The organism is Psychrobacter submarinus (assembly GCF_904846685.1).
GTDB lineage: Bacteria > Pseudomonadota > Gammaproteobacteria > Pseudomonadales > Moraxellaceae > Psychrobacter > Psychrobacter submarinus.
In genome coordinates this window covers 57,672-114,642 of record NZ_CAJHBQ010000001.1, presented here as the reverse complement: position 1 = coordinate 114,642, position 56,971 = coordinate 57,672, and the positions used below count along the sequence as shown (strand labels likewise).

Genomic DNA, 56,971 nt, shown 5'->3' with positions numbered 1-56,971 from the left:
AGGCCGCAGTCCGCAGCGTTATGTTATCTTCCTCCGCCCGGTCGAAACAGGCGGCGGCCTCGCGGGCCAGGCGTTCGGTGAGGCGCCGATTGACTTCGTCTTCGGACCAGGTATCACCGATGCGATTCTGCACCCATTCCAGATGGCTGACGATCACACCGCCGGCATTGACCAATACATCCGGTAGCACTTCGACGCCGCGTTTGGCTAGTTGATCATCGGCCTCATTACTGACGGGCCCGTTGGCGATTTCCAGGATCGTGGCGGCGTTCACGGTCGCGGCATTTTGCTCGGTGACGGCGTCCTCCAGTGCGGCTAGTACCAGTACATCGACATCCATCGCCAGCAGCTCGTCGTTGGTCAGTTGCTCGACGTCGGCTTCCTGGCAGATCGATTCATCACAGTAAACCATGCCCTTGAGCTCCCGGTTTTTGTGTTTATGGCGCCAGATCGGGTCTGGATCAAGTCCGTCAGCGGCATGAATGGCACCCTGGGAATCCGACAGCGCGACGATCCGATAGCCGCGCTCGCGGGCCAGTCGGGCGAAGTGATAACCGGCATTGCCGAAACCCTGGACCGCCACACGGAGTTCTTCAGGGGTTTTGCCGCGGCGCTCGGCCCACAGATCAAGCACCTGCAGCGCGCCACGTCCGGTGGCCGCGGTGCGTCCCCTGGAACCGCCCAGCCCTAAAGGCTTGCCGGTGATGGTGGCCGGTACCTGACGGCGTTCGATCTGGGCAAATTCGTCGGCCATCCAGCCCATGATGGTGTCGTTGGTGTTGACGTCCGGTGCCGGGATGTCACTGTTCGGCCCGATAAGGTCATGAAAAGCGCGGATATAGCCACGCGACAGACGTTCCAGTTCCAGTCGGGAGAGCGCCTTGGGATCGACCCGAACACCACCTTTGGCACCGCCGAATGGCAGGTCCACCACGGCGCACTTGATGGTCATCCAGAAGCTCAGCGCAGTGACTTCTTCCGAGCTCACGTCCGGATGGAAACGGATGCCCCCTTTGCCCGGCCCACGCGTGTCGTCGTAACGAATGCGCCAGGCCGGAAAGAATTGCAAGGCGCCGTCGTCCATGCGGATCGGGATGTTGATTTGTACGGTTTGCTGCGCCTGGGCCAGACGCCTGCGAACGTCCTCAGGGACGTCAAGTTGGTCAAAAATCCCGTTCAGGTGACCGTCGTCACCGAAGCTTTGGTCGTTGGAATGACTCATGGTTGTGACTCCTTATCGAACCCGAAAAAGTGTTTTGCGATGTCTTATGATTCAGCTTCCCGATGCAAGTGGGTTGTGCGATCGTCCGTTACGTGCTGATAGGTGAACGTGTAAGTCGCACAAGATTCCCCGCGATCCGTGTTGCTAATGTCTTGGCGCGGTCTGCGCTCGGCCCTGTAAAATCTGCGTTCACGGTCTCCCGAAACAGCTCCAGCCAGCGCTCAAAGTCATCTAGCTGCAAAGGGTGTTGCTCGTGCAACGCCAAGTGGCGGGCGACCATGTTGCTCTGGTAGCCGTCGCGTTCGCCGAGCAGCAGCTTGCACCAATAGGCGCGGATACACGGCAGGTGCGTTCTGAGGTCAATTTCTGCCACATCCAAGAACAGCGGACGCAGGCGATCATCGGCCAGGACCTTCCGGTAGAAGGCGTCCAGCATTTCGGCGATAGCCTCGGGCGAGTCTAGATCGCGCGGCGTTGACTGCATTTCAAGATCGGATCGCTCAGGTTATAGAACAATGGCATACAATGAACGCGCAGCATGGAAGACAACGGGACAGGAGGCCGTCCGTCCTGACCTTTTGGGTAATAATGCGCTACGTTCTTCTCCAGCTGTTTCCAGGGAATCAACGTGTCCATTCGTTCGAGAAAGATTTCGCGGCGAATTTTGCTCTTCTTGGTCTGGTACTCGGCTTCGGAGAGGGTTAACTGGTTCATGGCGGCAACGATCCTATGCGGTTGACGAGAGCTATATTATCGCCTATGTCGAACACTTCAATCAGAGTCTTCAGAGTTTTAAACACCCTTACTCTGTTTTCTCCAATTGTCTATGGAGTACAGACCTCCGCCAGTAATTATTAACACCATGTTTATCCCGAATAATGGAATATCTTTCATAAGCAAATGTGCATGAGGAGAAGTAATGCCATGCATCGCAGCGATATTCCAAACACCGACAATAATCATAATAATCATTAATGCTTGTGCTATTGAAGCAAGTCTTGTGAACAGGCCTAAGAGAAGCATTACTCCAGTTATTATTTCGGCTATTGCCAGAATAAAGATGAAATGCGCCGGACTCATGGGTAGCAAATCAATTACCCAGCTTTTACTCACCATCGCAACTCTCGGTTCAGGATAAATTAGCTTGGGAACGATGCCCATCCAAACCCACAATAGGCCAACAATGACCCGGAGTATAAGTGGTATGTATTTCTCTTTACTTAACAGTTGATTGTCGAAATTCATTTAGTTTTCTCCAGCTATTATGTAAATGTAAACTCGCGTGATTAGCATCTGACATACAGTGGGCCGCGATCCATACCGGATACGACACCGGACCGTTACTTGCTGAAGGCCCTTAGTAGTCGGCTCAGCGACAGCACGAACAGGCCGGTCAGCGCGATACCCACGATTACCCAGTGCTCCCCGAGAAAAGCGCCGGCGCTCGTGCCAGCCAGCACGATGGCGAGAATCGGCAAATGACAGGGGCAACTGAGCACGGCCAATATCCCCCACAAGTAACCATTGCGCGACCGGGATACTTCTGTCGGTTCGCGCTCATTGTTCGTCATAAACCACCTCCAATGCATTGAAGAGTTACGACTCCCTGCAAAAGCCCAATTCGGCCACTGTCCGGTGCCACCTCAACTTACGGCCCTTTGAGAGCGCTCAACTTCACTCCATGCGCCGCCTTGGTGAGTGCCTGGGTGCAGCGATTCAGTGCGGCTCGTTTAACAGCAATTGTGTGTTGAATTTGCCGTTCGACGGCTCGACACTGCCCTTTATCCCCGTTGTCGAGCGCCTGTATAAATTCGGCAATCTCGGGGAGACCGAGACCGGCTTCACGACAGGAGCGGATCAACGCCAACCGTTGCAGGCAGCCGTCATCGAACAAGCGAGAGCCCCCCTGAGTGGTGCCACAGGCGTACACCAATCGCATGTCCAGATAAGTCCGGATCTGATGCACTGACAGGCCGCAGAGACGGGCCGCTTCGGAAATGACACAGCCTTCTTTTTGCGCCCCCGGCCCACCTTCAAGGTTGGGGTTTACCATTCGGGTATTAGCTCCCATGTTGGTCACTCCTTGCCCTGTTGAGTATAAGGTGCGCAATCCGCTGCCCCAGTTCGAAACCTTCCTGAACACTCACCATGTGCACATGCATTTTATCCCGCCCCCAGGCCTCCCCGGCCTGCCGTGAAGCAAAGAAATGGACGTCGCAACAAAACGCACTTCGAATGTCTCCCGCTGCGGCCACCGAGACTAAAGAGACGACCGCGTCCTCCGGCTCAAGCGAAACCACTCCCTGTGGCGTAACCGTCAAGGTGACCGGGTTGTTCGTCTGCGGGCAACGCGATTGCACCTGCGCCCGTTCGCCGATGACAGCTGGAAACATCAAGGCATCCAGTGCACACCAGGTATAAAGTGGCCGATCGTTGACAACAAATGCATGCGGGGTTTCTCGCAGTGTGATGCCGGAGCCGATCAGCCGTCCCTGGCCGTCGTACTCGATGGTCCCGCAGGGCAGTTTTTCCAGCACCAACTCTGCCTCATCAGTCGTCCAGTTGAGCGACTTCGCGAGCCGCTCAACAGTGACCGGTTGTCCCAGGGCAAGCTCGCGCAACAGCGTCACATGAAGCGCGGCTTCCCTTTCGCCGGTCAGACCCAGCCGTTCCACGATCTCATCCATGTTATACATTGGCGGCACCGTCTTATCCCGCACAACAGGACAGCTGGCTGACGTCTTTGGTAAAGGTCTGGGCACAGAGCTTGAGCCCTTCGACCATCGTCAGGTAGGGAAACAACTCATTCGCAATGTCGTTAACGGTCATGCGTGCGCGTAAGGCCATCACAGCAGTCTGAATCAGTTCACCGGCCTCGCCTGCCACGGCCTGAACACCCAGTAATTGCCCGCTTTCACGCTCCGCGACGATCTTGATGAAGCCCCCGGTATCGAAGTTAACCAGCGCCCGTGGCACGTTATCGAGGGTCAGGGTGCGGCTGTCGGTGTCATATCCCACCGCTGCAGCATCTGCCTCGGACAGGCCTACGGTAGCAACTTGCGGATCAGTAAAAATCACCGCAGGCATGGCGCTGAGGTCGAGGCTGGCGTCACCGCCGGTCATATTGATGGCGGCCCGGCTACCACCGGCGGCGGCCACGTAGACAAACTGGGGCTGGTCGGTGCAATCGCCCGCGGCATAGATGCCCGACGCAGTGGTTTGGAGATGTTTGTCAATCTGGATCGCACCGCCCTCGGTGGCAACGCCGATGGCCTCCAGGTTGAGGTTTTCGGTATTGGGTGTGCGACCACTGGCGACCAGCAGTTGCTCTGCCTGTATCGTGCCGGCGTTGGTCTGCATGGTAAACAGCTGACCGTCGTGGCTCACTTCGCTGGCCTGGGTCTGCTTGAGCACCTCGATGCCCTCACGACGGAAGGCCGCTTCCACGGCTTCACCCACCGCCGGATCTTCCTGTGACAGCACCCGGCTGCGGGCCAGAACCGTGACCTGGCTGCCGAGGCGTGCAAAGGCCTGCGCCAGTTCGATGGCCACCACCGAGGCACCGATTACGACGAGGCGCTCGGGAATGTGATCCAGTTCCAGCGCACTGGTGGAGGTGAGATAGGGAGTTTCGGACAGCCCCGGAACGGGTGGTTCGGCGGGTCTTGCGCCCGTGCCGATAAAGGCCCGGTCAAAGCTCACCGTCTGTTCGCCGCCGGCGTTGAGCGTAACCGTCAGCGTGCGCTCGTCCACGAACCGCGCCTCGCCCTTGAGGACGGTAATCGCGGCATTGTCATTGAGAATATTCTGGTACTTGGACTCGCGCAGTTCCTCCACTCGTCCCTGTTGCTGAGCAAGCAGCGCCGGACGATTCACCACCGGCGCCTGGGCGCTCAGGCCGTCATCAAACGGGCTTTCCTGGCGAAGGTGGGCGATGTGAGCCGCCCGAATCATGATTTTAGAGGGCACACAGCCAATGTTGACGCAGGTTCCGCCGATGGTGCCGCGCTCAATCAGCGTCACCCGGGCACCGCGCTCCGTCGCTTTCAGGGCCGCAGCCATGGCACTGCCACCGCTGCCAATCACCGCAATGTGCAGGTTGTTGTCACTCATAAACGTTACTCCTAGGTTCATTGGTAAATGGTATGCAAGATGCCTCCACTGTTGCGCATCAACAATTGGGCGAGCGTTGCATATCGTAAAGCTTAAACGCCGTACCAATGTACGGAGTCAAGTGGAATTTTATTATCGGTCGATCTGATCAGGGTTGTAGGGAATCGATGATGGGGCAATGGCTGTCGTCGTCATTGCTTTGGCATTGCGCTAATAACGCCTTTAACGCCTTTTCCAAACGCCGTAAATCGGCCATTTTTTCTTTCACGGCGATGAGCTTGAGCTCGGCTAGATCCTGCACTTGGCTGCAGGGGTAATCATTCAGGCTTAACAGGTTGGAGATCTCATCCAAGGTAAAACCAAGCTCTTGCGCACGCTTGATAAAGCGGATGCGATTAACCGTCTCTTCTGGATAATGACGATAACCAGTATCCGGTTTGGGTGGTTGTGTGATTAACGCCCGGCGCTCATAAAAACGAACCGTCTCGACATTTATATTGAGTGCTTTGGCCAATTTGCTGATCGTTCTGTTCATTCGTGCTCTATTATTCCTCGTGACTAAGGTTGCAATTCGTTTGAGAAACCCTGTTCAACATGCTGATTAGTGGAAAGGGTAGAATATAGTAAACTCTGTACTAAGATACGGAGTCAAGTGGAGGGTCTGATTCGCTTAGCTATCAGTTGAAATCATCGCTGCCATCTTTTCCATAAGTATCAAAGAGGCATTTTCGGACAATTGCTGTCCTTCTTCGATGTATTCCCACACGGTGGCATCGCTTTTCCAGCCACCTTGCTTTTTGATCAGTTCAAAGTCTATACGCTCGCGAGCTGCTGAGGTGGACAAACCTCGACGAAAGCTATGGCTGCTTAGATCCGGCACAAAATCGAAGCGACAGGCTTTGCCCAAAGACTTGAGCAAGTCGTTAATCGCGCCCGGATTTAGTTGTCTTGCTTGAACCTGGTCCCATCGGTTTACTGGTCGAAAGAGTGGCCCTTCGTCAATGCCTGCCGTTTCCATCCACACTTTAACTGCCGTCGCAGCACAGCAGCTTTGCTCACCAAAGGGTAAAGCTCGTATCAAACTCATCGCCTGTTGGTCAGTTTTGGAACGGGGTAACTTGATGATCAGCCCCTCCGGTTCCCACACCAGATCACTAACCTGCACTTTGACCAGTTCACTGCGGCGAAAGGCACCGAAAAAGCCAGTCAACACCAATGCAATATCTCTACATTTCTTTTTACAGTCTGGCAAATGCCTCAGGTGATCCACCATCTGCGCAATGTGCGACAGGCGCAGTGCCTTGGCTTTGCGTTTGGGCAGGCCATGGGTACGTCGAATGCCCTCCATTGTTTTTCGAACGAGCGGATCTTTCACCGGGTCAATGATGCCCTGGTAGTGGTGCCACTGGCTGATAGCCGTCAAATGGAGATCCAGGGTTCGAGAGTTGTGCGACTCCGCACGGGCCAGCAGATAACGAATTAGCGTATCCCGATCCGTGGGCAGACGCCCACCCCATTTTTCAAACTGTCGGATGGCCGACCGATACGCCTTGCGGGTGTTGTCGGAGGTGGCTGCCTGGAGGTAATGACGCAGCGCTTCGGAGTCCTGGCGGGCAATCTGACCTGGCTCATCATTACGTAACGATAAGTCAGTAGCTAATTTGGTCGGTTTATTGATCATGTATCGGATTCCTACCGGAGTCGCTCAAAAGGCGGCTATGTACCGGCGTTACAAGTGGAAAAATTCTGTCTGACTATTATAACCAACGATAATACTCATTATCGAGGGTTAATAATTGCAATTCAAGTGCAGTTGAATTTCACATATATAATGTTATATTACGTGATACGTAATACGTTATTAAATAATCTATGAGGAATTCACCATGGCCCGTGCCGGTGTCACTTACCACGACGTTGCCAAAGCCGCTGAGGCCATCAAAAGTCAGCGCCAAGAACCTACTGTAGACCGGGTGCGTGAACATCTCGGCACCGGCAGCAAAAGCACCATCGCGCCACTGCTCAAACGTTGGCGATCCGATAACGGAGAGGCGGTCGATACCGGCGGGTTACCGAACGATTTGATCGAAGTGGTAAAGTCACTGCATGAGCGGGTACAACAAATGGCCGACCATCGTATCGAGCAGGTCCGTCAGGAATTTGAAGGTTTCAATAAAGCGCTTCGCAAAGAGTTGTCCGATGCCAAAAACACCATCGTGCAGCTAACTGCCCGACAGCAAGACCTTGATAGCCAGATTGAGCGGCAAAACAAAGAAAAAGGTGAGACAGAAAAGTCTCTGGAAGATGTCCGTATTAGCCTGGTTAAAGCCGAGTCCCAACGAGACGAAGCGATTGCGAGGACCACTGAACTGAAGGAAAGCGTTGCTGAACTCAAGCAGGAAAACAAGGATATTCGAGAACACTTTGAACACTATCAGCAGCGCACAGCGGAAGACCGTCAGCAGGAGCGCGAACAGTTTCGTACAGTTACTCAGGGATTAAAAGACCAGGTTCGGGATCTGCAACACCGGCTCACCCAGGCCGAGTTCAAAGCGTCCGAGTTATTTGATGCCAATGCTCAGTTACAAAGTGACGCTGGTAAACTTGAACAGGCCAATGCAACGCTAAACAGGGAGCTAAACGGAAAGATAGAGGATATTCAAAATCTGAAGCGTGATCTTGAAGATGCCTTAACGAAGTGCCGGGATTTTCAGCATAAAAATGAACAACTGGCGGAAAACGCGGCAGTGATTACCACTCAGAAAGCAGATGTCGATAAGCAAGTGGCTGTGTTAACTCAAGCATTGGAGACCACCAAAGCCGAACTAAAAGTCTGTCAGGACAAAATTGCATTTCTGACTGACGAGAACAAGGTAATACTTCAGGAAAAGGCGATGATCCTGGGACAGTTCAAACAACTACAGGGCTCGCTGTGATCGCGTTAGAGCCAAACTTGTCAAATTTGTCGGTTCTTCCACAGGCCCCCTGACAAACCCTATGGAAGCATCCGCCATTACGACGATCAGGCGTTGGCGCGTCTTCAGTTCATTCGAACGGCCCAATGGTTGGGCTTCAGCCTGGATGAAATCGGAGGACTGCTAACACTGCAAGACGGCACCCATTGCGATGAAGCACGGGTACTGGGCGAGCAGAAGCTCGCCAGTGTGCGACAGAAAATTTCAAGCCTGCAGCGTATCGAGCGCGCTCTGGACGGGTTAGTGCAGGCGTGCTGCACTGCGCAGGGTGACGTGAAATGCCCGCTCATTACGTCTCTTTATGAGGGTGTCGAAGAAAACACAGCCTGAATGTATCGCGCGTTTCAGGATTTATCTGGTACGACTTCTGTGAGGCTCAGCATTTCAATATTGCATGAAATACTTAAATAACCTAGCATGGAACCATGAAACGGCATAACGAAGAAATCCTCGCGAAACAACTGGGCGCGCTTGCGCACCCCGCGCGCCTTGCCGCCATCCGTCAACTGACGGCGGCGGGACCGGTTGGCCTCTCGGCCGGCAAACTCGGCGAGCGTGTAGGCATGGCCCCCAGCGCACTGACCTTTCATTTGCAGAAGCTGGCTTACGCTGGCCTGGTGACGTCGCGCAAAGAGGGCCAGTTCGTCTATTACTGCGCCGCGTTTGAGTCCCTGTTGTCACTAACCGATCACCTGGTCGGCGCCTGCTGTCGCGAGTCCAGCGAAAGGTGCGGGCCACGCTGTCCGACGGCCGCTGACAGCGCGGGTGACAACGAGGCGGGACACTAACTTTTCCAATCCAAAAAGGAGCCATCCATGTCAGCCACGATACCCATCAAACCGTCTTTCCCAAGAGCCTTCGGCATTGGCCTTGCGGTCTCGGTCCTCACCGCGATTGTGATGGTGGCCTTGTTGAAGGCGGGTGTTTCACCGTTTCCGAAGCCGCCATCACTGGCTTTTGCCGAGACGTTGCTGGGACGGACCCTGCCACTACCGGCTGGCCTGCTATTCCACACCGCTTACGTGACCTTCTGGTCGGTGGTGTTCGTTCGCTACTTCCCGCGCAAGAGCCTGGCGACCGCACTGGGGCTGGCCGCCGCGCTCTGGGGCGTGATACTGGTGGTGTTCTTTCCGCTGGTCGGATGGGGCGTTGCTGGCCTGGCCATTGGTCCCAAGTTGATCGTCGCCTCCGCGCTGCCACACCTGCTGTTCGGCCTGTTGCTCTGGGGGCTGGACCGTTATTTTGCGCCGGTACAATCCGCCGGCGACGGGAAGGCCTCATGAAAGCGATCAACGCCGACACGCTGCGCGATTGGCAGAGGCAGGGCCGGGAATTCATCCTGGTGGATACCCTGCCGGCCAGGACGTTTGCCGAAGGGCACCTGCCGGGTGCCATCAATCTTGTTTCCGATAATGTTCTCGACGAGGCCCCCGCCGCGCTTCCAGACAAAGACGCGACGATTGTGGTTTATTGTACCAGTGACCGTTGCAAACGGGCCGGTCGTGCCGCTGAGCGCCTGGTCAGTGTGGGCTATACCGACATTCATCATTTTGTGGGCGGCAAAGAAGCCTGGGTAGATCGTGGAGGCGAATTGGAGGCCTGACCGCCCGATTCACTGACGCGGTGACTCACTTTTCGCACTCAATCCTGGAGCCGGATTTTCCCATGCGAGACCAGATGGAACGACATCAATCCTGGATTTACCTGGCCTTTATTCTGGCGGGTCTTGCCGTCGGGATTGCCCTGCCGGACACGGCATCGCGTCTGGAAGCGGGTTTGTGGCCACTGCTGGGCGTTTTGCTCTATGCCACGTTTACCCAGGTGCCTTTGACGCACATTGGCCGGGGGTTACGTGACTGGCGATTCCTGGCGGCGCTTGTGCTGGGCAACTTTGTGATCACGCCCTTGCTGCTCGATGCCCTGGTGGCGTTGCTTCCCCTGTCCCCCGCCGTCCAGGCCGGGGTGTTACTGGTGCTGCTAGTGCCCTGCACGGACTGGTTTATCAGCTTCACCCATCTGGGCAAGGGTGACGCAGGCCGGGCCATTGCCGCCACGCCCGTGCTGCTGGTGGTGCAAATGCTGATGCTGCCGGTCTACCTCTGGTTATTCCTGGGCGGAGCGTGGTTTCAGACGGTGGTGACCAGCCAACTGGTAAGTGCGTTTGTCGGTTTGATTCTTGTTCCCCTGGCGTTGGCCTGGTGCACTGAATACTTTGCCGAGCGCAGTGTTGCGGCCAGGCGTTGGGTGAGCAGTCTAGTATTAGCTGCAGTCATCACTTACTTTGTCAGTCCATCTGCCATGCTTAATATTGGTGTAACACTAGCAGTAAGTTTTTGGGTACTGTTCTGGATGGTGGTTGATTTCAAAGACAAAACCAAAAATGCACCAAGCTTTTTGCAAGGCTTAAATAAGCTGCGTTTAAGCTACTGGGGTCAGCAAACGGCACATATTGGTGTGATTGTAGCGGTCATCGGTGTTGCCTTTACCAGTACCTTGAGTATCGAGCGCGATGTGGCATTGAGTGTTGGCGAAACGGTCCATGTCCAAGGTTACGATTTTGAAGTAACTGAATTTTTTGAAATAAAGGGTAGTAACTTTGATGCAACGCAAGCGCAAGTGGTGGTATCCAAAGACGGTCGTGAAGTGGCGAAACTGACTCCAGAAAAGCGTACTTATATTATCAGCACGATGCCAACAACTGAAGCTGCTATTGACCCCAGTCTTATGCGCGATGTTTATGTCGCACTGGGCGAACCTATTGCCGATGGTAGTAACCAATGGGCATTAAGGATTTATGTAAAACCATTAATTCGTTGGATATGGCTCGGCGCTATTATTATGGCATTGGGTGGTCTGCTGAGTATGCTTGATAGGCGCTATCGTCTCAAAACATCCAAGACCCCTGCACAAATTGCAGCGAGTAAGTCAGGCTTTACGACGGTTACTGATTTAGATGTTAAAAGCACTACTAATAACACGACACTAATAGGGGAGAAGCAAAATGACTAAGTCTAATCATTTTTCCGAGCAACCCCCTGAAACAAAAGGTAATCGAACAATGAAAAAAAGCCAAATTAGAATATGGTTTTTGATCCCGCTGATCATCTTTGCTGCTGTTATGGTTATGCTTTATTTTCGTTTGGGGCAGCCGACTGAAATCGTAACCAATACCGCGCTTGAACGCCCAGTACCAGCGTTTGAGCTGCCATTGTTGTCCGATACCAGTCGGATCATGACCAATGACAACTTACCTGATGAGCCCTTTTTGATGAATATTTGGGGCTCTTGGTGCCCAACTTGCGTTATTGAGCATCCTTTTTTAATGCAATTAGAAGAGCGCGGAGTCAATTTGGTTGGTGTTAATTACAAAGATGACATCGGTGATGCGCTAGGATATTTAAATCGTGGCGGCGACCCATTCTCCATGTCTATTCAAGATTTATCTGGTCAATTTGCCTTGGACTTAGGGTTGACGGGTGCGCCTGAGACTTTCACTGTCGATGGTGAAGGCGTTATTCGCCAGCACATTGTTGGTGAGATTAACGAGAGTAACTGGCAAGATCGTATTGAGCCTTGCTTAACGGTACTCAATGATGCCAATGATAATAACGTCAGTCCAGATGCGATTCAGGTTGAAGAGGTGTGCAAATGATAGCCCGTTCAATAAAGGCCGTTACGATAAAAGTAGCGAGCTTAATACTTGCCTGTCTCCTAAGTGTGACCAGCTATGCGGCGATAGAGGTATATGATTTTGACTCTGCACAACAAGAAGCCCAATATCGAGGGCTAATCGAAGAGCTGCGTTGCCCGAAATGCCAAAACCAAAACTTGGCAGGTTCTGATGCGCCGATTGCCCAAGACTTAAAGCAAAAAGTCTATGATTTGATTAAAGACAGACGTAGTGATGCGGAAATCCGGGATTATATGCAAGAGCGCTACGGCGATTTTATCAGCTACAAGCCGCCTGTACGTCCATCGACATGGATTTTATGGTTTTTTCCGCCATTGCTACTGATCGTATTATTGATAGGGTGGTTTTGGCAAAGTAAACGCCGCCAAGTTGTCGCCCGTGGCCAAAACGGCGTTACAGTGAACAGTACTGCTGCCTTGACCTCTGCGGAAAAGGCTGAGCTTGATCGTCTATTATCGCAAGCTGAGAATGTCGACCACGATATTACTAGCATAGAGGACAAAAAATGACTCTATTTTCTACTATCGGCTTATTTATTGCTCTAAGCTTATTTATGGCGCTGATTTTGGCGGTTATCGCTATTACTCCGTGGCTACGCGCCGCGCGTATCAAATCGAACCCAGTAGACAATCAGCTGCTCGATATCAACGTCGCGGTATTCCGTGAGCGTTTAGCTGAGCTACAAACAGATAAAGACAGCGGCACCATCGATGATGCTCACTACCAAAACCAAAAGCTTGAGCTTGAGCGGCAACTATTGGATGCCCAGCGTGAAGTCACGCCGATGGTCACCCCTGGTATCAAAAGCCGCTTGATCCTCATGGTTTGGGTGCCTGTATTGGCTGCGCTGGCGTATCTGATGGTGGGTGACCGAACGCCTGTGTTTGATCTGTGGACAGCAGAAGATAAAGTTGCCCAAGTAGCCGATGATTTATTAACCGGTAAGATTAACCAGCCACCAGCTTGGGCGATTGAAGATGGTACGCAATTAATCAGCGCGATGCAGACCAATGTCTATCGTCATGCTGATGACCCAGATCGCTGGATGCGTTTATCTGAGCTGTTTTTGTCATTAGAAGCGACAGACTCGGCGCTAGAGGCATTGTCACGTGCTTATCGCTTATCGCCTGATAACGAGGAGATTGCGACGACCTATGCACAGATCAGCTTCTTTGCCAATAAAGGCCAACTAGACGCCACCAGTCGCCGCGTCTTGCAGGACGTGCTGGCCAAAAACCCACGCCACGAAGGCGCGCAAATGCTGATGGCCATGGGCGAGGCGCGTAGTAGTAACTTCGATGAGGCGCAAGGCTGGATCAGCCGTCTGCGAAACAGCATTGCTGCGAAGCCTGGCGATCATAGCCGAGCGCTTGCCAGCTTAGATGAGCTCAGCGCCAATATTAACGCGCAAAAAACGCAAGCGGCGCAAGGTGTGGATGTTACGGTTGTGGTCAACTCAAGCTTATTGCCGCTAGTAAAAGGAGACGATGTACTTTTTGTGGCGATACGTGATGTCAACGGTGGACCGCCATTTGCCGCCAAGCGCTTACCGATCAGCGTGATCAAACAAGGCGAGGCCACTATCAGTCTAAGCGATCTCGATGCGATGATGCCTGAACGCACCTTACAATCGGCGCGTGCAGACAAGGTACAGCTGGCAGTGATCGCTCGTATCAGTCATAGCGGCACCGCGGCGGCTGAGTCAGGCGACTTGTCTGGCAACCCTGTGGTCATTAGTGCCGATCAAAATCAGGCCAATGTTGAAATCAATCAACAGATTCCCTAATAAAAAATTATTACCGTAAGTTTCATAATACCAGAGCGGTAAGTGGAGCCGTTTATGAAAGTGGCGCGATTAATAATCGTATACCAAAAACATATACGTTTAACATTGTTCATTGTATAAACATAGATAAAGGAAACAACTATGACTGAATCTACCGACAGATTAGATAGTACTAAATTGAATAGCGTTGAATCGGCTAGTACTAATATTGCTGACAAGAAGGTACCTATAGCTGTGAGTAGTACTCATCAATCGATTGACTCTAAAACCATAAATCATACGCCTAAAGCTATGTACGTGACTTCAGGCAACTCAATAACACCTAAAGATAAGTTGGACAAAATGCCAAAAATGGTTGCCAATGGCAGTCGCGCTTTTATCTGGTATTTGTTGGCGATAATGGTATTAATACTTGATCAATGGACTAAGTGGTTGGCCCAAACCACATTAGCGTTCAATGACCCCGTACCGGTCATTGAACCATTTCTCAACTGGACACTCGCTTATAACTATGGGGCAGCATTTAGCTTTTTAGCCAACGCTGGCGGTTGGCAGAAATGGTTTTTCTCAGGCGTAGCTTTTGTAATGGCTATCTTTTTAACGGTTTATTTAATCAAAGCGCCACGTGCAGCCAAGCTATTATCTATGGGGTTGGCCTTAATGCTTGGTGGTGCGATTGGCAACTTAATCGATCGTTTAAGAATTGGTAAAGTGGTTGACTTTATCCATGTGCATTATGCTGATGTCTGGAATTATCCTCTTTTCAATGTTGCAGATATAGGTGTCTGTGTCGGTGTCGCATTGATTATAATTGACATGATATTTTTAGAAAGTAAGCGTAATAAATAAGCACATTGATGCCGATTATCACAAACAAAATGAACTAGCGTCGTATTCACTCTATACGGAAAAATACTTTTTATACTTGAGTATGTTTATAAAATGTGAACTGGAAGGTATTGTTACTTAGACAGGCTGGGCATTTGATGTATAGTGTCATTTGCATTTCACTATTTATCAATTTCTCAGCCTGTTTTTTTTCAGCCTACTTTTTGAACCACCACCCGGATATAAATGTAACTATGAATAAAACAACTTTTAAAATATCGAAGATGGACTGCCCTTCGGAGGAAAACCTAATCCGAATGAAATTAGAGGGCCACTCGAATATTGAACATCTTGAGTTCGACATTCCTAACCGTCAATTAACTGTGTTTCATCATGACAATATAGAAGGGATAGAGACTGCTATTCATGACCTAAAATTAGGAGACACCCTACTCTCGACCGAAACCATTGACCCCTCTGATCCCAACAATAATTTTAAAATTGATGCTGACTCTAGTCACAAAAAAGATGCTGAGCAAAGAAAGCTACTATGGATAGTGCTGGTCATTAACTTTGCTTTCTTTATTATTGAAATGAGCACGGGACTGATTTCTCGTTCGATGGGGTTGGTCGCCGACAGCTTAGATATGTTAGCAGATAGCTTGGTGTACGGAATTAGCTTATTTGCGGTCGGTGGAACGGTCATTAAGAAAAAACGGATTGCTAGAATTGCCGGATATTTTCAAATTACGCTAGCGATTCTTGGTTTTTTAGAAGTACTAAGACGTTTCTTTGGCAATGAGCAGTTACCTGACTTTTCTACCATGATAGTCATATCGATTCTTGCGCTAATTGCAAACTTGATTTGCCTCTATTTACTACAAAAATCGAAAAGCAAAGAAGGAGAAGAAGCCCATATGCAAGCCAGTATGATTTTCACTTCAAACGATGTGATTATCAATTTAGGGGTAATTGTTGCAGGGATTTTGGTTAATTGGTTACACTCTAGTACGCCTGATTTGATTATTGGTAGCATCGTATTTGCTTTAGTTATTCAGGGCGCCTTTAGAATATTGAAGTTGAGTAAGTAGCCAAGCCTAATAACTGAAGCAAATAGCTCAAGTAAGTAGCTTAATTAAACCGCTAAGTGTAAAGTAACTGGGTTTGAAGCAAATAAACATCATAAGGATATGAGACCTCAAGCAATGATTGAACAAACTTTAAATCTAGTCACCACCAAAGACCATCAGCAAGTTGCCGTTTGGCGAATAATAGATGATGAAGTCTTTGATAAGAATCTGGTGGTGGTCAACTAATTTAGGACACTAATAAAATTCAAACCTACATCGCCATTACTTATAACCCTGAGTCGAGAACGGATAATAATTATAAGCGTTGGGGCAACTTTTATGACCGCCAAGATCTGTTAGTAGGTGACGAGTTGGTGGAGTGTATGTAACAATGGCAATTCTATGGTTATGGGCTGTTGATGGTATTCGACCAACGACATGGGACATATTAGGTACAGCAGTGGCACTTCTAGGTATGGCTATTATTATGTTTGCACCGCGCAATACATAGGATACGGTTGTTTTAACCATCACGTGCTAAAAACTCCAATAGAGTGGGAACATTCTCTCTAGCACTGCGTCCAGCACCAATCAGAGTGGCAGAACCTGGGCTTGCCCAGTCACCATAACCAAATAACCATAACCGAGGCTCCTTGACCGCTTGCCCATCTTTAACTTGCACTTTTCCATCAGCTTCTAAGACATTTAAAGGTGCTAGATGGTCAAGATTTGGTTCAAACCCAGTACACCAAATAACGGCATCTATCGTTTCTTCACTACCATCAGCCCAAATGACGCCTTGCTTAGTAAATTTGCTGAACATAGGTACCGCATTCAATATCCCTTTATCACGTGCCGCTTTGACTGGTGGCACCATGACGATATCACCAATACCGCCGACAGGGTCATCGTTACGGCTGCCAGTAATACGTGCTGTTGCTCTTTCAAACAATACGCGTCCATCGACATCATCAGCTAAAAACAAGGGTGGCTCACGTGTCACCCAGCTAGCGTTTGCCACGTCAGCCAGCTCAGCATAAATTTGTGCACCCGAATTACCACCACCGACTACCAGTACCCGCTTATTTCTGTAGGCGTCTGGGCCATCATAATGAGCGGAATGACATTGCTCCCCCAGATACTCTTGCTGACCTTTAAGTAAAGGAGTTTTAGGCTTACTCCACGTTCCCGTTGCACTCACTACCGTTTTCGCCAACCATGTGTAACGTCCATCAGTCACTCGTAAGCAATCGTGTTCATCATCACGCTGGACGCTTTGTATTTGATAAGGCCGGTATATCGGCAGCTTATAATGTTGCTCGTAATTGCTGAGGTAACCAAGAACTTCATCTCGATGGGGATACTCGCTATCTTTTGCTTTTGGCATTAATTGACCTGGTAGAGAGCTCATAACAGCAGGAGAAAACAGCCGTAATGATGGCCAAGTATGTTGCCACGCGCCGCCACTCTTGTCCTGATCGTCAAGAATAATAAAATCAAGTTTGGCGCGTCTCAAATAATAGCTGACTGCCAAACCTGCTTGTCCGCCGCCGATAATGATGGTATCGAATACTTTAGTTGGCATAACTGTCCTCAGTCCCTGCTACCAAAAATGTTGGTTGCTCGTTTTGTGGTTTGGCTTGCAGCTCGTCAGGCGTTAAGCGAGCATATATTTCAATTAAATTACCGTCAGGATCAGTCAACCATAATTCATGTAAGGGCGTCCCTTTCCAAGTCGTTCGTGGTGGTTTAAAAACACTCAAGCCTGTGTCTTTTGCTTTAAAAAAAGCCTCAATGACCTCTTGCTTATTATTGACGTTGATACCTAAATGGTAAAGAGTATCGTGATTAAGCTGCTTACCGTCAGATACTACCAATACCATATTTAAATTGAGATCTGGGCGGATAAAGGTAGCATAACGATGCGTCCATTCCTTTGGCCAAGTATTTAGTAACCAGCTATAAAAGGCGGTGCTTTTAGCCAAGTCAGTCACTCGAATACTGCTATGAAATTCTATTGAAGGAATGCCAACGGGCATTTTAATGAGCTCAGCCAATACTAAAATACGTTGTAACAGCTGATCGCGCACTTCCCTAAAGCTCTCTAGCATCTTATCTGGCAAATCAGAGCCAGCAGCAGGGTCGCTCATAGGCCAATGCATGCGCTGACCACCGCTCAAAAAAACAGGACAGATCTCTTCTGCGCACAGAGTAATGATGGTATCTATACGATCATCCTCTATCTCATCAATAGATTTTGCGTATTGCTGACTAATATCAATGCCAATCTCTGACATGACAGTAATGGCATGAGGATGAAGATGCGAGGGGGCGGACCCTGCACTATATACCTCAATGTCCTTCGGTAAATAATGCCGAGCCAACCCTTCCGCTATTTGGCTGCGAGCTGAATTGGCCACACAAAGGAATAAGATTTTTTTCATATTGACTCCGTGATATACGCTTTATTGACTTCAAGTTTTAGAGTATCAGATATTTTATGATCTTAATTACAGCCATTCTATTTATCATACTTCGAACACAAACCTAAAAGCGCCTTTACATACGAATTATTATATATATAATATTTCATATGTAAAGGCGCTTATTAATGAGTATGATTATGGAAAATATGAATAAGAAAAAGGTGCTGTTTCTTTGTACCAGTAACTCGGCCAGATCACAAATGGCTGAAACATTACTGAAGTATAAAGCGGGCGATATCTATGAGGTTTATAGCGCAGGCGTAGAAAAAGGTGAAGTCGATGCACGCACCATCCAGGCCTTAGAAAAGTTCGATTTCGACGCTAGTGGATTAAGATCCAAGCATGTCGACGAGTTTGAAGGGCAGTTTTTTGACTATGTGATTACTTTATGCGAAAAAGCCAGTGCCGAATGTAGAAGTTATCCCAATACCGGAAAGCAGCTAGCATGGGATATTCCTGACCCAAAAACTCGCGCTGGTACTCATCCTTTTGCCACCACATTAAGTGAATTAAGTAATCGTTTAACGATGTTTCTCTTCGTGGAGAACAAACCTACAAAAAATACGAAAGATATTAAACCTACTGCTATACAAGACACGCCGCTTGCAGACTTTGACCCCATTACCTTTTACAAAAGCCTGACTGATGACATTCGCCTCAAAGCACTGATGCTGATTGAATATCATGGTGAGCTGTGTGTTTGTGAGTTGATGGAAGCCTTGGAAGAGGATGTTCAGCCCAAAATCTCCCGTAACCTTGCCGTTTTAAAGAAGGCAAACGTCATTATTGATCGAAAGCACGGTCAGTGGGTGTTTTATCGTATCAATCCTGAACTGCCGTTATGGGCGAAGACTGTGGTGGCGCAAACAACAGAAAATAACACTCATCTGATTGAGCGTGAGATTGGGCGGTTAGATACGATGCAAAACAGACCTGACAGAGCCAGTTTTTGTAAATAACCAATAATCAACCGTTACATATTAAGAGAGTCACAATGGGTATTTTTGAGCGCTATTTATCAGTTTGGGTAGGTTTGGGCATTATTCTCGGCGTGGTAATGGGTTTATGGCAGCCTGATTTATTTCAGTTGGTTGCAAACCTCGAAATTGCTCATGTTAATCTTGTTATTGCGGTATTCATTTGGGTCATGATTTATCCCATGATGGTACAGATAGATTTTTCTGCCATTAAAGATGTAGGTAAAAACCCAAAAGGGTTGTTTCTAACGATCATTATCAACTGGTTCATTAAGCCTTTTACTATGGCCGGCCTCGGCTGGTTATTTTTTAACATTTTCTTTGCCAACTTAGTTGATCCCGCATCGGCTCAAGAGTATATCGCTGGAATGATTTTATTAGGTGTGGCTCCTTGTACAGCCATGGTCTTTGTCTGGTCACAGTTAACCAAAGGGGATCCTAATTACACCTTGGTCCAAGTGTCCGTCAATGACGTCATTATGATATTTGCTTTCGCTCCTATTACTGCTTTTTTGCTGGGCGTTAGTGATATCCAGGTGCCATGGGAGACGTTGATCATCTCTGTGGCACTTTATGTTCTGCTTCCCTTGATTGCTGGTGTGCTGACACGCAATATGCTCAATAAGCGCCGTGATAAGGACGCATTGAATAATCTATTATCAGTGCTTAAACCTTGGTCGATGGTAGGCTTGTTAGCCACTGTGGTTCTGCTCTTCGGCTTTCAAGCCGAGACCATAGTCTCCAAACCCCAAGTTATTGGCCTCATTGCCATTCCTCTCATGATTCAAACCTATGGCATTTTTGTCATTGCCTATATCGCTGCTAAATGGTTAAAACTGCCGCACAATATTGCAGGCCCTGCTTGTTTGATAGGCACCTCTAACTTTTTTGAGCTGGCAGTTGCAGTGGCTATCTCCCTCTTTGGATTACACTCAGGCGCTGCACTGGCGACTGTCGTCGGCGTGTTGGTTGAAGTGCCTGTGATGTTATCGCTGGTCTATATCATTAACCGCACACAACATTGGTTTAAAAAAACCTAAGCATTTTTAATATTTTTTTCTGATAACACTTGGACAAGATAAAGGACAATTTTATGACAATCAAAGTAGGTATCAATGGTTTTGGACGTATGGGACGTTTGACCATGCGCGCGGCATTTGATTGGGACGACATCGAGATTGTCCACATCAATGATCCGGCGGGTGACGCTAAGACGCTCGCGCATTTAATGACGTTTGATTCTGTGCATGGTCGCTGGCATCACGACGCTACCCACGAAGGCACGTCCATGATTATCAATGGCAAAGCCATTCCTTGTACGCAAAACAAAGCGACCAAAGACACCGACTGGTCACTGTGCGATGTGGTCATCGAAGCCTCAGGCAAGATAAAAACCAAGGCTTTACTACAAGCCTATCTAGATCAAGGGGTCAAACGTGTCGTTGTCACAGCCCCCGTCAAAGAAGAAGGTGTGTTAAATATCGTCATGGGTGTAAACGAGCATTTATATGATAAAGACATCTATCCCATTGTGACTGCTGCCTCTTGTACCACCAACTGCCTAGCGCCTGTGGTTAAAGTGATGCACGAGAAAATAGGCATCAAGCATGGCTCGATGACCACCATTCATGACATTACCAATACCCAAACGATATTAGATGCACCGCATAAAGACTTACGCCGGGCACGTGCTTGCGGTATGAGCCTTATCCCAACCACGACAGGCTCTGCGACTGCCATTACGCATATCTTCCCTGAATTAAAAGGTAAGCTAAACGGTCATGCCATTCGTGTGCCTTTGGCTAATGCTTCGCTGACCGACTGTGTGTTTGAAATGGCGCGTGGCACCACGGTTGAGGAAGTCAATGAACTACTTAAACAAGCATCTGAAACTGAGCTAAAAGACATATTGGGCTTTGAGACACGTCCACTGGTATCGATTGATTATAAAACCGATCCACGTTCAAGTATCGTTGATGCGCTATCGACGATGGTCGTCAACGATACCCAAGTAAAGCTCTACGTTTGGTACGACAATGAGTGGGGTTACGCCAATAGAACGGCTGAATTGGTCCAAATGGTTGGTCTAGCAGATAAGGGTTAATCATGGGACTGCTATCCGTTACGGATTTATCGTCGCAAGTGAAGCAATACTTAGTCATCACTGGCAACTATTGGGCATTTACCTTAACGGATGGCGCATTACGAATGCTCGTTGTGTTGCATTTTTATCAGTTAGGCTATAGTCCGTTAAGCATTGCGATGCTATTTTTGTTTTATGAAATCTTTGGGGTTATCACCAATCTGGTTGGTGGTTGGCTTGGCACCAGTCTTGGGCTCAACAAAACCATGAATATTGGGTTGGCCATACAGATCGTCGCCCTTGCCATGCTTGCTGTGCCTGCGGATATGCTGACTGTGGTTTATGTGATGATCGCCCAAGCGCTCTCAGGTATCGCCAAAGACTTGAATAAAATGAGTGCCAAAAGCGCCATCAAATTATTAGTGCCAAAAGATGCTGAGAGTAAGCTTTATCAATGGGTGGCATTACTCACAGGATCTAAAAACGCGCTAAAAGGCGTGGGTTTTTTTATCGGTGGTTTGCTACTGACCTTGATTGGGTTTAAAGGCGCTATGATACTGATGGCATCACTTTTGGCCATCGTCTGGGTGTTTAGTTTAATAGTCTTAAAAGAAGACATCGGCAAAGCCACCAACAAACCTAAATTTAAAGACATTTTTTCTAAAAGCCCTGCTATCAATATCCTCTCCGCTGCCCGCATGTTTTTATTTGGGGCAAGAGACGTTTGGTTTGTGGTGGCCCTCCCTGTGTTTTTGGCAGCGACTTTTGACTGGAGTCACTGGTGGGTTGGCAGTTTTATGGCAAGCTGGGTCATCGGTTATGGCATTGTCCAGTCGGTTGCGCCTTACTTTACGGGCAAGAAAAAAGGCGTGTTGCCAACGGGTCGTGCAGCCTTTTTGTGGGCAAGCTATCTGACGTTTATTCCTGCGGCGATCGCGCTGGCTTTATATTTTGATTTTTATATTCAAGCATCGGTTATTATTGGCTTACTGATATTTGGTGTGGTTTTTGCCGTCAATTCTTCGTTACACAGCTACCTCATCGTCAGCTATGCTGATAGTGATGGCGTGTCATTGGATGTGGGGTTTTACTACATGGCAAACGCGATGGGCAGATTGATTGGCACGGTGCTGTCAGGTTGGGTCTACCAAGAGTTTGGCTTAGAGGCTTGTCTTTGGATATCGAGTGCGTTTGTGGCAATCGCGGCTTTATTATCATTAAAATTGCCTAACCAGTATAAAGCGGCGGCATACTGATGAGGGTTTTATCAATGAATCTGCTGTTTATTTGAAATCACAACACACTTATGATGATATAGGGTTTATCTCAGTTGCACTACTTTCGTTTTTTATGGGTTGGCTATGAGCTACGCTTAAAGAAGCTATAAAACTCTAAAAAACCTGACCTTTCTCATAAAGGTACATTATGGTAAATGGTTTTAGATAGAATGATTCGGTTTCATTGGATCCATTGGGGCATACTCATGTAGAACTGCATGTAATAACACTAATTTGGACTTTGATAATGAAAAAGGATAAACCATACATTGTTGTGGTTTAATATTGTTGTAACAACGGTAACTTTACTTATTCTTAGATTAACACACCAAGTGCAACGCTAATTAATATTATAGAACGCCTGCATAGGCGTTTTAAACCCTAAGCGTTTTCTTGGTCTGTTATTTAGTTTGTTCTCAATGTCCTGCATCTCATCATCAGAGACTTGTCTAAAGTCACAGCCTTTAGGCAGATACTCTCTGATCAAGCCGTTGGTATTTTCGTTGGTTCCTCGCTGCCATGACGCATAAGCATCGGCAAAGAAGAAAGGGCTAAAGAGCTTTTGTTTCACCTTCTTATGCTGAGCAAACTCTTTACCATTGTCAGAGGTAATGGTCTTAACCTGCAACCTCACTGGCGCTAAGAGTTCTATCATTGCCTCTGATACTTGCTGTGCTGTTTTATGACCCACACGCTTCATCTTCAATAGCCCCGTTTTACGTTCAACGAGCGTGACAATCGCTTGCTTGTGATGCTGACCGATAACGGTATCCGCTTCCCAATCTCCAATACGTGAGCGTTCTTCAACAATACAAGGGCGCTCATGAATCGAGACTCTGTCATTGATACGGCCTCGAGTCTCAGCGGTTAGACGCTGCCGGTATGGTTTTCCTTTACGTCTGAGACACTGCCACAATGTACCGTCCTGCCTCTTATCACGCCAAATATAGCGATAAATGCTCATATGACTGATACCAGCATGAACGCCAGATATTTGCTCAGGACTCCAGTTCTCTTTAAGCTTGTCTGTCACCCATGCCCAGAGGTCAGCCACAATAGTTGTGGCGTTGTTAGCCCGTCTGTCACAAGCCTTGTTATTAGCATGCTTTGCTCGGTAACCTCGTAGGCTTTTATTACGCCTAAGCTCTCTTGATATGGTACTGGGACTTCTGTTTAACGCCCTCGCTATGAAATTAATACTATGTTTTGCCCCTTTAAGGGCATAAATCTGGTATCGTTCCCCTAGGCTTAGATGCGTATAGCTCATGGTTGCAATCTCACTTTGGTCGGTGGATAAAAACTTTGATGCTAGCGCATCTAGGTCTTTTTTTCACCTTGCATTTGGTATTGCACTTCATGTGTTAATCTAAGATTTAATAAAAGAAAAAACAAAATCAATTAGCGATGTTTAAACTGGTATTCATTGATGGTCACTTTAATTAGATATAAAGTAAGTAAACAAAAAGTCAGTAAGGTAATTGATAACGTGTCTAAACGAACCATAAGTATGTTGGCTAAAGAACTGAGTGTAAATGTCGAAACAATTCGCTTTTATGAACGCAAAGGCTTAATTAAACAACCACCAAAGCCTATGCAGGGCTATAGACATTACCCGAAAGAAACGGTAAATAGAATACATTTTATCAAGCGTTCTCAAGAATTAGGTTTTACGCTAAATGAGATTGAAGGGTTACTTGCGTTAAACGATAGTCCATGTAGTAAAGTACAAGAATTAGCTAATAAAAAGCTGATCGCAGTACAAAAAAAGATGGCTGACTTGTTGTTGTTAGAACACGCTTTGGAAGAACATTTAGGACAATGCCAAAATAATGATGACGATAGCCACTGCCCAATAATTGATTCGTTGCAATCGAAGTAAATGATTCACTTAACTACCATTTCCCACTAAAACAGCATATCCAATTTTACTTCTGCGCCTTAATTCAAGTTAGCTTATTCCCCGTATCTGTCGTAGCAGATTATCAAAGATAAATTTTTTATAAATCACCCTTGACTCCGTACTTAGGTACATGCAATACACTTGCATTATCACTTAATGAGGTATCTATATGAATCAAAAAGAATCAAACCTTCCAATGATAGGAGGCATCATAGCAGCATTAGGCGCAGGCGTATGCTGTGTAGGTCCTTTGCTCCTGTTATTACTTGGGGTAAGTGGCTCATGGATTGGTAATTTAACTGCATTTGAACCCTATAGGCCATTATTTATCGCATTTGTAGTGTTGTTGTTTGGTTACTCAGGTTGGAAAATTTACCGTCCTGTAGAAGAGTGTGAGCCGGGAACGGCCTGTGCAATTCCTAAGAAACAGCAACAACGAAAAGTCATTTTCTGGCTGAGCGCTATAGTTGCGACAATTTTAGTGACCAGTAATTATTGGATACTTTTGTTTGCTTAATATACAGATCAAGAAATTTATAACATTTTAAAATTTGGAGCTAATTATGAAAAAATTATTATTAACCGCACTGCTTTCACTTTCTAGTTTTGGTGCTTTTGCTGAAGTAAAAACAGTTACACTGGAAGTGCCAACGATGAACTGTGCGACATGTCCAATCACAGTTAAAAAGTCATTAGAAAATGTTGATGGCGTTGAAAATGCGAAAGTTACCTACAAGCCTAAGCTAGCTGTTGTTTCTTTTGATGACACTAAAACCAACATCAATGCATTAATTGCAGCGACTACCAACGCCGGCTACCCTTCAAATTTAAAAAGTGAAAATAAGTAATATTTAGCCCCTTAGAACTAGTTACGCGTATCGGAGATAAAGCAGGCTCTATAGGTGCACTTGTTTCGGCAATGGGATGCGCCATGTGTTTTCCCGCGATAGCTAGTCTTGGTGCGGCAATTGGGATGGGATTTCTTAGTCAGTGGGAAGGGGTATTTATCAATACGTTGTTACCACTGTTTGCAGTATTAGCGCTGGTAATGAATATCTTAGGCTGGTTTAGCCATCGTCAATGGCACCGTAGTTTTATCGGTTCAATTGGCCCCATTTTGGTTTTACTCTCTTTATACCCTTGGTTCCAGTACGGGTGGAGTTCATACGTTACTTATACGGGGCTAGGACTAATGGTTGCTGTATCAATTTGGGACATGGTTTCTCCTGCGAATAAACGCTGTGATGATGAAACTTGTACCGCTTAACTTTTTAAGAGGAATAAAATATGTCAACGAATAGTTGTTGCTCGCCAAATGACATCCAGCCAGAACAATTACATGTAGCCATTATTGGTAGTGGTTCAGGGGCCTTTGCCAGTGCGATTAAAGCAGCAGAAGGCGGAGCAAGAGTTACTATCATTGAAGGAGCCGATGTAATCGGAGGTTGCTGTGTAAATGTCGGCTGTGTTCCTTCAAAAATATTGATCCGTGCTGCGCAATTAGCGCATCAGCAACGTACTAACCCGTTTGATGGTTTAGAAAATATTCAGCCACAACTTAGCCGCTCCTTATTAGCACATCAGCAAAACGCTCGCGTCGAAGAACTACGCGATGCTAAATATCAACGTATTTTAGAGAGTAATCCCGCGCTATCTTTACTTAAAGGTTATGCACGTTTTAAAAATCAAAATACCTTGCTAGTTCACAAGTCTGATGGTAGTGAAGAAGAGCTGGTTGCAGATCGCATTTTAATTGCAACAGGCTCTACACCAAGCATTCCGCCAATTAAGGGTTTAGTTGATACACCTTATTGGACATCAACAGAAGCCTTATTTGCAGAAGAGTTACCGAGTAGTCTAGTTGTCATCGGCTCCTCCGTTGTTGCTCTGGAAATTGCGCAAGCTTATGCACGTTTAGGTAGCCGTGTGACAATTCTAGCCAGACATACCCTTTTATATGCTGAAGATCCGTTATTAGGTGAAAAACTGGCAGAGTGCTTTGAAAAAGAAGGTATTAGGGTACTTAATAATACGCAAGCAAGTCATGTTTCTTATGATAGCAATGGTTTTTCATTGGAAACTAACGAAGGAACATTAATCGCTGAAAAATTGCTTATCTCTACGGGTCGCCATGCAAATACTGGAAAGCTTGGTTTAGAAAATGTTGGTGTTGAAACAGATAAAAGTGGTGCCATTGTTGTTAATAGTATGATGGAAACATCAACAGCTAACATTTATGCCGCTGGAGATTGCTCCAATATGCCACAATTTGTTTATGTTGCTGCTGCTGCCGGAAGTAGGGCTGGAATTAATATGACAGGTGGAAATGCGCAACTCGACTTATCTACCATGCCTGCTGTTATATTCACCGACCCACAAGTTGCTACGGTAGGTCTAACCGAAGTACAAGCTTCAGCGGTAGGAATAAATACGATAAGTCGTGTACTTGATATGGAAAACGTACCAAGAGCTTTAGCAAATTTTGAAACGGATGGTTTTATCAAGTTGGTAGCTGAAGAATCCACGGGAAAACTGATAGGCGCACAAATTTTAGCCCATGAAGGCGGAGAACTGATTCAAAGTGCGGCTCTTGCTATTCATAATAAAATGACAGTCGAAGAATTGGCAGGTCAACTATTTCCGTATTTGACGATGGTTGAAGGATTGAAGTTATGCGCTCAAACCTTTAGCAAAGACGTTAAAGAGCTATCTTGCTGCGCAGGGTAATCATTTAACGGTAATGTACTTACAGAAATGTTAATGGAGTGCCATTAATAGCTGTTATTTCAAATAATTTTCTAGCGGTTTTTTCTCAAAATCTGAGACCTTCCTAAATTTTGTGTAAGTATTTAATCTAAACGTCAGTTACACAGAATCTGGGATGGTCTCGGTTTGCTATCTGATCATGTATCGATAACCAACCTAGGTCTTTTGAGAATATGATTTCAAATTAAATCTTTTATATCCACTTCTAGTGCATCACAAACTTCATACGCCTTTTTAAGAGTAACATTCTTCTCTCCACGCTCGATATTTCCCATATAGCTTCGATCAATACCTGCCATTTCTGCAAGTTTTTCCTGAGATATTCCTTTACCTTTTCGTACCTCACGGACACGCTTTCCAAAGGCAATCATGCGATCATCTGTTGTCATTTCATTAACCACTGCTAAAGATAGCAATACTCACAGTGGTAAGCTACAATATCCACGGGATATAGTCGGTATTGAGAGGTGAGCGTGGAAACTAAACTAGAGTATCAGTCAGATATAACAGAAACTAATAAGCTGATCTGTGAGAGGTATTGGTTAAGAGAAGGCGATAAACGAAGTGGTTTTATATATACCTGTAAAGAAATAGGTCAAGAGTTTGATGTTAAGCATCAGGATATACCTAGTATCGTTAAAATAAATGCTCATCTTGTCGTACTAGACTGCCAATGCATAGACTGCGGTACAACTAAGATTTGCTATACTCGCTCACAGCTAACTCGATTGGATCTTATTAGATGGCGGTGTGATGATTGCAGGGCGGCGCTTGAAAAAAGAATGGATCAAGAGTACTTAGAGTATCGTCTTAAACAAGACCGTTTAGCAGAAGAAAAGAGACAGACCGCTCTAGAGTACATCAATCAATGCCGAAGCATTCAATTAAGCAGTATTCCTTCAGTCGCTGAGCTTAACGATGTGGATAAACTTCTACTCGCAGCGACTGTAGAGAGCCTAGGGGCAGATAATATAAGGAATACAGTCTCTCTACGTGACAATTTATCATTACCTTTATCACCGTTCTCTAAATTAGATGAAGAAATACTACAGCATCTCTTTAACCGAAATCTGATTATACTCGCTCCTGAAAATAGCTACGAATACGTAACTATCAACGAAGAAAAAGAGCTAGAGATAGATTTCTATCAAGCGATCTTTGAGTTTGCTTATAGTATTGAGAATCTTACTAAAATCTTGATAAACGCTAGATCTAAAAAAAATACCAGTGCTCTAGTAGCGGATAGTCAATTTAAGAGCTGGTGTGAAAAGTTACAGCTAGGAGAGTGTTTAAGCTACCTGATTACTAGGTCAAGACTGAACTATCTAGCACCGCCTATTGGCGATAAGCTAATTAGCATTCTCAGATCATGTCTAGCTGAATGCTCTGTATCAACTATGCATTATGTAATTTGGAAGTCTGTTGAAAATGCTGCTGCATACGTGCAAAAACCAGGTATTACTCGAAGACATGCTTCAAATTCTGTTTCTGGTAATATAGAAAGAGTATTCAGTAAAATATACAGTGGTAGTTGGAGTCACAATAAATCTTTTCGCGATGCTAGCCACCCTCAGTCTGCAATGGCCAAAATATTTTTTGATTATGTATTTGGAGTAGATGATGGTGGTTTTCACCATACTCTTAATGAGCTATTCAGCCCATATAGGTCTCAAAAAACTTTAGAGCAAATAAGTTATGCAACTCTAGGAGATGCTAGAAGTACGAATTATTCAGTCACAATAGCTCTTGATATTAAACAATCATGATTTACCGATGTCTAAATCATTAATACAATTAAATCAGCCGAATAAGACATAGCAATGAGAGAAAAGTTATCTAGATAGAAGACTATCTGACTTGCTGAACAATTTTATTACTACTGATAGGAGCTAGTATGGAAGATTCTAAATCTAAAGCACCGATTGTTGGCGATCGACCTATTCTTGTTAGTCGACAAGAGATAGAAAAGCGCCGCCGCATCAACTCTGATACTTTGAGCAGCTTTGCAATAGATAATATCCCTGTTAATCCAGATACTCAGCATTTTTTTAAAGATTTTGAAGAAGGTAAAATTGCAACTAGCAAGGAAGTAAAAGCTTTGCTACATGCTCACTATACTAAGATAGCGCTCGAAGATAATTAGCTCTTATAATTTGAGCCCGACGTTGCTAAGCTATTATAGTATTGCTTTTCACAGCCAGTATCGAAAGATGAAACATAATTAATTGTGCTATTCAATCATATTTATCAAATCATTTCACCTATGTAAGATTACTAGTCCAGTATCACTAACTCTCGTCCAGCCATCTCCGAAATAAAGAATAACTATTCTGCCCACAAACATAATAATGCTATAGCTAGTCAGCTTATTCGCTTAGTGAATAGATAAGCATTAAGACCTAATATCACCGTGGTGAATTACATCCTTGGGTCTGCTTCTATCTACACTCGCGTGCTTTAATATTACCATCATTATATCCGTGTTCATATGATTCGATATCTTGCAACTGACAATACTATGTGCAAAGACGTTAATGATAAACATGAATAGCAGAAAACTACTTTTACTTCTACCTATCTGACATAGATAAAATCTACTGGATTAGAGGATGGTACGATTGATCAAAAGTAACCATTAATAGATAGACGTAGCGAAGCGCATCATGTCCGCGTTTATAGCTTAGATAGGATGATATTAGAAAGAATGCTTCTGAAGATGTGAAAGATACCTGAAAAACTTAATTGTTATGATACCTAATTGATAGAACGACCATTATCTTTTGGATAGGTAAAAGTGATTTGTTCTGATAGGTTGTAATAATCACCGAAGTGATAGTTTTAATTTAGATGCCTACAAATAATATAGCGATGTACACTATTAGAATAAGAGGTTTCTAGCATGTCAACCTATAAGGAGATGTGTGGATCTCATGCAAAGCGCTATTAAAGAACCCATGCGCGAACTCAATACGGGCTAGGTTACCGTTATTCGCTGGGAAGTATTCTGGCTCATGTGCACCGCGCACCAGCTCTACCTGCTGATCAACAAAGAGCTGATTAAATAGCTGTATCAAAGCTGTGGTCGCTTTATCATCGTCTGCCAATAGCTTTAGATCATCAGCATCAAAGCTACTGCAATCGATTGTCAAACTGCTATTCGTTGAGCTAGACTTATCAGCTTCCTTATCAGCTAAGGCGTTAAGCGCTTCTAGGAGCCTATTAGCGTCACCGTTGGTCGACAGAGTAGAGAAGTCGATATGAGTATCAGTTGTCAGGATTGTGGTTATCATAGAGATTTTAATTATATAGAAAAGTCGCTCGTAACAATTAGCGACAAATGACTAGGGCGTGTCCCTATTTTAAAAATGGTGATAAAAATGAGATAAATCGCAGGCAAACAAGGAAAATAGCGTAGGTAATATCAAGATATTGGCCAGCTATTTGACACCGTTTGCCAAAGATTTAGCCATTTTTAGCCCATTTAGTCATAAACGCTTGAATTAGGGACACGCCCTAAAAATTGATGACTAAAAACAGAGCTATTGGTACTAATAATTCGCAGTTTTAACGCTGCAAAAACAGTAACATACTTGTGCTAGTGTCCTACCGCGCTTTCAGTTAGTATGGCAAGCAATATTATACCCCATTTTGATCAGCGAGGCCGCTTATGTCACCTTCTCAAACTAACTCTAAATCAGAGACTGTCACTCAAGATAATAAAGCGTCATCTCACGTACGTATGCCTGAATACATCTCTCTGAACAAATGGGAAGATACGGGCTTTGAGTGGCAAGGTGAAGTCGATCCTACTTCCTTTGAGCGCTTAGCCGCTTCGTTGACAGATGAGCATCAACAAACTAATTTGCCAGTACACACGCATATATACCGTCGTAATAATGTTTTGCATTTATCCTTTGAGGTAGAAGGCGAGGTGTGGTTGACTTGCCAACGCTGTTTGCAGCCTGTAGCGACGTCCTTAACCGATGACTATGATATTGCATTGCTAGAAGATGATAGCCAGGCAAGCTTGGTCGATGAGGAGCAAGACTATTTGCTTCTTGAGGAAATAGTGGATAACCAAACTCCTGAGCGCTTACTACCGCTCAAAAAGCTTATTGAAGATGAGCTACTACTCAAGATGCCTTTAGCGCCCAAACATGACGACTGTGAAATGAGCGTTGAGCAGTTTGGAGAGATACCAGAAGAGGAAGAGGGCGAAAACCCTTTTGCCGCTTTATCAGCGTTAAAGGGCAAGCTGTAATTTTTTACTAGCCTATTTTGTGACTAGGCACAGAAGAGTTTGACGCAGGGCTTTATTAATCTGATAAATCCGCGTATAATGTCCCGTTTATTGCATTCTAGTAAGGCGCTGCTGGTCGCTGAGCTTGTATTAATAAAGGCTTAGTGAGATTCAATTGGCAGGTTAGACAGATAGCAAACTCATTAATTTAGTACTGTGTTAAGTTTTCGTGGTTGATGTTTGATAGATCATAAGCTTAAGTCAGTATCGATTAAAGCTGAATTTTAAGCTTACCCCTTTTTAAGTATAGGAGCTATATCATGGCTGTTCAAAAAAGTCGTAAAAGCCGTTCTCGTCGTGACATGCGCCGTTCACACCACCGTATGGAAGTGGCTGAGCTGAGCGTAGATGCTACTACTGGTGAGAAACATCGTCGTCATCATATGACTAAAGACGGATTCTATCGCGGTCGCCAGTTGTTCAAAGTTGCTCAAGACGCTTAATCTATTGCTTGATAAGTAAACGTATCAATAAATAGTAGCTAACTATAATAGTAGCTATTATTCGTTAAGATGTTTGCTGTTGAACATACAGATTATAAAAAAGCCAAGTTATCTTGCTATCATATATTGTATAGCGTGGTGGCTTGGCTTTTTGCTATTTAGAATTTGATGAACAATGTAGTCACCGTCTCATATATGGTGATTGTTTAATTGATATCATTTATTAGCGCTATAATAATCTGAGTACAGTTGTTAACTATGATAATTGAGCAGAGCAGTGTATAGTTTGCCCATGATTATGATGAATCATAAATGAATGAGCTATTATTTATTATTACAGACGATGAGCTGCTAAATACAATTTATGATAACTGACCCGTTTATTATATTTGCTTATTATCAAAAGCGCTTTTAATCACTAAGGAATATTGGCTATGGCATTAACGCCTGATACGATAACAACGAAGCCCCGTATAGCAATTGTCTTTCCTGGGCAAGGTGCGCAAGCAGTCGGCATGACCGCAGAGCTGAGCGAAATCTACCCGCAGATTCGTGATACATTCGCTGAGGCTAGCACTGTGCTGGGAGAGGATTTGTGGGCGATTTGTCAAGACGAGGATAAGCTCAACCAGACTCAGTATACTCAGCCTGCGCTATTAGCAGCGAGTATCGCTATTTGGCGTATCTTACAAGAAAAGCTGACTGAGGCGAATATTACTCCTTGCTACCTAGCGGGGCATTCTCTTGGAGAGTACAGTGCGCTGTGTGCTTCTGGAGTGCTTAGTTTTGCTGATGCGATACAGCTAGTACATAAACGTGGTCAACTAATGCAAGAGGCGGTTGCCGGTATCGATACTGCTATGGCTGCTGTATTAGGTCTTGAAGATAGCCGCGTCGAAACCTTATGTGAGCAAGCGACTGAGCATGTAGATGATGCTATTGTTAACGCTGCAAACTTCAATAGCCCTGGGCAAGTGGTGATATCTGGCAATGCGCTAGGCGTTGCTGCCGTCATCGACAAAGTACAGAACACGGGCAAAAAAGCGATACCTCTCAAGGTCAGTGTGCCTTCTCATTGCGCTTTGATGGAACCTGCTAGCCAAGCATTAGCCGAAGCTTTGGCAGCTATTAATTTCGATCAAGCGACGATTCCGGTGATCCAAAATCGCCATGCACGGGTCGAGACCAGTTCGCCCAGTATCAAGCAAGCGTTGACCGAGCAGCTCAGTGAAGCGGTGCTATGGTCAAAAACTATGCAAGAGCTCGCAGACAAACAAATCAATATTCTAATCGAATGCGGCAGTGGTAATGTACTGAGCAATTTGGCCAAGCGTCAAGCTCAACCGATTACCAGCTATCCAACGGACAAGCCTGCTCGTCTTGATAAATTAATGGAGGCACTATCATGAGTCGTACAATTACCTTAGTTTCTGGTGCTAGCCGAGGCATAGGCAAGGCGGTTGCCAAGCGCTTTGCTAAAGAAGGTCATTTTGTCATTGGTACCGCAACGACTGAGAAGGGCGCAGCCCTCATCGATGATTATCTGCATGATTCAGGTGGTATAGGTCGAGTATTAGACGTTCGAGACCCTGAACAAATCGATAAGCTGTTTGAAGAGATTGAGAGTGTCTACGGCGCGGTACAAGTACTCGTTAACAATGCTGGCATCACTAAAGACGGCTTGCTTATGCGTATGAAAGATGAAGATTGGGAAAGTGTCATCGACACTAACCTGACCTCAGTGTACCGGATGAGCAAACGTGCGGTTCGCGGTATGATGAAAGCGCGCCGTGGCCGTATTATCAATATCAGCTCAGTAGTCGCTAAGATGGGTAATGCTGGACAGTCGAACTACGCCGCGACTAAAGCAGGTCTTGAAGGTTTTAGCCGAACGCTTGCGCGCGAGATCGGCTCACGGCAGGTGACTATCAATTGCGTGGCACCCGGTCTGATCGAAACGGATATGACGGACGAGCTTGACGAGCGTCTGCTCAACTCTATGTTAGATGCAGTGCCTATCGGGCGTTTGGGTCAGCCAGAAGATATCGCTGCTGCGGTGTTGTTTTTAGCAGGTGACGAAGCCAGTTATATCACAGGAGCGGTCATTCCAGTCAACGGTGGCATGTATATGTAGTGCGCTGCACTGATATACTGTGCTTATATGTAGTGCGCTACACTAAGCACAAAAAGTTAAATATTAAAAAGTTACATTAGCACAATAAAAAACTGTGTGAACGAGTGTAAACTCTAATAAATGCTGTTATAATAATGGACACTTTTAGGCCAAACCCCTGTATTATAGCAATTGGTTATTCGGGTCAAAAACTGATAATGATATCGAGCTATCTGTAACCAGTCAGCACTATCACAGTTTAACTAAGCCCTTAACGCTTCAGATAATTGCTATAATTCCCAAATTGATAGACACTAAGGAGTACTTTGTATGAGCAATAACGATATTGAGCTAAGAATAAAATCTGCCGTAGCAGAGCAGTTAGGCATGAACGTTGAAGATATCAAAAACGAAGCTTCATTCATGGAAGACTTAGGCGCTGACTCTTTGGACTTAGTTGAGCTAGTTATGTCATTTGAAAGTGATTTCGGTATCACTATCCCTGATGAAGACTCAGCAGAATTGACTACAGTACAAAAAGCTATCGATTACGTACAAGCCCAGCTGTAATATGGTATCAGTTTGCCCTATTATCAGCGAGCTGCTGCGCCGTTTATCTTAATAGATAAGCGGTTTTTTTTGGCTCGCATTTTATGACTAGCATTGATATTAAGCTAAACCCATTCCATAAGGTGACATAAGTTTTCATAAGTTTAACATTACTCAACATACCGCTACTATGCAAAACTATAGCCTTTGTTATACTCATAAAGTAAATAATAGATAACAACATCAAAAGGAGTAATTAGATGGGAATGTTCAGTTTTGCAAAAGACATTGGTGATAAGATTTTTAATCGTGATGATGACAAGCACGATGCAAAAAAAGAAACTCAAGCAGACGCTAATACCCCAGTAAAAGATAACGAACCATCGGCGCAGTCGGTGGCGAATATTTTGCTGCGTCGTATTCAGCAGCAGAATCTGCAGATCAGTAATTTAAAAGTCAAATATAATGGTTCTACTGATACTGCTGAAATCAGCGGTAATGCAAAGACTCAAGCGGACCGCGAAAAAGCGATTATTGCTATTGGTAACGTCCAAAACGTAGCAAAGGTTATCGACAATATCGATATCGAAGAAGATGCGCCAGAATCTACCATGTACACAGTAAAATCAGGTGACAGTCTCTCAAAAATCGCTCAAGACGTTTATGGCTCATCAAGCGATTATATGAAAATATTTGAAGCTAACAAACCTATGCTGTCAGATCCAGATAAGATTTATCCCGGTCAAGTACTGCGTATTCCTAAGCCATAATGCTGCCAACTTATTTTTAACCCATTAACTGGGTAAAAAGTAATATTTTGATGAACGCTTCTTATTTAATAAGAGGCGTTTTTTATTGGTTTAACTTGAAGGGGTAGTCTTGTTAGCGGTTAATTTGCTAGTTTGCTCTTCTATAGCCCAGTGAATATGCTCATCCAAAACGTCATTGTGTTGACCAAGTCTAGATTTTAATTGCTCAATATTAATATCATCAGCAGTGGCATTGCCTAGACCGATAGCGATATTACGCAGAAAGTTCACATAGCCGGTACGGCGTAGCGGGCTGCCTTGGGTGTATTGTAAAAAATCCGCCTCGCTCCATTGCCAAAGCTCAAGCAGACTACTACTATCGAGTTTATGCCTTGGGGCAAAGTCCTCAACCGTTGTGAGCTTGGCATAACGATTCCAAGGGCACATCAGCTGACAGTCGTCGCAGCCAAACACACGGTTGCCAATAGCGCGGCGATATTTAACATCAATAACGCCGTCATGCTCGATGGTCAAATAAGAGATGCAAGCGGCTGCGTTGACCTCATGCGGACCCACGATAGCCTGAGTAGGACAAATATCAATACAAGCGCGGCAGCTACCGCAATGCGCGGCAACCGGCTGATCATCAGGTAGCTCTAGACTGATAAATAGCTCGCCCAACACAAAAAAAGAACCGGCTTGTTTATTGAGCAACAAGGTGTGCTTGCCGGTCCAGCCAAGGCCAGCAGCATCAGCGATAGGCCGCTCAAAAATAGGCGCAGAGTCGCTAAAAGGCCGAAAGACAAAATCACTATTTGCACCAATATCGTCTCCAATAGCTAGTTGCTGCCATTCTGGCAGCATCGCTTCTATCCTCAAAGCCAGTTGTTTGAGGCGACTGCGCATGGTCTTGTGATAGTCGCGCCCGCGAGCATAGCGCGCAATGATACCGTGGTTTGGGCGATCGTCATCTTCAACGGTGCGCGGTTTAGGCGTTTCAGTCAAATAGTCCATACGCACGCTAATGATAGTCTTAGCGCCTTCTACCAACTGCTCAGGATGAGCACGCAGGTGGTGATTGCCATGCATAAACTGTAACTGTCCTTCATAACCTTTCGCTAACCAAAGCTGCAACTGCTCAAGCTGCTGCGCAAATAAAGGATGCTGCACCGATATAAATCCGCAATCGGCAAATCCTAAATCTTGCGCTTGCGCCTTAATCCACTGCTTTATCTCTTCAGGCGAAGAAAAGCTGGGTTTGTCAGTACTAGGGATAAGGCTAGAAGATGGTTTCATAGGATAAGATAAGTGGCCTGTATGATTGAGTAAACGGATAATTGAGTAAACGGATAATTGAGCGAACGGATGATTAAGTGAACGACAGCTATTATGCCATGACAAGCCGCTCTGACCCAAAAAGATAGCATAATACTGATGATATCCATACAGAAGTGGCCTTCGACATTTGCTACCCTTATTCTCATCTATTTGTACTCTAAGCTTTATAAGGATTATCTATGCCTACTATTAAAAAGTCACTTTCAAGTCCTGCAACGCTGCCCATCGCTTTGTATACTAGCTCGCAAGTCTATGCTATAGAGCAAGATTGGTTTGCTGATGGCTATAGCAGTTTTGCTTTGATGCAGCAGGCCGCTTGGCAGATGGCGCAGCGCATTATAGACGTTGACGATATCGTGCAAAGTCAAAAAAGTCGCAGGCTGAGTCATGAGGATACCCACCTCACAGCTCAGCAGTACAATAGAGACAAGCGCGCCGTTATTTGGGCGGGGCAAGGTAACAATGGCGGTGATGGCTGGCTGATTGCTTTATATTTACAGCGGGCAGGCTGGCAGGTCAAAGTTATGACCGTTGGCATGGCCGCTATCGACAAAGAAGAGAATAATGACTCAAACAATAGCGATGAGACAGAGCAGGTCAGTGATGCTCTTAAAGCCCAGCGCTTAGCACTGACCGCTGGTTGCTCTTATCTACGTTTTGAAGATCAGGGTTTTAAAGATAAGGAGTTTGATGAGAGTGACTTCCCTAGAGCAGATGTCTATATCGATGCGCTCTTTGGTATCGGCCTAGATCGCGCACCAACAGGTATTTATCAGCAAGCGATTACCACTTTTAACCGGCTGACTGAGCGTGACTGTGCTTTGGTAGTAGCGGTAGATGTTCCTAGTGGTCTTGTGGCTTCAACAGGGCAGGTGTTTGAGCGTTTGGCAGTACGTGCTGATATTACTTTATGCCTTGTCGCGCGTAAACTTGGTTTACATACCAAAGATGGTAAAGACTATGCTGGTGAAGTTTTGGACATTCCGCTCATACCTATCACTTCTAAACCTATCATCTCTAAATCGCCTGCGGCTACTTTATTACAGACCGCTTATGCTTTAGCGCCGCGTCAACAAAACAGCTATAAAGGTAGTTATGGTCACGTGTTAATAATAGCTGGCAATCGTGTGGATGGCTCGCAAGGCATGGGCGGCGCAGCGATTTTATCAGCATCAAGTGCTATGGCAACTGGAGCCGGCAAAATTACGGTAGCTTGTCACGACGCTTTTCATGGAGCACTACTGACCTCATTACCAGATGCAATGACTATCGATCTGCACGATGTTAAAGGTGTCAAAACCTTGATTAAAGATGCTAGCGTTATCGCTATAGGCATGGGACTTGGCCGAGATGATAAGGCTAAAAATTTATTTATCGCTTACCTAAACGCGGCCATCGAAGCGGATAAAGCTATAGTCATTGATGCGGATGGTTTGTACCATTTAGCGACCTTACAAAGTGATGAGCATGAGTTAGTTAAAGCACTAAAAGCACATAGTACTCAGCATAAAGTGTATCTGACGCCGCATAGTGGCGAGGCGGCTATGCTATTAAATAAAGAAATTAGCGAAATAGAAGAAGATCGCTTAACCGCCATCAAGCAAGCTGCGGATCAGTATGGTGGCAATTGGGTGCTAAAAGGAGCAGGGACGCTTATATTAGAGCAGAATCTACATGATAAAAATAATAATAAACCGAAGGTATATGTCTGTGCTACTGGCAATGCAGGAATGGCAACGGCGGGCATGGGCGATGTGTTATCAGGAGTATGCGCAGGGCTGTTAGCGCAGCTAGACTTGGCCGATGAGGCGCGCAGTCTCAGACAGGCTGTGCTTGTTCACGGCTTAGCAGGTGATGCCTTACTGAATCAATTAACAAGTGATAAGGCTGGCGTTGCTAGTGGCTTATCGCTGAGAGTAGGGCAGCGCGGCATGCAGGCGCAAGATATGCCAGCGGCTGTTCGCTCTGTGATGGAGGCCTTAATAGTACCTCATCGATAATATAGGTTTTTTCAAACCGTTTATAAGCTCGCTTAGTATATTGAGCGAGCTTAGTTTTGTTAGCTACAATACTGGCTAATCGCTTGTTGTACTCGTTCACGCTTGAGCTCAATCTCACGGCTGTCTAGATATTCGCGATTACCACTTGCGTCCATCTCATAAATGCGCCCACCCACATTGAGGTTAGTTAAGTTATTACGTAGTGATTGGCAGCGCTGGGCATTGGCGTTGGCTTCTTGTTCTTTGATACGAGCCTCAAGCTGAGCGACTCGCTGAGCTTCAGCGTCTTTAGGGGCAGTATCTGGACTATCGCTAGTTCTATTAGCCATTTGGCCGGCATCAGTTTGACGACCATCACTGCGAAACTCAATCATCTCAACGTTTTCGCCATTATGCGGGGCGTGTTGGCTATATTTAATCTCCCCATGCGCTCCAATAGACTTGTAAACCTGAATCGCATGACTGGCATTCATAGACAATAACAAAATACTACAAGTCGATAAGCCAAAAACAAGCTTAGAGGCGATAGTTGTCAAGGGGGCGTAAGCCATTTTCAGAATCCTTTTTGCCAATGAGAAAACAGGAGGTGTTTATCTATCGATATCTATAGGTAAGCATTAAAGCCTAGCCACATTATACATAATTAAAAAAGCTTAGCTCAATTAAAAAGCCTAACTTCATTTTAGTAAAAATCTTTAAAACTAAATACCAATTATTTTGTTTCAAAGGGAGTTGTAAAACTTATAGTTGGGCTTAGACTTCATAAGTTTCTCTTGACAATAATAGCCAAAACAGTGACTATAATAACAGTTGGTCAGTGAGCGGCATTTATAATTTTGCCGTAGCACTTGAGAACAAAGTCTCTTAGGCTGCTTATCGGTGGCTTGATAGCTTTATTTTCTTTGTGACAGTAGCAGAGCAAGGATAGCGGTCATTCATTGGCCTATTGTTGATTGTGCTATTTGTCTCCGGACTTATCGGTCTACAATGACTAAGATAAACTTATTATTTTTAACCCTTTACCGCCAAGTCGGTTTGTTGCCATGAGTAATGGCGTATCAATGCTACAAACTAGTTTTGATGCCATAAGCTTAAAAGGTGAATCGCTTACGCAAAGACACTAAGAGGCAATTATCATAATTGTTATTAGTGAGTTTGAGCTCTTTTATCTTTAGCGGTTCAGTGACTCATTAGCCTTTATTGGTAGTAACGCACTATTGGTATTTGGTTGGTATCTAAATAATAAGCCTCTTTTATAGATGCATTCGCATCTAGTCATCATATATCGATATACCTCTTTAAGCTGACCTTAAAATGGCTGTGTTCAAGTAGCAAGCTGCTTTATGCTTTTTATAAAGCCAAGCTGTTTTTGCATAGTGAGTAGATACTCTTCTATGGACAAAGATAAGCACAACTTTGGGTAGTAGATGTCGGCACAATAAGTCTTTGTGCTCTGATCTATACTCATAAAAGCTGCATCTGCGCTGTAAATAAAGGTGATGATAGTGACGCAAACTACGCAAAGTCCGAATATGACCGGACACACGCAAACGGCTAACGCCGCCAAACATTTTGAAGAAAAGCAACAGCAGCTAGCTGAGAATGAGCCTGTCATGCTCTCTGGCGCTGAGATGCTAATACAAGCGCTGACTGACGAAGGCGTTAAGTATATCTTCGGTTATCCCGGCGGCGCGGTTCTACATATCTATGATGCGCTATTTCAGCAAGAAGTCATTGAGCATATTCTAGTGCGTCATGAGCAAGCGGCAGGCCATATGGCCGATGCCTATTCGCGAGTGACAGGCAATACGGGTGTTGTGCTCGCCACCTCTGGCCCAGGCGCGACCAATACGGTAACGGCTATTGCCACGGCCTTTATGGATTCAGTGCCAATGGTAGTCATCTCAGGACAGGTCCCTAGTAGCCTAATTGGTGAAGATGCGTTCCAAGAGACTGATATGGTTGGGGTCTCGCGCCCAATCGTCAAGCATAGCTTTCAAGTGCGCCATGCCAGCGAAATCCCTACCATCGTCAAAAAAGCCTTTCATATCGCAAGCTCAGGTCGTCCAGGCCCAGTCGTTATCGATGTGCCAAAAGACATGACAGCGCCGAGCGAAAAATACGTTTATGAGTACCCAGAATCGGTATCCATGCGCTCTTACCAGCCATCACAAAAAGGCCATGGCGGTCAGATTAAACGCGCGGTCGAGACTTTATTAGCGGCGAAGCGCCCAGTGGTCTACTCAGGTGGCGGCGTGATTTGGAGCAATGCTTATGAAGAGCTTCGCGATCTTGCGCACCGTTTGAATCTGCCTGTGACCAATACGCTAATGGGTTTAGGGGCTTTTGATGGTACCGACGAGCAGTTCCTCGGGATGCTTGGTATGCATGGTACTTATGAAGCCAATATGAGTATGCATCATGCTGACGTCATCCTAGCGGTAGGAGCGCGTTTTGATGATCGCGTCACCAACAATGTCAAAAAATTCTGCCCGAATGCGACGATTATTCATATTGATATCGATCCGGCTTCTATCTCAAAGACTATCTTCGCTCATGTTCCTATCGTTGGCGATGTCAAATCTGTCTTGACTGATATGCTTGATAGCATTGGACATGATAAAGAGCTTGATCAGCCAGCATTAACTGATTGGTGGTCACAAATCAATGAGTGGCGTAAGCGTCATGGCCTACGTTATGACACTAGCACCGAAAATGGTATTAAGCCGCAAAGCGTCGTACAAGCTTTAGACAAAGTGACCAATAGTAACGCTATTATCACAAGCGACGTCGGCCAGCATCAGATGTTTGCCGCGCTGTATTATACCTATAGAGAGCCGCGCCAATGGTTAAACTCAGGCGGCCTTGGCACTATGGGTGTGGGCTTGCCTTATGCTATGGCAGCCAAATTAGCTTGTCCAGATCGCGACGTGGTATGTATCACCGGTGAGGGCTCTATTCAGATGAATATCCAAGAGCTATCCACATGCTTACAGTACAATCTGCCTGTCAAAATCTTGAACATCAATAACGCGCAGCTTGGTATGGTTAAGCAGTGGCAAGACATGCTATATGAAGGTCGTCATGCTCAGTCCTACATGAACTCTTTACCTGACTTTATCAAGCTCGCTGAGAGCTACGGGCATGTTGGGATCAAGATTACCGATCCTGAAACCATGGAAGCACAGTTAGCAGAAGCTATGGCGATGACTGACAAGCTAGTATTTATCGACGTCTATGTAGATCGCAATGAACATGTTTATCCGATGCAAGTGGCTGGACAGACGATGCGTGATATGTGGCTAACCAAAGGGGAGCGTACTTAATGCAACAACCACATCTGATCTCGGTATTAATGGAAAACGAAGCAGGGTCGTTGTCGCGATTGGTCGGCTTATTCTCGCAGCGCGGCTATAATATCGAGACTTTGAACGTCGCCCCAACTGATGATCCTACAATCTCGCGTTTGACGCTAACGACGATCACGTCTCCAGAGAAAATAGAGCAAATCACTAAGCAGTTGCATAAGCTTATTGAAGTCGTTAAAGTGCTTAACTTATCCGAAACAGTTCATGTTGAGCGTGAGCTGATGCTGATTAAAGTGCGCGCGACTGGTAATGTCCGTGAAGAGATTAAACGTAGCGCAGATATCTTTCGCGCGCAGATCGTCGATGTCAATGCCAGCTTATACACCATCCAAATCGTCGGTGATAAAGCCAAGCTCGATGGTTTCATTGAGACTATAGGCCGTGAGCGCGTACTTGAAGTCGTCCGCTCTGGGGTGATAGGTATTGCCCGCGGCGAAAAAACGCTAAGTATATAAAACTCATTTTAAGTTTGATATCGAAATTAACACTGTCAGTTATCAGGACTTTAAAACTGATAACTTAAAATTAACAACAAGCTTATAGCGTACAATCAATGAATACATTGGCGATACTATAAGTGTTACTAGCCATGGCTCTCCATGATTAAGGAAAAGGACTCTGTATGAACGTTTTTTATGATAAAGACTGTGATTTATCTATCATCCAAGGCAAAAAAGTCGCTATTATCGGTTATGGCTCACAAGGCCATGCCCATGCGCTAAACCTGCAAGACTCTGGCGTAGACGTCACAGTTGGTCTACGTGCTAACTCAAGCTCTCGCAAAAAAGCTGAAAACGCTGGCTTAAAAGTCGCAGACGTCGCTGAAGCGGTAAAAGCCGCTGACGTGGTCATGATTCTGACGCCTGATGAGTTCCAAAAAGAGCTGTATAAAAATGAGATCGAACCAAATATCAAAGAAGGCGCAACGCTAGCGTTCGCTCATGGTTTTGCGATTCATTATAATCAAGTCGAGCCGCGTAAAGATCTTGATGTCATCATGGTCGCGCCAAAAGCGCCTGGTCATACCGTGCGTAACGAGTTCACTAAAGGCGGCGGTATCCCTGATCTTATCGCTGTCTATCAAGATGCCTCTGGTCAAGCCAAGCAATTAGCTTTATCTTATGCAGCAGGTGTGGGCGGTGGTCGTTCAGGTATTATCGAGACAACTTTCAAAGATGAGACGGAAACGGATCTATTTGGCGAGCAAGCGGTACTTTGCGGCGGCGCAGTAGAGCTGGTCAAAATGGGCTTTGAAACCCTGACCGAAGCTGGCTATGCTCCAGAGATGGCTTACTTTGAGTGCTTGCATGAGCTCAAACTTATCGTCGATCTCATGTATGAAGGCGGTATCGCTGATATGAACTACTCTATCAGTAACAACGCTGAATACGGCGAATACGTCACAGGTACCGAGGTCATCAATGAGCAATCACGTGAGGCGATGCGCAATGCGCTAAAACGCATCCAGTCAGGTGAGTATGCCAAGATGTTCATCTCTGAGGGCGCAACCAACTATCCATCAATGACTGCGCGTCGTCGTAACAACGCTGAGCATCAAATCGAGATCACTGGTGCCAAACTACGCGGCATGATGCCTTGGATCGGTGGTAACAAAATCATCGATAAAGATAAAAACTAAAGCCAACCTGAATAAGGTGTCTTTGTAGTTTTGGGACTTAAGTTTTAAAGTCTAAGTCTTTAAAGTCTAAGTCTTTAAAGTCTAAGTACTTAAAATCTAAGTACTTAAAATCTAAGTACTTAAAATATAAGTTCTAAGATTTTAGTTTCAATCAAAATACTAACCCATGCTATCCGCTCGATGGCATGGGTTTTTTATAAGTAAAAAGTTTATAGTAGAAAAAGCGCCGTCTAGTCCAACAAGGATCTTGAAAACGAGTAGACATTGCCTCATATAAGCACTCAGCTTAGTCTCTGAATCAGTATTTGTAGTGCTCGATATGCTTTTTAAGTCGTTACTGCATGAGTCATTATCATGATTACTATGAATGTATGGTTTACAACTATCGATCTAAAAGCGCGATTTATGTGCTTCTCTCCAGACTAAGCAAAAAATAAGACAAAACTAAATTTAATGTTAACTATAGGTTGTGTTGTGCAAATATCAAATCCAGACTGGCTAACGCCGCAGTTCGTATATGTTACTCTTAGCGCCGTAGTCGCTGTTTTGATTTGGATTGAGTGCTCAATGCTCAAGCGCAGTGACGGTAAGCTACCTAAGTCAGCGCTATTTAAGTTCAGCTCATTTGCAGATACCGCTTGGTTTTTTGTCTCAACTATCGCTTTGTACGCTATAGATTTAGCACCACTTGCTGTGGCTGTGCCCGCCGCTTATGGTATCTATACTGTTTTTGGCTGGATATATGGCACGCGACTACTAAAGCGCAAAGGCATTCCAGACTCACCTGCAGATTTGGTGGTACCCGTCAAATATATAGCGTATAGCCAATCTTTTGCATTGATATTCTTCGCTCTGTGTTTATTAGTATTAGCGTCACCTTGGTTACCTATAGCAAGTTAAAGCTTGTCTATTATGTATGGACATAAGACTCACTCATTGGCAAGGAATAACAATTAAAACTTTACAAAAATACCTAATTTAACCTGTCACTATTGATAAAAACTGCTATAATCGAAGAGTGCTCATAGGCTGTAAGCCAATAACGGTAAGCAATCGCTAAGATAAATTATTGTGTTTGGTTAAGGGTTCAATCCAAAAGCAGATGGGTATTTATCAATTAATCGGTGATGACTGATGTCGCACCAATCGTTTAAGAGTTAGGAAAAATTATGTCTGATAAAGTTGAAGGCACCGTAAAGTGGTTTAATGAAGCTAAAGGCTTTGGTTTCATCGCACAAGATAATGGCGGTCAAGATGTATTTGCTCATTACAGCGCTATCCAAGGTAGTGGTTTCAAAACACTAGCGGAAGGCCAAAAAGTGTTATTCGTTTTAGGTGAAGGCCAAAAAGGTCCACAAGCTGAGCAAATCGAAGCACTATAAGTGTATTTACTATAGGGGATAACTGATATCAGTTACTCTTATTTATAGATCTACACGCACAAATGACTATGTTGTGAGAACAACAAACCTATTGTTTAGACTGTATAGCAAAAGCAACCTCTCATCGGGTTGCTTTTTTTTGTCTAAATTTTGGATAAATTGTACAAAAGGCTATCTGCAAATACCTCGATAGCGCTTTGAGAGACAACCGTTTTTGAATTAAAGCATTACTTACTCATGTTCAACAGTTTGCAGGAGATAATAAAAAGAAAGTAACAAGCGAATCTTGTCTGATATCTTACAATGAATGTCATCTACAAAAACAAAACGACTAGGATAAGAATATGGATTGGCAAACTTGGTTTTCGATTAATTGGCAACAAGTTGTCGGTATAGCACTGTCAGTTATCGGCTTTTATTTTTGTCTGATATTGTTTACTCGTATTGTTGGTTTACGTAGCTTCTCGAAGTTATCGAGTTATGACTTGGCTATGACTGTCGGTATCGGTAGCATATTGGCATCAACCGTATTGTCAAAATCAACGTCGCTGCTGCAAGGCGTGTTTGCTATTGGGATGCTGTTCACGCTGCAAGCAGTACTCTCCATCATTAGACGAAAGTTCAAGCCATTTAAAGCGCTTATAGATAATCAGCCTATTATCTTGATGGCGAATGGAGCGTATCTTTATGACAATCTAAAAAAAGCAAAGCTTAGCGAGAACGATATCAAACAAATCCTACGTAAAAATGGCATAAAATCTAAATCAGAAGTTTTTGCAGTGATTATGGAGACGACAGCTGACATAAGCGTTATAAAATCCAGCGATACCAGTCCTGATTGGTCGCTATTTGACGATATTCGCGATAATGAGATTTTGGTAACGACCTACGATAATGGTATTGAGCAGCAAAGTAGGGTAGACGTATTTTCGAAATAATAACAAAACGTTAAGCAATTTGCAGGTGACAGATGCTATAAAGGGTACTAATAACAAGGCTTTAGGAAAACGAGCAAAGCTATCATTGTTTTAATTATAGTATTTATTCAAATGCTTATAAATTTATGACCCATTATTCACGGCGTCATCTTGACCTAAAAGCCTTGCTCACGCAAGATAGTCGGGTCTTATAAGCTAAGCGTAAATATTTACCACATCCCAGTTTACTGACTATAGTAAACTTATGTGTCAAAGGTAAGATTAATAAAAGTAAGATCTATATTAGCCATCAATGAATGGCTTTAATTCATAATATTCATAAACGAGGAACGTATGAAAGCATTAGTCGCGGTCAAGCGTGTCATTGATTATAACGTAAAAGTTCGTGTCAAAGCTGATAACTCAGGTGTCGACTTATCGAATACTAAGATGTCTATCAACCCATTTGATGAAATCGCTGTAGAAGAGGCAGTACGCCTAAAAGAAGCAGGCGTCATTGATGAGATTATCGTCGCGTCAATCGGACCAAAAGAGTCACAAGAGCAGATCCGTGCAGCTTTAGCACTAGGTGCTGATCGTGGTGTACTCGTCCAAACTGATGAAAAACCATATCCGCTACAAGTCGCTAAAATCTTAAAAAACATCGCTGAGAGCGAGAGCACTGATATCATCTTGTTAGGTAAGCAAGCTATTGATGATGACAACAACCAAACCGGTCAGATGCTAGCGGCGCTGATGGGCGTAGGTCAAGGTACTTTCGCTTCAGAGGTCAAAGTAGAAGGCGATAAAGTCAACGTCACTCGTGAGATTGATGGTGGTTTGCAGACCGTTGCTTTAGATCTACCGGCTATTATCACTACTGATTTACGTCTAAATGAGCCACGCTATGCTAAGCTACCAAACATCATGAAAGCAAAGAAAAAGCCACTTGATGAAAAGACACCAGCTGATTTTGGTGTAGATATGGCATCTAAGCAGCAAATTACTAAAGTTGAGCCGCCAGCAGAGCGTCAGGCAGGTATCACTGTGAAGTCTGTAGATGAGTTGGTTGATAAGCTAAAAAATGAAGCTAAAGTAATCTAATATTGACTATATATTTGGCAAAGTGATATGCATAGTTTCTTTTAAAATCCGTCTGATTAAAAGATAGAGTAGGGACTGAAGAATAAGACATATCACAAAAGCTGCCATCATAGATATTAAAGCACATAAACGATTACGCGAATATATAAAGGACAAAAACAATGGCCATTTTGGTATATGCAGAACATGACAATGCCAGTCTAAAAAAGGCAACCTTAAATACTATCGCTGCGGCAAAGCAAATGGGCGATGACGTCCATGTATTAGTCGCTGGCAGTAGCGCTCAAGCAGCAGCTGATGAAGCAGCAAAAGCTGAAGGTGTTAGCAAAGTCTTATTAGCGGATAATGCCGCTTATGAGCATCAACTAGCCGCAAACGTTGCGCTATTGGTAGCTGATATTGCTGGTGATTACAGCCATATTGTTGCCGCTGCGACCACAACCGGTAAGAACTTTATGCCTCGCGTTGCAGCGCTACTTGACGTTAGTATGCTGTCTGAGATCTCAGCAGTAGTAGACGCGCATACTTTTGAGCGTCCTATTTATGCTGGTAACGCGACTGCGACAGTGAAAACCTCAGAAGAAAAAGTAGTTGTCACTGTACGTACGACCGCTTTTGACCCAGTAGCAAGTGAAGGTGGTTCAGCCTCTGTTGAAACCATCGATAATGTACAAGACGCAGGTAAGTCAAGCTTCGTTAATGAAGAGATGGCAGCCTCAGATCGTCCAGAGCTGACTTCAGCTGGTATTGTCGTCTCAGGTGGTCGTGCCTTGGCAAATGGTGAAAACTTCACTAAATACATTGAGCCATTAGCAGATAAGCTAGGCGCTGCTATCGGTGCATCACGCGCCGCTGTAGACGCAGGTTATGTGCCAAACGACATGCAGGTCGGTCAAACAGGCAAGATTGTTGCGCCGCAGCTTTATATCGCCGCTGGTATCTCTGGTGCGATTCAGCATTTAGCAGGTATGAAAGACTCTAAAGTTATCGTTGCGATCAATAATGACCCAGAAGCGCCTATTGCTAGCGTTGCCGATTACTTCTTAGAAGCAGATCTATTCGAAGCTTTACCTGAATTGACTAGCAAGGTATAAAGCTCAACGCTTTTGACTACTAAGAAACTTAATTTGTATTATATAAGCCCTGCTATCATATAGCGGGGCTTTTTATTGAGCTGACTATTGGACTGATTATTAGACTAAGATTATATATTGAGTCGACCTTATAATTTATAAAAATCCACTTTATAGTAGTTTGAAGTAGTGTTGGTTAGGGTGGGGTTATCGGATAGAGGCTGCGTTTAGGCTACTATATGACTCTACAATGCTATTGAGATAATTGTCACGGACGAGAAGGTAGAGAATCAGTATGAATGCAATTTTACAGTTAGAACCGACTTGGCAGCAGTGGATCGCAAACAATATAAATCGCGGCGTCGCTTATCATAAAATCATTAATACGCTTTTTGAGAGAGGTTTTTATGGCGCAGCCTATGAGCTAATGTCGCAGCAATCAGGTACGATCAATATTCCTTATATGGGTATGAGCCATAACTCGATAGTGCTGCCGGATAAGACGGTGAGACTGGCATCGACTTTTTACCCTCCCTTTGTCGCCGTCATCGAAGGCTTCTTAAGTCATAAAGAGTGTGATCAACTGATAAGCAGTTCTGAAGGTAATATGCGAGACTCTCGAGTTGTGAGCCCTGTCGATGGTACTTTTGCAGAGCACGATGCCAGAACCAGTAAAAGCCACGGCTTCCAGCGCGGTGCTACGCCTTTGATAACGACAATAGAAAATAGGATAGCAGCCCTATTACATTGGCCAGTGGTTCATGGAGAAGGGTTACAGGTTTTAAAGTATGGTAAGGGCCAAGAATATCGCCCACATTATGATTTTTTTGATCCTAAAAACGCAAATTATCAAAAAAACATCGGTAAAGGCGGTCAACGCGTCGGTACTTTGCTGATGTATCTATCGGATGTCGAGGCGGGCGGTGGTACTAACTTTCCAAAGATAAATCTAGAAGTCAGACCCAAAAAGGGCATGGCATTATATTTTGCTAACACCAAGTTTGATGGCAGTATCGAACCTTTAAGCTTACACGCAGGCATGCCAGTAAATAAAGGCACGAAGTTTTTAGCCACTAAATGGCTACGAGCAAACCCTTACGTCAGCTAGCGTGGAGTTTAAGGAGGTTTAGCTATATTGTCTTTGCCTTAACGTTTCGTATAGACATAGCGACCCTGCGATAGCCACATTTAAGCTCTCTTGACCATTGGGCTGCGGTAGCGCAATAGGGGTCGCGCACTGCATGAGCTCATCACTCACCCCTTGGCCTTCGTGTCCCATTATCCACGCAATAGGGCTACGTAAGTCATAGTCATAAATCAAGGTATCTGTATGAGAACTAGTCGCAAGTAGCGGCGTCTGTACTTGCTGCAAAATATCTGCTATAGCTAAGTTTTCGTAGATGTTCAGAGCAAACTGAGCACCCATGCCGGCTCGTAGGGTTTTGGGCGACCATGCCTGCGCGGTGTTCGTGCTACAAAGCACGGTCTCGATACCGACCGCCGCGGCCGTACGAAGTAAGGTGCCTACGTTACCACTATCTTGTACATCATTTAAGATCAAGCAGTCATGATCAATTGTAGGCAGAGCTGGGGCCGGTATATCGATTATTGCCATAATATCTACGCCTGCCCCTAAGCTGCGAATGCTGGCATAGAGCGAATCGGCGACAGTCAAAATACTGGTATAAGTAGGCAGGCGAGCTAATAGCTGCTGCACCTCAGGGTGGCTGTGTGCGGACTGCGCTAATAGCACTTGCACTAAGGGGTAGTCACTGCGCAGAGCTGCGTCCATTAAGTGAATGCCCTCTATGACCGTTTGTCCTTGCTTTTTTCGCTGGCGAGCTTGAGTTAAGAGTGCTTTGGCCAGCTTTACGGTTTGGTTCTTATCAGAGGTAATCAGCTCAATAGGAGTAGAGGTCATAGCAGCCTGCTTAAAAGGTGATAATGAAAATAAAAACTACAAAGGCGATAGAAATAGAGCCAGTCAAAGGGCCGCCGATAAGGTTGATCTCAGTAACTCCTTATCAGCGTTACTTTAGCTAATTAAGCTTACGACTCATTATGAGCGCTATGGAGCTGTTTGACATAAGCGACTTCGTTTTTGCTACCGAGCACCACCGGTACACGCTGATGGATATCGGTGGGTTCGATATCTAGTATACGTGTGATAGCGTCGGTTGCCATGCCGCCTGCACGCTCTATAAGTAAGCTCATCGGATTGGCTTCATACATTAAGCGCAGTTTACCGGCTTTGTTGGGGTCTTTAGTGTCGAATGGATAAGTAAAAAGACCGCCGCGGCATAAGATTCGGTGCACATCGCCGACCATGGCCGCAACCCAGCGAGTATTAAAATCGCGGCCACGAACGCCAGTCTTGCCAGCGATTAGCTCATCGATATACTGCTGCATAGGCGGCTGCCAATAGCGATAGTTCGAGGCATTGATAGCATACTCGCTAGTATCCGCTGAGATCTGTACTTGCTCTTCGATCAGCAAATAGTCGCCGCTATCGGGATCTAAGCTAAACATAGCGACGTTATCATCTATAGTCAAAGCAAGAACCGTAGAGGTGCCGTACAATAGATACCCTGCTGCTAGTTGTTGATTGCCAGCTTGCAAAAAGTCTTCATCAGCGCTGACTTGACCTTGACGCTGATAAGGCAAAATAGAAAAAATAGTACCCACTGCCATATTAATATCGATGTTCGATGAGCCATCTAGAGGATCAAACAAGATAAGTAGGCTACCATCCTTATTGGCAGGTGTAGCGTGATCGAGCTCTTCTGATGCTACTCCAGCACAATGTTTGTTATCTGCTAAAGCTTCTAGCAATAAGTCATTGGCTAACACATCGAGCTTTTTTTGTTCTTCGCCTTGCACGTTTTGATTACCCGCTTCTCCTAGGATATCCGCTAGCGCGCCTTTTTGAAGCAGTTGTGAGATCGTCTTACCCACATCAGTAACCGTCGTAATAAGCTCAGTGACCGCAGGGTTTGCGGAGTGGTGGTTTAGATATTGTGCTAAGGTCATCATAGGGTTTCCTAGGAGATGTAAAGGTAGAGGTTAAAAGTATAGGGTAGCGTAGGTTCAACATACTCTAGATACAATATAAGTAACTATTATGATAAGTAACTATTATTTTATTCTTATCTAGCGCTATCTGGACTTGCAAAAACTATTAAAAAGGCAATAATGCTTCACGTCATAAATGAGCGTGATAAATAGATAATGCGGGACCCTTGTACGACTACAAAAATCAGCTACACTATCGCTATGACGGACATTACTACTGATTTGTTATTATCATTATCGACGACAGCAATGCAGTCACGTAAAGTGTAGCAAATAAGTACTACAAAGTCTTTTTGTCTGCGATTATAGGCTTGCTGTTTGCTTACAATATTATCGCTTAGAGCCTTTAGATCTATATTAAACTTATTTTATAAAATCTTTCTACTACATCAATAATAAAGATTCGTGACTATGCCAACTTCTAATGATATCCGTTCAACCGTCAATATCTCGCCCACAGACTACGCTAAGGTCGATCCTCGCGCTATCCATAAGCAGCTCGATATTTCGCTGAGTCGCCCGCAGCTCAATGATGATGGCAGCATTCGCCACTTCTTAGGAGTGGAAGGACTTAATAAGGCGCAGCTTCAACGCATCATCGCTAAGGCCGAGACTTTTATCGATGAAAAAGGTCAATTGTTAAACCGGCCTGAGCTTGAGGGTTGTACGGTCATGAACTTGTTCTTTGAGCCCTCAACGCGGACACGCACCACCTTTGAGGTAGCTGAAAAACGTCTGGGCGCTAATGTGCTCAATATCGATATTGCGCGCTCAAGTACCAAAAAAGGGGAGAGTTTACGCGACACGCTATGGAACTTGCAAGCGATGACCGCGGATATTTTTGTGGTGCGTCATTCGGCCTCAGGGGCAGCGCATTTTATGGCTACAGAGGTCACCCCAGATATTGCCATTATCAATGGCGGTGATGGCTGGCACGCGCATCCGACCCAAGGTATGCTCGATATGCTCACCATCCATCGTGAAGCGCCGCGCCCATTTGAAGAGCTATCGGTGGCGATTATTGGCGACATTAAACACTCAAGAGTCGCGCGCTCAGATATTAGTGCGCTACAAACGTTAGGGGTCAAGGACATTCGAGTCATTGCGCCGCGCACACTTTTGCCTAAAGGTATTGAACGTTTTGGCGTAAACGTCTATGAGGATATGAATGAATGCGTGGCTGACTGTGATGTCATCATGGGGCTGAGAATACAGAACGAGCGGATTGGCTCGCCGCTACTGGCCTCATCGAGTGAGTACTACAAACATTATGGCATCACCCCTGAGCGCGTGGCGCTAGCGAAGCCTGATGCCCTCATTATGCATCCGGGGCCGATGAATCGCGGCATCGAGATTGCCTCTAGTGTGGCAGATGGCGCCCAGTCAGTGATCCTAAAGCAGGTCAGTAATGGGGTGGCTATTCGTATGGCGGTATTGGCTTTGGCGATGGAAGGACAGCGCGCGCACCAAGCAGCTCGTAGCTAATCTCATTTAGTAGAGTATAGGGTCAAGCCCTAGTATCTTACTATGCTATTTTATTCTTATTTATCCCGCTTATTGATACGGTAATAACGCTCATGACAACCCTCACAAGTTCAGACACTCAAATGCACGACTTACTCCCAGAAGCTTTCAAAAAATCACTGCCAAGCACGGCGACAGCTCAGTTAGCAACATTGACAGCCGATCGCGAGATGTGGGTACTACCGCCATTAGTAGATCTATGCGCGCGTCTGCGCGAGCCGGGGCAACAGCAGCATGGCACACTAATCTCAGAGGGTCGTGCTGCTCGCGGTAATGGCTTTTTGCATGTGGTGATTCCGCCGGATACCAACCCTATCTTAGAAAATGGCTCACTGCTTAAGGGTCTGCGTGAGCGCGCGCTTGAAGATGGCGGTATTTATTTGCATATCCTTGGGGCTTTGACCGAAGGCTTAAGAGGCGATAATCCTTCTAACATTGCCGGTCTAAAAAAAGGCGGCTGTATCGCTGTCTCTAATGCCCGCCAGCCTTTCGCTAATGATTTAGTGCTATTGCGCACCTTGGAGTATGCCGCCACTTTTGGTCTAAAAGTGTTTTTTTATCCTGATGAGCCGAGTCTGTCCGGTGAAGGGGTCGCACATGAAGGCTACATTGCGTCTTATCATGGTCTGCAAGGTATTCCGTGGATCGCTGAAACCGTTGCCCTATCGAAGCAGTTATTGATGGTGGAGGAGACGGGTATCGCTGCGCACTTTAGCCAATTGTCTTGCAAGTCTTCAGTGGAGCTGATGCGCTGGGCAAAAGATAAAGGTCTGCCGGTGACGTGCGATGTAGCTATGCATCAATTGTATCTCACTGACGATAACTTGGAAGGATTTAATGCTCAAGCTTACGTGTTGCCGCCGCTCCGTAGTAACACCGATCAGCAAGCGCTGCGCCGTGGTCTACAAGATGGCACCATAGATGCGATTTGCAGCCATCACGAACCTCTTAATGCAACTGCCAAAAAAGCGCCTTTTGCTGAGAGCACTCCAGGTATTTCTAACTTTGATACTTTTATGGCGCTTGCTTGCCAGCTGGTACGCGATGAGATCTTAACTCTAGAGCAACTGGTCGATAAGATGTGCCTTAATCCTGCCAAAATTGCTGGTATCAGCGCGCAGTATGAAAACACTGGCGGCGCAATTTTAGTCGATCCGAATGTAGAGTGGCAAGTGACAAGCGAGACGATGCTGTCTAATGGTAAAAACACTCCGTTCTTTGCGCAGCAGCTGCAAGGCCGAGTTGTGGAGACTTTCTTTGTCTAACATAGCTAGGCAAAAGACCAGCGCGGCTAGCGAATCGATAAAAGCGGTCGCCATTTATGAGATTGTTAAAGGCGTGGGCGCGCTACTAGGTGCCGGAGCATTATGGCTATGGCATAGCGATCTTGAAGAGTGGTTAGCGACTGCAACGCACTCTTGGCAGCAGTACTTTGGGCAGCTATTAGCGCCGCAGGTTGACAGTGTCGTTGCGATTGCGCAGCGCGCCAGTCAAAATTGGCCATTATTTTTGCTGTTTATCTGTGCTTACGCGAGTATTCGTTTTATCGAGGCGTATGGCTTGTGGCAGGATAGGACGTGGGCTTATTGGTTTAGCGTGCTTGGTTACGGTATATTTATCCCGGTTGAAGTGTACTATCTCATCACTAGCGCTTTTGACTGGTTTAAGTTATTTATCATCGTATTAAACATTATCATTGTCATAGTGGTTTATCGTAATATGAAGCGTAAAGGTTTAATATAAAAGTGCTGCTAGTCCTTGAGATGTATTTTGTATTCATAAACGGAGCAGCTATGACTAAGAATTAGAGTAATAGCTGCTTTTTTTATCTAATTTTACTTTATATCGATTTAACTGCTAGGCAGTTCAAACTTATGAGCCAGCTTTTGAAGGCTTATCATGCCCAATACTTTTTGCGACCCTGCCGACACTCAAGCCTTGTACTAAAATTGAAAATATAACCACCGCATAGGTTAGGGCTAATAAAATGTCACGCTCAGCGCCTATGGGTAGCTGCAATACTAAGGCGACGGATATACCACCGCGCAAACCACCCCAAGTCAACACTTTCCAAGCGCCACCTGGCAAGTCCAGCTGCCGACTAAAGGTCTTTGTGGTCATACCCACGACAATAAAGCGCGCTAGTAGCGCAATGATAATGGTCAAGCCGCCAGCGATAAACAAATTACTAGAATAAGCAATCATTACAATCTCAAGGCCGATTAAGACAAATAAAATAGCGTTCAAAATCTCATCAATCAGCTCCCAAAACAAGTCAACATAATGACGAGTCTGATCACTCATCGCTAATGCACGACCGCGATTGCCTAACATCAGACCCATCATCACCATCGCGAGCGGCCCTGACAGGTGCCAATAGCTGGCGAGCGCATAACCACCGATGACACCAGCTAAAGTCAAGAGCACCTCTTCTTGATAGCTATCGATGCTCTTGATTAAGTAATACAAAATCGCGCCTAACACTAAGCCAAAAACGATACCGCCACCAGCTTCAACCGCTAGGGTGTGCGCCACATAATTAGCCGTTGGAATATCACCACTGGTCAGAATTCCAAGCAAAATGACAAAGATAACGACGCCGATACCGTCATTGAATAATGACTCACCAGCAATAACGGTCTCTAAGCTTTTGGGCGCGCCAGCAGAGGCCAAAATACCCATCACAGCGATAGGGTCGGTTGGTGAGATTAAAGCGCCAAACAATAAGCACCAAATAAAAGGCAAGCTAAAACCTAGTAGCGGCAGCATCAAATAAATCGCTGTCGCAATAAGAAGTGCTGAGACAATAGTACCGATACAAGCCAATATACCAATAGGCAGCTTATAGCGGCGCAAGTCACTAATATTGACATGCAAAGCGCCAGCAAATAGCAGCATAGAGAGCATGCCGTCGAGCAAGACTTCGGTGAAATCAAGCTGCTCTAATAAACTGATCTCATAATCGATCAGCTGATCGAAACCCAAAAACCCCAAAAATATCGCAAAGATTGACAGCAAAATGGATATCACCATCACCCCGATAGTGGTGGGTAAACCAATGAAACGGTGGTTAACGTAGCTTAAAAGCGCAGTTATCGATAAGAAGATAGCGCTGATCTCAAGGATGCTTAGGCCGGAGGTAGATGCCATAAAATTGTCTCAGATAGGTATTAAAGTAAACGAATTAACATAAAAGCCGCGATGTGTTTTACCGCGCTAAAGCGGCATTAAGTTATCTCGACTGGCTCTCTAATGCTTTGCTAATATGTCTGTCAAAGGTGCTGGTATAAGTAAAATACTGATGCTGCGCATCTTCACTTTGGATAAACTGCCGAGCTTGCCAGCACATATCGAGTAAATCTGTTGTCAGCTCATCATAAGCCAAGTTTTGTTGACCGGCCGCTTCAATGAGTTTTAGCTCATGCAGCAAGGACTGGCGCTGCGCGCTATTGACTCGAGCATAGTTAAGATCGGTTAGCGCTTGGCAAAGCGCTTTGAGCACCATCAGATCAGCAGTCGCATAACGGCGTATCTCACCCAAAGAGGTGTCAATAAAGTCAGATATCTTTGGCGTTTTAGTCACCACTGCCAAGGTAGACGCCCGCGACTGACTCACCGTAACCTCATTGATATCTTTATTACGCGCCGGATGATAGAAATGATAGGGACTTGGCGGCTGACGGCGCATCATAAGACTTAAGCAAGAGGACAAGGACTGAATGCAGTTCACTGCTGTTTTGGGGTCGTTGATACCAGGAGATAAAGCGCGTATGGCAATCTCAGTGATCTGTCCTAGACTGTAGCCGATATCGTTATTATGTGATGGGCGCTGTTCTAACTCAATACCAGTCGCAAAACGCTGCCAAAACAGTGCGTCAGGAGCGCGCGGCATAATGGCTAAGTTTGAGGTTTTGGTCTTTTGTAAGTAGCTATCATCTCTAGCAGGGCGCTGATAAAAATAGCCCATAATATTCTTATCGGTGACAAAGCTGCCAAGGTTCGTCTGTAATCGGATTATCCCGCCGTAGTCCTTCGCTAAAATAATTAAGGCGTCAATATATATCTGCTGCAGATAACCTGAGGTTGGAGCATAGATGGGCGCAGCTGCCCAAGACAAATAATCATCGATATCCTTATCTGCGGCATCGCGCTGATGCTCGATGTCGCAGGTCTCGCTATACCAATAATCAATATTAGCAATAGCATCATCACTAGCGCCTTGAATC

61 protein-coding genes and 3 pseudogenes (2 of these 64 only partly in view) are annotated in these 56,971 nt (G+C 45.4%); 43 read left to right on the top strand and 21 right to left on the bottom strand.

The window, feature by feature from the left end; genetic code table 11:
• The 10 genes and pseudogenes from JMY03_RS00555 to JMY03_RS00510 all read right to left on the bottom strand — a co-directional run.
• Positions 1–1,222, bottom strand: the 5' portion of a protein-coding gene (locus JMY03_RS00555; protein WP_008295685.1) for a Glu/Leu/Phe/Val family dehydrogenase. Its footprint begins 80 nt before the window's first position; only the first 1,222 of its 1,302 coding nucleotides appear in the window; its start codon is at positions 1,220–1,222; its stop codon lies beyond the left edge, outside the window.
• Between the two features lie 88 nt (positions 1,223–1,310).
• Entirely contained in the window at positions 1,311–1,706 is a 396-nt protein-coding gene (locus JMY03_RS00550) for a group III truncated hemoglobin (protein ID WP_008295684.1), read from the bottom strand.
• The gene (locus tag JMY03_RS00545) at positions 1,682–1,936 is read right to left on the bottom strand and encodes a transposase (RefSeq protein ID WP_008295683.1); all 255 of its coding nucleotides are present in this window, start codon (positions 1,934–1,936) and stop codon (positions 1,682–1,684) included. The genes JMY03_RS00550 and JMY03_RS00545 overlap by 25 nt, the downstream gene beginning before the upstream one ends.
• A 78-nt stretch (positions 1,937–2,014) precedes the next feature.
• Positions 2,015–2,467 carry a DoxX family protein gene (locus JMY03_RS00540; RefSeq protein ID WP_012517609.1) on the bottom strand — a complete coding sequence of 151 codons (453 nt, stop codon included), beginning with the start codon at positions 2,465–2,467 and terminating at the stop codon, positions 2,015–2,017.
• 95 nt (positions 2,468–2,562) lie between these two features.
• Complete coding sequence (gene merE / locus JMY03_RS00535; protein WP_008295681.1) at positions 2,563–2,793, bottom strand: broad-spectrum mercury transporter MerE; 231 nt, start codon at positions 2,791–2,793, stop codon at positions 2,563–2,565.
• 77 nt (positions 2,794–2,870) lie between these two features.
• Complete coding sequence (locus JMY03_RS00530; RefSeq protein WP_012517608.1) at positions 2,871–3,293, bottom strand: MerR family transcriptional regulator; 423 nt, start codon at positions 3,291–3,293, stop codon at positions 2,871–2,873.
• Positions 3,283–3,918, bottom strand: coding sequence for an organomercurial lyase MerB (merB, locus tag JMY03_RS00525; protein WP_023559548.1), 636 nt, complete (start codon positions 3,916–3,918; stop codon positions 3,283–3,285). Before merB ends, JMY03_RS00530 begins: the two co-directional genes overlap by 11 nt.
• 13 nt (positions 3,919–3,931) lie before the next feature.
• A pseudogene (gene merA, locus JMY03_RS00520) lies at positions 3,932–5,320 on the bottom strand (mercury(II) reductase); the annotation flags it as partial.
• Between the two features lie 163 nt (positions 5,321–5,483).
• Positions 5,484–5,870, bottom strand: a complete 387-nt coding sequence (gene merR, locus JMY03_RS00515; protein ID WP_201600015.1) for an Hg(II)-responsive transcriptional regulator — start codon at positions 5,868–5,870, stop codon at positions 5,484–5,486.
• 135 nt (positions 5,871–6,005) lie between these two features.
• On the bottom strand, positions 6,006–7,016 hold the full coding sequence (locus tag JMY03_RS00510; RefSeq protein ID WP_201600012.1) for a site-specific integrase: 1,011 nt from the start codon (positions 7,014–7,016) through the stop codon (positions 6,006–6,008).
• A gap of 205 nt (positions 7,017–7,221) precedes the next feature.
• Between JMY03_RS00510 and JMY03_RS00505 the strand changes: the two genes are divergently transcribed.
• From JMY03_RS00505 to JMY03_RS00450, 13 genes and pseudogenes are all read left to right on the top strand, one after another.
• The gene (locus JMY03_RS00505; RefSeq protein WP_012517603.1) at positions 7,222–8,271 is read left to right on the top strand and encodes a DNA-binding protein; all 1,050 of its coding nucleotides are present in this window, start codon (positions 7,222–7,224) and stop codon (positions 8,269–8,271) included.
• A gap of 24 nt (positions 8,272–8,295) precedes the next feature.
• Positions 8,296–8,640: a MerR family DNA-binding protein gene (locus JMY03_RS00500; RefSeq protein WP_201602040.1), complete on the top strand. Its 345-nt coding sequence runs from the start codon at positions 8,296–8,298 to the stop codon at positions 8,638–8,640.
• A 95-nt stretch (positions 8,641–8,735) separates the two neighbouring features.
• A complete protein-coding gene (locus JMY03_RS00495) occupies positions 8,736–9,098 on the top strand; it encodes an ArsR/SmtB family transcription factor (protein ID WP_201600009.1) in 363 nt (120 codons plus the stop codon).
• 27 nt (positions 9,099–9,125) lie between these two features.
• Positions 9,126–9,593 carry a hypothetical protein gene (locus JMY03_RS00490; RefSeq protein ID WP_201600006.1) on the top strand — a complete coding sequence of 156 codons (468 nt, stop codon included), beginning with the start codon at positions 9,126–9,128 and terminating at the stop codon, positions 9,591–9,593.
• Positions 9,590–9,913: a rhodanese-like domain-containing protein gene (locus JMY03_RS00485; RefSeq protein ID WP_201600003.1), complete on the top strand. Its 324-nt coding sequence runs from the start codon at positions 9,590–9,592 to the stop codon at positions 9,911–9,913. The genes JMY03_RS00490 and JMY03_RS00485 overlap by 4 nt, the downstream gene beginning before the upstream one ends.
• A 74-nt stretch (positions 9,914–9,987) precedes the next feature.
• Positions 9,988–11,319 carry a cytochrome c-type biogenesis CcmF C-terminal domain-containing protein gene (locus JMY03_RS13010; protein WP_227675436.1) on the top strand — a complete coding sequence of 444 codons (1,332 nt, stop codon included), beginning with the start codon at positions 9,988–9,990 and terminating at the stop codon, positions 11,317–11,319.
• Entirely contained in the window at positions 11,312–11,962 is a 651-nt protein-coding gene (locus JMY03_RS00475) for a DsbE family thiol:disulfide interchange protein (RefSeq protein ID WP_102091629.1), read from the top strand. Before JMY03_RS13010 ends, JMY03_RS00475 begins: the two co-directional genes overlap by 8 nt.
• Positions 11,959–12,510 (top strand): cytochrome c-type biogenesis protein, encoded by a 552-nt coding sequence (locus JMY03_RS00470; RefSeq protein WP_191114791.1) that lies wholly within the window; start codon positions 11,959–11,961, stop codon positions 12,508–12,510. The genes JMY03_RS00475 and JMY03_RS00470 overlap by 4 nt, the downstream gene beginning before the upstream one ends.
• Positions 12,507–13,787: a c-type cytochrome biogenesis protein CcmI gene (gene ccmI, locus JMY03_RS00465; RefSeq protein ID WP_201600000.1), complete on the top strand. Its 1,281-nt coding sequence runs from the start codon at positions 12,507–12,509 to the stop codon at positions 13,785–13,787. The genes JMY03_RS00470 and ccmI overlap by 4 nt, the downstream gene beginning before the upstream one ends.
• Before the next feature lie 141 nt (positions 13,788–13,928).
• Positions 13,929–14,636: a signal peptidase II gene (lspA, locus tag JMY03_RS00460; RefSeq protein WP_133104927.1), complete on the top strand. Its 708-nt coding sequence runs from the start codon at positions 13,929–13,931 to the stop codon at positions 14,634–14,636.
• A 233-nt stretch (positions 14,637–14,869) separates the two neighbouring features.
• Positions 14,870–15,706: a cation transporter gene (locus JMY03_RS00455; protein WP_057758797.1), complete on the top strand. Its 837-nt coding sequence runs from the start codon at positions 14,870–14,872 to the stop codon at positions 15,704–15,706.
• A gap of 99 nt (positions 15,707–15,805) precedes the next feature.
• On the top strand, positions 15,806–15,931 hold the full coding sequence (locus tag JMY03_RS13210; protein ID WP_256713876.1) for a hypothetical protein: 126 nt from the start codon (positions 15,806–15,808) through the stop codon (positions 15,929–15,931).
• Positions 15,932–16,058: 127 nt separating this feature from the next.
• A pseudogene (locus JMY03_RS00450) lies at positions 16,059–16,196 on the top strand (YnfA family protein); the annotation flags it as partial.
• A gap of 12 nt (positions 16,197–16,208) precedes the next feature.
• Here the strand turns inward: JMY03_RS00450 and JMY03_RS00445 are convergent.
• Positions 16,209–17,270, bottom strand: a complete 1,062-nt coding sequence (locus JMY03_RS00445) for an ArsO family NAD(P)H-dependent flavin-containing monooxygenase (RefSeq protein ID WP_201599995.1) — start codon at positions 17,268–17,270, stop codon at positions 16,209–16,211.
• A complete protein-coding gene (locus JMY03_RS00440; protein WP_201599993.1) occupies positions 17,260–18,129 on the bottom strand; it encodes an arsenate reductase/protein-tyrosine-phosphatase family protein in 870 nt (289 codons plus the stop codon). The genes JMY03_RS00445 and JMY03_RS00440 overlap by 11 nt, the downstream gene beginning before the upstream one ends.
• Before the next feature lie 179 nt (positions 18,130–18,308).
• On the opposite strand from JMY03_RS00440, the gene JMY03_RS13005 reads away from it, so the two are divergent.
• The 4 genes from JMY03_RS13005 to arsJ are packed head-to-tail and all read left to right on the top strand — an operon-like array spanning position 18,309 to position 22,487.
• Positions 18,309–19,130, top strand: coding sequence for a metalloregulator ArsR/SmtB family transcription factor (locus tag JMY03_RS13005; RefSeq protein WP_227675435.1), 822 nt, complete (start codon positions 18,309–18,311; stop codon positions 19,128–19,130).
• Positions 19,131–19,165: 35 nt separating this feature from the next.
• Positions 19,166–20,188: an ACR3 family arsenite efflux transporter gene (arsB, locus tag JMY03_RS00430; RefSeq protein ID WP_201599991.1), complete on the top strand. Its 1,023-nt coding sequence runs from the start codon at positions 19,166–19,168 to the stop codon at positions 20,186–20,188.
• 53 nt (positions 20,189–20,241) lie between these two features.
• Positions 20,242–21,252 (top strand): ArsJ-associated glyceraldehyde-3-phosphate dehydrogenase, encoded by a 1,011-nt coding sequence (locus tag JMY03_RS00425; protein ID WP_201530176.1) that lies wholly within the window; start codon positions 20,242–20,244, stop codon positions 21,250–21,252.
• A gap of 2 nt (positions 21,253–21,254) precedes the next feature.
• Entirely contained in the window at positions 21,255–22,487 is a 1,233-nt protein-coding gene (gene arsJ / locus JMY03_RS00420; protein WP_227675434.1) for an organoarsenical effux MFS transporter ArsJ, read from the top strand.
• Positions 22,488–22,848: 361 nt separating this feature from the next.
• Here the strand turns inward: arsJ and JMY03_RS00415 are convergent, their stop codons facing one another.
• Positions 22,849–23,775 (bottom strand): IS30 family transposase, encoded by a 927-nt coding sequence (locus tag JMY03_RS00415; protein ID WP_201599989.1) that lies wholly within the window; start codon positions 23,773–23,775, stop codon positions 22,849–22,851.
• Between the two features lie 219 nt (positions 23,776–23,994).
• Between JMY03_RS00415 and merR (JMY03_RS00410) the strand changes: the two genes are divergently transcribed.
• The 5 genes and pseudogenes from merR (JMY03_RS00410) to merA (JMY03_RS00390) form a co-directional block, all read left to right on the top strand.
• Positions 23,995–24,387: an Hg(II)-responsive transcriptional regulator gene (merR, locus tag JMY03_RS00410; RefSeq protein WP_449314253.1), complete on the top strand. Its 393-nt coding sequence runs from the start codon at positions 23,995–23,997 to the stop codon at positions 24,385–24,387.
• Between the two features lie 190 nt (positions 24,388–24,577).
• The gene (locus JMY03_RS00405; RefSeq protein WP_016899520.1) at positions 24,578–24,925 is read left to right on the top strand and encodes a mercuric transporter MerT family protein; all 348 of its coding nucleotides are present in this window, start codon (positions 24,578–24,580) and stop codon (positions 24,923–24,925) included.
• Positions 24,926–24,971: 46 nt separating this feature from the next.
• A complete protein-coding gene (gene merP / locus JMY03_RS00400) occupies positions 24,972–25,256 on the top strand; it encodes a mercury resistance system periplasmic binding protein MerP (RefSeq protein WP_008110847.1) in 285 nt (94 codons plus the stop codon).
• Positions 25,256–25,675: an organomercurial transporter MerC gene (gene merC, locus JMY03_RS00395; RefSeq protein WP_186475527.1), complete on the top strand. Its 420-nt coding sequence runs from the start codon at positions 25,256–25,258 to the stop codon at positions 25,673–25,675. Before merP ends, merC begins: the two co-directional genes overlap by 1 nt.
• 68 nt (positions 25,676–25,743) lie before the next feature.
• A pseudogene (merA, locus tag JMY03_RS00390) lies at positions 25,744–27,135 on the top strand (mercury(II) reductase); the annotation flags it as partial.
• 218 nt (positions 27,136–27,353) lie between these two features.
• Here the strand turns inward: merA (JMY03_RS00390) and JMY03_RS00385 are convergent.
• Positions 27,354–27,563, bottom strand: a complete 210-nt coding sequence (locus JMY03_RS00385; protein WP_201599984.1) for a helix-turn-helix domain-containing protein — start codon at positions 27,561–27,563, stop codon at positions 27,354–27,356.
• Between the two features lie 84 nt (positions 27,564–27,647).
• Between JMY03_RS00385 and JMY03_RS00380 the strand changes: the two genes are divergently transcribed.
• On the top strand, positions 27,648–28,940 hold the full coding sequence (locus JMY03_RS00380; protein ID WP_201599981.1) for a hypothetical protein: 1,293 nt from the start codon (positions 27,648–27,650) through the stop codon (positions 28,938–28,940).
• A 128-nt stretch (positions 28,941–29,068) separates the two neighbouring features.
• Entirely contained in the window at positions 29,069–29,317 is a 249-nt protein-coding gene (locus JMY03_RS00375) for a hypothetical protein (RefSeq protein ID WP_058025363.1), read from the top strand.
• 751 nt (positions 29,318–30,068) lie between these two features.
• Here JMY03_RS00375 and JMY03_RS13380 read toward each other — a convergent pair.
• Positions 30,069–30,464 (bottom strand): elongation factor P hydroxylase, encoded by a 396-nt coding sequence (locus JMY03_RS13380; RefSeq protein WP_201599978.1) that lies wholly within the window; start codon positions 30,462–30,464, stop codon positions 30,069–30,071.
• Positions 30,465–30,841: 377 nt separating this feature from the next.
• Between JMY03_RS13380 and JMY03_RS00365 the strand changes: the two genes are divergently transcribed.
• From JMY03_RS00365 to lysM, 6 genes are all read left to right on the top strand, one after another.
• Positions 30,842–31,435: a YceD family protein gene (locus tag JMY03_RS00365; RefSeq protein WP_201599975.1), complete on the top strand. Its 594-nt coding sequence runs from the start codon at positions 30,842–30,844 to the stop codon at positions 31,433–31,435.
• Between the two features lie 299 nt (positions 31,436–31,734).
• The gene (gene rpmF, locus JMY03_RS00360) at positions 31,735–31,917 is read left to right on the top strand and encodes a 50S ribosomal protein L32 (RefSeq protein ID WP_025644354.1); all 183 of its coding nucleotides are present in this window, start codon (positions 31,735–31,737) and stop codon (positions 31,915–31,917) included.
• Between the two features lie 434 nt (positions 31,918–32,351).
• Complete coding sequence (gene fabD / locus JMY03_RS00355; protein ID WP_201599972.1) at positions 32,352–33,326, top strand: ACP S-malonyltransferase; 975 nt, start codon at positions 32,352–32,354, stop codon at positions 33,324–33,326.
• Positions 33,323–34,051, top strand: coding sequence for a 3-oxoacyl-ACP reductase FabG (gene fabG, locus JMY03_RS00350; protein ID WP_025644350.1), 729 nt, complete (start codon positions 33,323–33,325; stop codon positions 34,049–34,051). The genes fabD and fabG overlap by 4 nt, the downstream gene beginning before the upstream one ends.
• Positions 34,052–34,360: 309 nt before the next feature.
• Entirely contained in the window at positions 34,361–34,600 is a 240-nt protein-coding gene (gene acpP, locus JMY03_RS00345; RefSeq protein WP_025644348.1) for an acyl carrier protein, read from the top strand.
• 239 nt (positions 34,601–34,839) lie between these two features.
• Complete coding sequence (gene lysM / locus JMY03_RS00340) at positions 34,840–35,349, top strand: peptidoglycan-binding protein LysM (protein WP_025644346.1); 510 nt, start codon at positions 34,840–34,842, stop codon at positions 35,347–35,349.
• Positions 35,350–35,439: 90 nt separating this feature from the next.
• On the opposite strand, the gene queG is transcribed toward lysM, so the two are convergent.
• A complete protein-coding gene (gene queG, locus JMY03_RS00335) occupies positions 35,440–36,624 on the bottom strand; it encodes a tRNA epoxyqueuosine(34) reductase QueG (protein WP_201599970.1) in 1,185 nt (394 codons plus the stop codon).
• A 221-nt stretch (positions 36,625–36,845) separates the two neighbouring features.
• Between queG and JMY03_RS00330 the strand changes: the two genes are divergently transcribed.
• A complete protein-coding gene (locus JMY03_RS00330) occupies positions 36,846–38,666 on the top strand; it encodes an NAD(P)H-hydrate dehydratase (RefSeq protein ID WP_201599967.1) in 1,821 nt (606 codons plus the stop codon).
• A 59-nt stretch (positions 38,667–38,725) separates the two neighbouring features.
• Here the strand turns inward: JMY03_RS00330 and JMY03_RS00325 are convergent, their stop codons facing one another.
• The gene (locus tag JMY03_RS00325) at positions 38,726–39,217 is read right to left on the bottom strand and encodes a DUF4124 domain-containing protein (RefSeq protein ID WP_025644340.1); all 492 of its coding nucleotides are present in this window, start codon (positions 39,215–39,217) and stop codon (positions 38,726–38,728) included.
• Positions 39,218–40,279: 1,062 nt separating this feature from the next.
• Between JMY03_RS00325 and JMY03_RS00320 the strand changes: the two genes are divergently transcribed.
• The 9 genes from JMY03_RS00320 to JMY03_RS00280 all read left to right on the top strand — a co-directional run bounded on the left by JMY03_RS00320 (position 40,280) and on the right by JMY03_RS00280 (position 49,257).
• On the top strand, positions 40,280–41,992 hold the full coding sequence (locus JMY03_RS00320) for an acetolactate synthase 3 large subunit (RefSeq protein ID WP_201602033.1): 1,713 nt from the start codon (positions 40,280–40,282) through the stop codon (positions 41,990–41,992).
• The gene (gene ilvN / locus JMY03_RS00315; RefSeq protein ID WP_025644334.1) at positions 41,992–42,489 is read left to right on the top strand and encodes an acetolactate synthase small subunit; all 498 of its coding nucleotides are present in this window, start codon (positions 41,992–41,994) and stop codon (positions 42,487–42,489) included. Before JMY03_RS00320 ends, ilvN begins: the two co-directional genes overlap by 1 nt.
• 167 nt (positions 42,490–42,656) lie before the next feature.
• Entirely contained in the window at positions 42,657–43,673 is a 1,017-nt protein-coding gene (gene ilvC, locus JMY03_RS00310; protein WP_025644332.1) for a ketol-acid reductoisomerase, read from the top strand.
• A gap of 474 nt (positions 43,674–44,147) precedes the next feature.
• Complete coding sequence (locus JMY03_RS00305) at positions 44,148–44,573, top strand: hypothetical protein (RefSeq protein WP_201599964.1); 426 nt, start codon at positions 44,148–44,150, stop codon at positions 44,571–44,573.
• Between the two features lie 269 nt (positions 44,574–44,842).
• Positions 44,843–45,055: a cold-shock protein gene (locus JMY03_RS00300; protein ID WP_025644328.1), complete on the top strand. Its 213-nt coding sequence runs from the start codon at positions 44,843–44,845 to the stop codon at positions 45,053–45,055.
• A gap of 344 nt (positions 45,056–45,399) precedes the next feature.
• Positions 45,400–45,993: a DUF421 domain-containing protein gene (locus JMY03_RS00295; RefSeq protein ID WP_201599961.1), complete on the top strand. Its 594-nt coding sequence runs from the start codon at positions 45,400–45,402 to the stop codon at positions 45,991–45,993.
• A 333-nt stretch (positions 45,994–46,326) separates the two neighbouring features.
• Positions 46,327–47,076 (top strand): electron transfer flavoprotein subunit beta/FixA family protein, encoded by a 750-nt coding sequence (locus JMY03_RS00290; RefSeq protein ID WP_025644324.1) that lies wholly within the window; start codon positions 46,327–46,329, stop codon positions 47,074–47,076.
• Positions 47,077–47,237: 161 nt separating this feature from the next.
• On the top strand, positions 47,238–48,170 hold the full coding sequence (locus JMY03_RS00285) for an electron transfer flavoprotein subunit alpha/FixB family protein (RefSeq protein ID WP_201558460.1): 933 nt from the start codon (positions 47,238–47,240) through the stop codon (positions 48,168–48,170).
• A gap of 274 nt (positions 48,171–48,444) precedes the next feature.
• Positions 48,445–49,257 carry a 2OG-Fe(II) oxygenase gene (locus JMY03_RS00280; RefSeq protein ID WP_201599945.1) on the top strand — a complete coding sequence of 271 codons (813 nt, stop codon included), beginning with the start codon at positions 48,445–48,447 and terminating at the stop codon, positions 49,255–49,257.
• A gap of 18 nt (positions 49,258–49,275) precedes the next feature.
• On the opposite strand, the gene JMY03_RS00275 is transcribed toward JMY03_RS00280, so the two are convergent.
• Positions 49,276–50,070, bottom strand: coding sequence for a TrmH family RNA methyltransferase (locus JMY03_RS00275; protein WP_201599930.1), 795 nt, complete (start codon positions 50,068–50,070; stop codon positions 49,276–49,278).
• A gap of 128 nt (positions 50,071–50,198) precedes the next feature.
• Positions 50,199–51,182 (bottom strand): class 1 fructose-bisphosphatase, encoded by a 984-nt coding sequence (locus JMY03_RS00270; RefSeq protein WP_201599927.1) that lies wholly within the window; start codon positions 51,180–51,182, stop codon positions 50,199–50,201.
• Between the two features lie 450 nt (positions 51,183–51,632).
• Here JMY03_RS00270 and JMY03_RS00265 point away from each other — a divergent pair, with 450 nt between their 5' ends.
• From JMY03_RS00265 to JMY03_RS00255, 3 genes are all read left to right on the top strand, one after another.
• Positions 51,633–52,706: an aspartate carbamoyltransferase catalytic subunit gene (locus JMY03_RS00265; protein ID WP_201599924.1), complete on the top strand. Its 1,074-nt coding sequence runs from the start codon at positions 51,633–51,635 to the stop codon at positions 52,704–52,706.
• A gap of 122 nt (positions 52,707–52,828) precedes the next feature.
• Positions 52,829–54,010 (top strand): dihydroorotase, encoded by a 1,182-nt coding sequence (locus tag JMY03_RS00260; protein ID WP_201602031.1) that lies wholly within the window; start codon positions 52,829–52,831, stop codon positions 54,008–54,010.
• Positions 54,003–54,488 carry a DUF2127 domain-containing protein gene (locus JMY03_RS00255; protein WP_227675433.1) on the top strand — a complete coding sequence of 162 codons (486 nt, stop codon included), beginning with the start codon at positions 54,003–54,005 and terminating at the stop codon, positions 54,486–54,488. Before JMY03_RS00260 ends, JMY03_RS00255 begins: the two co-directional genes overlap by 8 nt.
• 129 nt (positions 54,489–54,617) lie before the next feature.
• On the opposite strand, the gene JMY03_RS00250 is transcribed toward JMY03_RS00255, so the two are convergent.
• Both JMY03_RS00250 and JMY03_RS00245 read right to left on the bottom strand, forming a co-directional pair.
• On the bottom strand, positions 54,618–55,895 hold the full coding sequence (locus tag JMY03_RS00250; protein ID WP_201599918.1) for a cation:proton antiporter: 1,278 nt from the start codon (positions 55,893–55,895) through the stop codon (positions 54,618–54,620).
• Between the two features lie 82 nt (positions 55,896–55,977).
• Positions 55,978–56,971, bottom strand: the 3' portion of a protein-coding gene (locus JMY03_RS00245; protein ID WP_201599915.1) for a DUF2254 domain-containing protein. The gene runs 629 nt beyond the window's last position; the window shows 994 of its 1,623 coding nt (coding positions 630–1,623); its start codon lies off the right edge, out of view; it ends in the stop codon at positions 55,978–55,980.

Bases quoted from the DNA above. Each gene is read 5' to 3' on its own strand.
- merR (WP_201600015.1), bottom strand. From the start codon at position 5,870: ATGAACAGAACGATCAGCAAATTGGCCAAAGCACTCAATATAAATGTC.
- JMY03_RS00490 (WP_201600006.1), top strand. From the start codon at position 9,126: ATGTCAGCCACGATACCCATCAAACCGTCTTTCCCAAGAGCCTTCGGC.
- JMY03_RS13210 (WP_256713876.1), top strand. From the start codon at position 15,806: ATGAGACCTCAAGCAATGATTGAACAAACTTTAAATCTAGTCACCACC.
- JMY03_RS00320 (WP_201602033.1), top strand. From the start codon at position 40,280: ATGCTCTCTGGCGCTGAGATGCTAATACAAGCGCTGACTGACGAAGGC.
- JMY03_RS00415 (WP_201599989.1), bottom strand. From the start codon at position 23,775: ATGAGCTATACGCATCTAAGCCTAGGGGAACGATACCAGATTTATGCC.
- JMY03_RS00270 (WP_201599927.1), bottom strand. From the start codon at position 51,182: ATGATGACCTTAGCACAATATCTAAACCACCACTCCGCAAACCCTGCG.
- JMY03_RS00365 (WP_201599975.1), top strand. From the start codon at position 30,842: ATGTCACCTTCTCAAACTAACTCTAAATCAGAGACTGTCACTCAAGAT.
- JMY03_RS00545 (WP_008295683.1), bottom strand. From the start codon at position 1,936: ATGAACCAGTTAACCCTCTCCGAAGCCGAGTACCAGACCAAGAAGAGC.
- JMY03_RS00510 (WP_201600012.1), bottom strand. From the start codon at position 7,016: ATGATCAATAAACCGACCAAATTAGCTACTGACTTATCGTTACGTAAT.
- JMY03_RS13010 (WP_227675436.1), top strand. From the start codon at position 9,988: ATGGAACGACATCAATCCTGGATTTACCTGGCCTTTATTCTGGCGGGT.
- JMY03_RS00250 (WP_201599918.1), bottom strand. From the start codon at position 55,895: ATGGCATCTACCTCCGGCCTAAGCATCCTTGAGATCAGCGCTATCTTC.
- fabG (WP_025644350.1), top strand. From the start codon at position 33,323: ATGAGTCGTACAATTACCTTAGTTTCTGGTGCTAGCCGAGGCATAGGC.
- acpP (WP_025644348.1), top strand. From the start codon at position 34,361: ATGAGCAATAACGATATTGAGCTAAGAATAAAATCTGCCGTAGCAGAG.
- arsJ (WP_227675434.1), top strand. From the start codon at position 21,255: ATGGGACTGCTATCCGTTACGGATTTATCGTCGCAAGTGAAGCAATAC.
- JMY03_RS00445 (WP_201599995.1), bottom strand. From the start codon at position 17,270: ATGCCAACTAAAGTATTCGATACCATCATTATCGGCGGCGGACAAGCA.
- JMY03_RS00265 (WP_201599924.1), top strand. From the start codon at position 51,633: ATGCCAACTTCTAATGATATCCGTTCAACCGTCAATATCTCGCCCACA.
- JMY03_RS00540 (WP_012517609.1), bottom strand. From the start codon at position 2,467: ATGAATTTCGACAATCAACTGTTAAGTAAAGAGAAATACATACCACTT.
- JMY03_RS00290 (WP_025644324.1), top strand. From the start codon at position 46,327: ATGAAAGCATTAGTCGCGGTCAAGCGTGTCATTGATTATAACGTAAAA.
- JMY03_RS00260 (WP_201602031.1), top strand. From the start codon at position 52,829: ATGCACGACTTACTCCCAGAAGCTTTCAAAAAATCACTGCCAAGCACG.
- JMY03_RS00530 (WP_012517608.1), bottom strand. From the start codon at position 3,293: ATGGGAGCTAATACCCGAATGGTAAACCCCAACCTTGAAGGTGGGCCG.
- JMY03_RS00475 (WP_102091629.1), top strand. From the start codon at position 11,312: ATGACTAAGTCTAATCATTTTTCCGAGCAACCCCCTGAAACAAAAGGT.
- JMY03_RS00330 (WP_201599967.1), top strand. From the start codon at position 36,846: ATGCCTACTATTAAAAAGTCACTTTCAAGTCCTGCAACGCTGCCCATC.
- JMY03_RS00300 (WP_025644328.1), top strand. From the start codon at position 44,843: ATGTCTGATAAAGTTGAAGGCACCGTAAAGTGGTTTAATGAAGCTAAA.
- ilvC (WP_025644332.1), top strand. From the start codon at position 42,657: ATGAACGTTTTTTATGATAAAGACTGTGATTTATCTATCATCCAAGGC.
- JMY03_RS00375 (WP_058025363.1), top strand. From the start codon at position 29,069: ATGGAAGATTCTAAATCTAAAGCACCGATTGTTGGCGATCGACCTATT.
- ilvN (WP_025644334.1), top strand. From the start codon at position 41,992: ATGCAACAACCACATCTGATCTCGGTATTAATGGAAAACGAAGCAGGG.
- JMY03_RS00275 (WP_201599930.1), bottom strand. From the start codon at position 50,070: ATGACCTCTACTCCTATTGAGCTGATTACCTCTGATAAGAACCAAACC.
- JMY03_RS00440 (WP_201599993.1), bottom strand. From the start codon at position 18,129: ATGAAAAAAATCTTATTCCTTTGTGTGGCCAATTCAGCTCGCAGCCAA.
- JMY03_RS13005 (WP_227675435.1), top strand. From the start codon at position 18,309: ATGGAAAATATGAATAAGAAAAAGGTGCTGTTTCTTTGTACCAGTAAC.
- merB (WP_023559548.1), bottom strand. From the start codon at position 3,918: ATGTATAACATGGATGAGATCGTGGAACGGCTGGGTCTGACCGGCGAA.
- JMY03_RS00425 (WP_201530176.1), top strand. From the start codon at position 20,242: ATGACAATCAAAGTAGGTATCAATGGTTTTGGACGTATGGGACGTTTG.
- JMY03_RS00495 (WP_201600009.1), top strand. From the start codon at position 8,736: ATGAAACGGCATAACGAAGAAATCCTCGCGAAACAACTGGGCGCGCTT.
- JMY03_RS00385 (WP_201599984.1), bottom strand. From the start codon at position 27,563: ATGACAACAGATGATCGCATGATTGCCTTTGGAAAGCGTGTCCGTGAG.
- arsB (WP_201599991.1), top strand. From the start codon at position 19,166: ATGGGTATTTTTGAGCGCTATTTATCAGTTTGGGTAGGTTTGGGCATT.
- JMY03_RS00325 (WP_025644340.1), bottom strand. From the start codon at position 39,217: ATGGCTTACGCCCCCTTGACAACTATCGCCTCTAAGCTTGTTTTTGGC.
- lspA (WP_133104927.1), top strand. From the start codon at position 13,929: ATGACTGAATCTACCGACAGATTAGATAGTACTAAATTGAATAGCGTT.
- JMY03_RS00285 (WP_201558460.1), top strand. From the start codon at position 47,238: ATGGCCATTTTGGTATATGCAGAACATGACAATGCCAGTCTAAAAAAG.
- JMY03_RS00295 (WP_201599961.1), top strand. From the start codon at position 45,400: ATGGATTGGCAAACTTGGTTTTCGATTAATTGGCAACAAGTTGTCGGT.
- JMY03_RS13380 (WP_201599978.1), bottom strand. From the start codon at position 30,464: ATGATAACCACAATCCTGACAACTGATACTCATATCGACTTCTCTACT.
- JMY03_RS00405 (WP_016899520.1), top strand. From the start codon at position 24,578: ATGAATCAAAAAGAATCAAACCTTCCAATGATAGGAGGCATCATAGCA.
- merP (WP_008110847.1), top strand. From the start codon at position 24,972: ATGAAAAAATTATTATTAACCGCACTGCTTTCACTTTCTAGTTTTGGT.
- JMY03_RS00550 (WP_008295684.1), bottom strand. From the start codon at position 1,706: ATGCAGTCAACGCCGCGCGATCTAGACTCGCCCGAGGCTATCGCCGAA.
- merE (WP_008295681.1), bottom strand. From the start codon at position 2,793: ATGACGAACAATGAGCGCGAACCGACAGAAGTATCCCGGTCGCGCAAT.
- JMY03_RS00470 (WP_191114791.1), top strand. From the start codon at position 11,959: ATGATAGCCCGTTCAATAAAGGCCGTTACGATAAAAGTAGCGAGCTTA.
- JMY03_RS00485 (WP_201600003.1), top strand. From the start codon at position 9,590: ATGAAAGCGATCAACGCCGACACGCTGCGCGATTGGCAGAGGCAGGGC.
- fabD (WP_201599972.1), top strand. From the start codon at position 32,352: ATGGCATTAACGCCTGATACGATAACAACGAAGCCCCGTATAGCAATT.
- lysM (WP_025644346.1), top strand. From the start codon at position 34,840: ATGGGAATGTTCAGTTTTGCAAAAGACATTGGTGATAAGATTTTTAAT.
- JMY03_RS00505 (WP_012517603.1), top strand. From the start codon at position 7,222: ATGGCCCGTGCCGGTGTCACTTACCACGACGTTGCCAAAGCCGCTGAG.
- ccmI (WP_201600000.1), top strand. From the start codon at position 12,507: ATGACTCTATTTTCTACTATCGGCTTATTTATTGCTCTAAGCTTATTT.
- rpmF (WP_025644354.1), top strand. From the start codon at position 31,735: ATGGCTGTTCAAAAAAGTCGTAAAAGCCGTTCTCGTCGTGACATGCGC.
- JMY03_RS00280 (WP_201599945.1), top strand. From the start codon at position 48,445: ATGAATGCAATTTTACAGTTAGAACCGACTTGGCAGCAGTGGATCGCA.
- JMY03_RS00455 (WP_057758797.1), top strand. From the start codon at position 14,870: ATGAATAAAACAACTTTTAAAATATCGAAGATGGACTGCCCTTCGGAG.
- queG (WP_201599970.1), bottom strand. From the start codon at position 36,624: ATGAAACCATCTTCTAGCCTTATCCCTAGTACTGACAAACCCAGCTTT.